This window comes from Paramagnetospirillum sp. (assembly GCF_058402745.1).
In genome coordinates this window covers 165767-211434 of record NZ_JBZVFI010000008.1, presented here as the reverse complement: position 1 = coordinate 211434, position 45668 = coordinate 165767, and the positions used below count along the sequence as shown (strand labels likewise).

Genomic DNA, 45668 nt, shown 5'->3' with positions numbered 1-45668 from the left:
GATCGACACCGCCACCTTGTAGTGGGCCCGCCCGTCGTTGACTTCCTCGACCAGGCCGTTGAACGAGGTGAAGGGGCCGTCCCAGACCTGGAACCCGCTCGCCCACCTCGAAGGTGATGGAGGGCTTGGGGCGCTCGACGCCTTCCTGCACCTGCTTGATGATGCGCTTGGGTTCCCGCTCGGTGATCGGCACCGGACGGCCCTTGCCGCCCGAGGAAACTGGTCAACCTTGGGAGTATTCTTGACCAGATGCCAGGTGTCGTCGGTCAGGTTCATCTTCACCAGGACGTAGCCCGGGAAGGTCTCGCGCTCGGCATTCACCTTGGCGCCACGCCTCTTCCACCACCTCCTCGGCGGGCACCAGAACCTGCTCGAAAGCCTCGGCCATGCCCTCCTGTTCCGCCTGCTCGCGGATGAGCTTTTGAGGGTCTTCCCGAAGCCGGAGAGACGTGAATCACGTACCAGCGGGCGGGTAGCCATCTCTCTGTCTGCCTCCGGGACCGAACAGGAGCTTTACGCTCGCGGCGAAAATCTGGTCGATGACCAGGAAGAAGACCGGCAGCGATCACCACCATCACGAACACCATGCCGGTGGAGACGGTGGTTTCGCGCCGGCGCGCCGAAGTGACCTTGGCGACTTCCTGGCGAACCTGCTTCAAGAAAAGGCCGGAGACGTTTTTTCGCGAATTCTTTACAGTTGAAAGTTGGCAGGAGTGGAAGGGCTCGAACCCCCAACCCCCGGTTTCGGAGACCGTGTCTACCAGTTGAGCTACACTCCTGCAGCCTTCACCGGCCCCTGGAGACAGGGACCAGGATCAGACCCGGCGCGACCGGAGCCACGCCTTATACAGACACTCGACGGCCTTGGCAACACCGCCGAAGCGATGCGGCCAAGGCTGGATCGAGAGATTTACTCGAATGACACGACCACGCCGGCGCCGACGGTACGGCCGCCCTCGCGGATGGCGAAGCGCAGGCCCTGGTCCATGGCGACGGTTTCGATCAGGGTCACGTGCATCTTCACGTTGTCGCCCGGCATCACCATCTCGGTGCCTTCCGGCAGCCCCACGACGCCGGTGACTGTCGCGGCGGCGCAAGTAGAACTGCGACGATAGTTGGTGAAGACGGAGTGTCGACGGCCGCCCTTTCCTTGGTCAGAACGTAGGCCTCGGCCTCGAACTTGGTGTGGGGCGCGATGGAGCTCGCAGCCGCCAGACCTGGCCGCGCTCCACGTCCTCGCGCTTGGTGCCGCGCAGCAGGCGCCGATGTCGTCGCCGGCCACACCTGGTCGAGCAGCTTGCGGAACATTTCACGCCGGTGCAGGTGGTCTTGCGGTCGGTTGATGCCGACGATCTCGACTTCCTCGCCCACCTTCACCACGCCGCGCTCGACGCGGCCGGTGACCACGGTGCCGCGGCCCGAGATCGAGAACACGTCTTCGATCGGCATCAGGAACGGCTTGTCCTTCGGAACTCCGGCTGCGGGATGTAGGCGTCGACTCGGCGGCAGCTTCAGGATGGCGTCGCGGCCCATCTCCGGCTGCTTGTCTTCCAGGGCGCACAGGGCCGAACCCTTGACGATCGGAATGTCGTCGCCGGGGAAGTCGTAGGACGACAGCAGCTCGCGCACTTCCAGCTCGACCAGATCCAGAGCTCGGGATCGTCGACCATGTCGCACTTGTTCATGAACACCACCAGGGCGGGCACGCCCACCTGACGGGCCAGCAGGATGTGCTCGCGGGTCTGGGGCACGGGCCGTCGGCCGCCGACACCACGGATGGCGCCGTCCATCTGCGCCGCGCCGGTGATCATGTTCTTCACACAAGTCGGCGTGGCCGGGGCAGTCCACGTGGGCGTAGCGGCGGTTGGCGGTCTTGTACTCACGTGGGCGGTCGAGTACGGTGAATGCCACGGGCCTTCTCTTCCGGCGCCTTGTCGATCTGGTCGTAGGCGGTGAAGGTGGCGCCGCCGGTCTCGGCCAGGGATCTTGGTGATTCGCCGGTCAGCGAGGTCTTGCGACGGAACGTGACCGATGGTCCCGACGTTGCAGTGAGGCTTGGTGCGCTCGGATTTAGCCTTGGCCATTTTTCAACTCTGTCCGATCGCGGCGCTGCCGCATGTGTCAAACCATGGTCCCGGTCGGGTACGGCGGCGGGGAGTGGAGCGGGTGAGGGAATCGAACCCCCGTCATCAGCTTGGAAGGCTGTTGCTCTACCATTGAGCTACACCCGCCTGATCGTCCCGCTGGGCCGCACCGCCTGGTGCTCGACCTGAAGAAACCGTTCCCCGTCATCCGGCCCGAACCGGGGCACCCGGCCCTCATGGGGAGGATATTTGGTGGAGGGGGGAGGATTCGAACCTCCGTACTCATAAGAGGGCAGATTTACAGTCTGCTGCCATTAACCGCTCGGCCACCCCTCCACACCGTCATCCGGTTTTTTGCCGGGGCGACGGGAGGGCTGTACTTATGGGAATTTCCCGGGGCTTGTCAATCCGAAAAGAGCAGGTTAAATGCCGAGGCAACAGGAGAGCCCCATGAAAAAGAGAGACGAGCGCAACCGCCCCCACGCCCAGGGCAAGGGAAGGCCCCCGCAAACGCCGCGTGGCGGCGGCGGAGGCGGCGGTTCCTCCATCTGGCTCTACGGCATTCACGCGGTGAGCGCCGCCCTGACCAATCCCGAGCGGCGCATCCGCCGGCTGGTGGCCACAGCCGAGGCGGCCAAGACCCTGCCCCCCTGCAAGGTCCCGGTGGAGGCCATGGACCGGGCCGACATCGACCGGCTGGTGGCGCCCGGCGCCGTCCATCAGGGCGTGGCCCTGCTGGTGGAGCCCCTGCCCGCCACCACCATCGAGGACGTCATCCGCAGCGCCGAAATGGCGTCTTCCGCTTTGGTGCTGGTGCTGGATCAGGTCACCGACCCCCACAATGTCGGCGCCATCCTGCGCTCGGCGGCGGCGTTCGGCGCCCTGGCGGTGGCGGCCCCGACCGCCACGCCCCGGACGAGACCGGCACCCTGGCCAAGTCCGCTTCCGGCGCGCTGGAGCGCATGCCGCTGGTGCGCGTCACCAACGTGGTCCGCGCCCTGGAGGACCTGAAGAAGGGCGGGTTCTGGACCGCCGGACTGGCCGCCGACGCCCCCAGGACCCTGGCCGAGGCCAAGCTGTCGGGCAAGGTGGTGCTGGTGCTGGGCGCCGAAGGCGAGGGCATGCGCCGCCTGACCCGCGAGCATTGCGACCATCTGGTGCGGCTGCCCATGTGCGGCGAGATGGAAAGCCTCAACGTCTCCAACGCCGCCGCCGTTGCCCTCTACGAGATGCGGCGGGAAGGATGATTCCCGTCTGGCTCACCGGCGTCGGACAGGTCGCCTTCGCCTTCGCCGCCATGATTCTGGTGGGACGGCTGATCCTGGCCGGCCGCCACGGCATCGCCGTGCAGGCCCTGGCGGGCTGGGGAGCCCTCTGCCTGCTGTTGACCCTGTGGGGGGTGCTGACGCCCCTGTCGCTGCGCATCCCCGCCACGGGCTTCCTGGCGGCCGCCCTGGCCGGCGTGGCGCTGACGCGGAGCCGACCCTGGCGCGAGGACCTGGGGGAGGCGGGGCGCCTGCTGCTGCTCGCCCTGCCGCTGCTGGCGGTGCTGGCCCCCATGGAGCCGTCCCAGCTGGACGTCTTCGCCCTGATCCTGCCCAACGGCGCCTATCTGTTCGACCACGGGGTGTTTCCCACCGCACTCGGGCCGAAGGCCTATTCGGATTCCCCCGTCGCCCCCTACAACACCGAGATCGTCCCCTTCTGGGTCCGGCGGCATCGCCGTCTGGCTGACCCGCCCTGCTGCTGGGCCGCGCCCTCTCCGCCGGCCGGCGGTCCCGGGCGGGCGCATGGCGGCCTTCGGGCTGTCGCTGGCCACCGCCGTCGTCCCGGCTTCGTGCCCCGCGTTCGCCGGCTATGGCGAGGCCCCCTGGCCATCGCCCTGATGGCTGTGGGGCATGGCGGGCGTCCTTCCAGGCCCGCTCCATGTAGGTGATCTGCTCGCCATCGGGAAAGCGCAGGTTCACGTGCGCCCGCCAGGCGGCGTACAGGACCAGGGCGGGCAGGGCGGCCAGCAGCAGGTCGCGGACGACCGGCCAGCGCTCCTGGCGCGGCAGGGTGACGACTGCGACCAGTCCCGCCCCGCCCAGGGAGAGGAACAGGCCGATTCCCTGCTGCTTGACGTTGACCAGGGCGGCCAGCACCAGCGCCAGGGCGACCAGCAGGCCCGCTTCCCGTCCATCCGCCATCCGCCGCGCCCCCAGCCACAGGGCGACCATCAGGGTGATGGCCAGGGGGGCCTCGCCATAGCCGGCGAAGGAGACGCGGGGCACGAAGCCGGGATTGACGGCGGTGGCCAGCAACAGCCCGAAGGCCGCCATGCCCCAGCCGGGACGCCGGCCGGCGGAGAGGGCGCGGCCCAGCAGCAGGGCGGCGGGCAGGTGCAGCCAGACGGTGAACTGGGCGATGCCGGCCGGAGCGAAGCCCCCCCCCGCCAGGGAGCCCAGGAAGGGGACGATCTCGGTGTTGTAGGGGGCGACGGGGGAATCCGAATAGGCCTTCGGCCCGAGTGCGGTGGGAAACACCCCGTGGTCGAACAGATAGGCGCCGTTGGGCAGGATCAGGGCGAAGACGTCCAGCTGGGACGGCTCCATGGGGGCCAGCACCGCCAGCAGCGGCAGGGCGAGCAGCAGCAGGCGCCCCACCTCCCCCAGGTCCTCGCGCCAGGGTCGGCTCCGCGTCAGCGCCACGCCGGCCAGGGCGGCCGCCAGGAAGCCCGTGGCGGGGATGCGCAGCGACAGGGGCGTCAGCACCCCCCACAGGGTCAACAGCAGGCAGAGGGCTCCCCAGCCCGCCAGGGCCTGCACGGCGATGCCGTGGCGGCCGGCCAGGATCAGCCGTCCCACCAGAATCATGGCGGCGAAGGCGAAGGCGACCTGTCCGACGCCGGTGAGCCAGACGGGAATCATCCTTCCCGCCGCATCTCGTAGAGGGCAACGGCGGCGGCGTTGGAGACGTTGAGGCTTTCCATCTCGCCGCACATGGGCAGCCGCACCAGATGGTCGCAATGCTCGCGGGTCAGGCGGCGCATGCCCTCGCCTTCGGCGCCCAGCACCAGCACCACCTTGCCCGACAGCTTGGCCTCGGCCAGGGTCCTGGGGGCGTCGGCGGCCAGTCCGGCGGTCCAGAACCCGCCCTTCTTCAGGTCCTCCAGGGCGCGGACCACGTTGGTGACGCGCACCAGCGGCATGCGCTCCAGCGCGCCGGAAGCGGACTTGGCCAGGGTGCCGGTCTCGTCCGGGGCGTGGCGGTCGGGGGCCACCACCGCCAGGGCGCCGAACGCCGCCGCCGAGCGCAGGATGGCGCCGACATTGTGGGGGTCGGTGACCTGATCCAGCACCAGCACCAAAGCGGAAGACGCCATTTCGGCGCTGCGGATGACGTCCTCGATGGTGGTGGCGGGCAGGGGCTCCACCAGCAGGGCCACGCCCTGATGGACGGCGCCGGGCGCCACCAGCCGGTCGATGTCGGCCCGGTCCATGGCCTCCACCGGGACCTTGCAGGGGGGCAGGGTCTTGGCCGCCTCGGCTGTGGCCACCAGCCGGCGGATGCGCCGCTCGGGATTGGTCAGGGCGGCGCTCACCGCGTGAATGCCGTAGAGCCAGATGGAGGAACCGCCGCCTCCGCCGCCGCCACGCGGCGTTTGCGGGGGCCTTCCCTTGCCCTGGGCGTGGGGGCGGTTGCGCTCGTCTCTCTTTTTCATGGGGCTCTCCTGTTGCCTCGGCATTTAACCTGCTCTTTTCGGATTGACAAGCCCCGGGAAATTCCCATAAGTACAGCCCTCCCGTCGCCCCGGCAAAAAACCGGATGACGGTGTGGAGGGGTGGCCGAGCGGTTAATGGCAGCAGACTGTAAATCTGCCCTCTTATGAGTACGGAGGTTCGAATCCTCCCCCCTCCACCAAATATCCTCCCCATGAGGGCCGGGTGCCCCGGTTCGGGCCGGATGACGGGGAACGGTTTCTTCAGGTCGAGCACCAGGCGGTGCGGCCCAGCGGGACGATCAGGCGGGTGTAGCTCAATGGTAGAGCAACAGCCTTCCAAGCTGATGACGGGGGTTCGATTCCCCTCACCCGCTCCACTCCCCGCCGCCGTACCCGACCGGGACCATGGTTTGACACATGCGGCAGCGCCGCGATCGGACGGGTTGAAAAATGGCCAAGGCTAAATTCGAGCGCACCAAGCCTCACTGCAACATCGGGACCATCGGTCACGTTGACCATGGCAAGACCTCGCTGACCGCGGCGATCACCAAGATCCTGGCCGAGACCGGCGGCGCCACCTTCACCGCCTACGACCAGATCGACAAGGCGCCGGAAGAGAAGGCCCGTGGCATCACCATCTCGACCGCCCACGTCGAGTACGAGACCACCAACCGCCACTACGCCCACGTGGACTGCCCCGGCCACGCCGACTATGTGAAGAACATGATCACCGGCGCGGCGCAGATGGACGGCGCCATCCTGGTGGTGTCGGCCGCCGACGGCCCCATGCCCCAGACCCGCGAGCACATCCTGCTGGCCCGTCAGGTGGGCGTGCCCGCCCTGGTGGTGTTCATGAACAAGTGCGACATGGTCGACGATCCCGAGCTGCTGGATCTGGTCGAGCTGGAAGTGCGCGAGCTGCTGTCGTCCTACGACTTCCCCGGCGACGACATTCCGATCGTCAAGGGTTCGGCCCTGTGCGCCCTGGAAGACAAGCAGCCGGAGATCGGCCGCGACGCCATCCTGAAGCTGATGGCCGAGGTCGACGCCTACATCCCGCAGCCGGAGCGTCCGAAGGACAAGCCGTTCCTGATGCCGATCGAAGACGTGTTCTCGATCTCGGGCCGCGGCACCGTGGTCACCGGCCGCGTCGAGCGCGGCGTGGTGAAGGTGGGCGAGGAAGTCGAGATCGTCGGCATCAAGCCGACCGTCAAGACCACCTGCACCGGCGTGGAAATGTTCCGCAAGCTGCTCGACCAGGGTGAGGCCGGCGACAACATCGGCGCCCTGCTGCGCGGCACCAAGCGCGAGGACGTGGAGCGCGGCCAGGTTCTGGCGGCTCCGGGCTCCATCACGCCCCACACCAAGTTCGAGGCCGAGGCCTACGTTCTGACCAAGGAAGAGGGCGGCCGTCACACTCCGTTCTTCACCAACTATCGTCCGCAGTTCTACTTCCGCACCACCGACGTCACCGGCGTCGTGGAGCTGCCGGAAGGCACCGAGATGGTGATGCCGGGCGACAACGTGAAGATGCACGTGACCCTGATCGCCCCCATCGCCATGGACCAGGGCCTGCGCTTCGCCATCCGCGAGGGCGGCCGTACCGTCGGCGCCGGCGTGGTCGCCAAGATCGTCGAGTAAATCTCTCGATCCAGCCTTGGCCGCATCGCTTCGGCGGTGTTGCCAAGGCCGTCGAGTGTCTGTATAAGGCGTGGCTCCGGTCGCGCCGGGTCTGATCCTGGTCCCTGTCTCCAGGGGCCGGTGAAGGCTGCAGGAGTGTAGCTCAACTGGTAGAGCACCGGTCTCCAAAACCGGGGGTTGGGGGTTCGAGCCCCTCCACTCCTGCCAACTTTCGACTGTAGAGATATGGCAAAAACGTCTCCGGCCCTTTTCTTGAAGCAGGTTCGCCAGGAAGTCGCCAAGGTCACTTGGCCGACCCGGCGCGAAACCACCGTCTCCACCGGCATGGTGTTCGTGATGGTGGTGATCGCTGCCGTCTTCTTCCTGGTCATCGACCAGATTTTCGCCGCGAGCGTAAAGCTCCTGTTCGGTCTGGGAGGCTGAGGACGAGATGGCTACCGCCCGCTGGTACGTGATTCACGTCTATTCCGGCTTCGAGAAGAAGGTCGCCCAGTCCATCCGCGAGCAGGCGGAACAGAAGGGCATGGCCGAGGCTTTCGAGCAGGTTCTGGTGCCCACCGAGGAGGTGGTCGAGGTTCGCCGTGGCGCCAAGGTGAATGCCGAGCGCAAGTTCTTCCCGGGCTACGTCCTGGTGAAGATGAACCTGACCGACGACACCTGGCATCTGGTCAAGAATACTCCCAAGGTCACCGGCTTCCTGGGCGGCAAGGGCCGTCCGGTGCCGATCACCGAGCGGGAAGCCGAGCGCATCATCAAGCAGGTGCAGGAAGGCGTCGAGCGCCCCAAGCCCTCCATCACCTTCGAGGTGGGCGAGCAGGTTCGGGTCTCGGACGGCCCCTTCACCTCGTTCAACGGCCTGGTCGAGGAAGTCGACGAGGAAAAGGCCCGCCTCAAGGTGGCGGTGTCGATCTTCGGTCGCTCCACCCCGGTCGAACTGGAATACTCTCAGGTCGAGAAGATCTGAGGGACGTGACCGGAAGCCGCCCCGCCGGACTGGCGCGGGCGGCACCGGTGCTTTTTGTTTTCCGCGTCCCGGATGTCCGGGGGCGGTTTGGAGGGCGGGAGGCGCGCCAACGCCGTACCGCCAACTCTGGTGACAGAGAGAGGATTGTGAAATGGCAAAGAAGATCGTGGGCTACGTTAAGCTCCAAGTCCCGGCCGGCAAGGCGAACCCCTCGCCGCCGATCGGTCCCGCGCTGGGTCAGCGCGGCCTGAACATCATGGAATTCTGCAAGGCCTTCAACGCCCAGACCCAGACTCTGGAGCCCGGCATGCCGATTCCGGTGGTGATCACCGCCTATTCGGACCGTACCTTCACCTTCGTGACCAAGACCCCGCCGGTCAGCTACTTCCTGAAGAAGGCGGCCGGCATCGGCAAGGGCTCGACCACTCCCGGCAAGGGCACGGTGGGCGAGGTGACCATGGCCCAGATCCGTGAGATCGCCGAGAAGAAGATGGCCGACCTCAACGCCAACGACGTCGAGGCCGCGTCCACGATGATCGTCGGTTCCGCCCGTTCCATGGGCCTCAAGGTGGTGGAGTAAGCACATGGCTCGCGAAGGAAAGCGCCTGAAGTCGGCCTATGCCGATATCGACCGCGACAAGTTCTACAGCCTCGCCGATGCGGTGAAGGCCATCAAGACCCGCGCCGTCGCCAAGTTCGACGAGACCATCGAGATCGCGCTGAACCTCGGCGTCGATCCCCGTCACGCCGACCAGATGGTCCGTGGCGTGGTCGAACTGCCCCACGGCACCGGCAAGACCGTGCGCGTCGCCGTGTTCGCCAAGGGCGACAAGGCGGAGGAGGCCAAGAAGGCCGGTGCCGATCTGGTGGGCGCCGACGATCTGTTCGAGATCGTCAATGGCGGCACCATGGATTTCGACCGCTGCATCGCCACCCCGGACATGATGGGCCTGGTGGGCCGCCTCGGTAAGGTGCTGGGCCCGCGCGGCCTGATGCCCAACCCGAAGCTGGGCACCGTGACCGTCAACGTGGCCGAGGCCGTCCGCGCCGCCAAGGCCGGTCAGGTCCAGTTCCGCGTCGAGAAGGCCGGTATCGTTCACGCCGGCATCGGCAAGGCCTCGTTCTCGGAAGAGAAGCTGGCCGAGAACGTGCGTGCGTTCGTCGATGCCATCAACAAGGCGAAGCCCCAGGGCGCCAAGGGCACCTACCTCAAGAAGGTGTCCATCAGCTCGACCATGGGCCCGGGCGTCAAGCTCGACGTCGCCACCCTGGCCTGAGGCCAGGGGTAAAGGTTTCCCCGACCCGGAAGGGAAGGGGGGAAGGCGGAAGTTCCCTTCGGGGGACTTCCAACCTGTCCGAGACCGTAGGTGCCCCGTCAAACGGGCTTGAAGGGATTTCCCGCCTGCGCAGACAGAGGTCAAAAGAACGCTTCCGGTTCCCTTGGGAATCGGCACGGCTTGAAGCTTCTGGGACAGGCCACCGGCCTTGCCGGGTGGTTCGCCACCCGACCAGGCCATGGGCAATGGACCGGAACCAGCCGCCATGATGGCGGGGACGTTTCGGCTCTATGTTTGGAGACGAAAGTGGACCGGACACAAAAGACAGAGTGGGTCGGCTCGCTGCAGGGAACGCTCGGAGAGGTCGGGCTGGTGGTCGTCACCCATTATTCGGGTCTGACGGTCGCCGAGATGACCGATCTGCGCGGGAAGATGCGGGCGGCTGGCGCCACCTTCAAGGTGACCAAGAATCGTCTCACCAAGCTCGCCCTTGTGGGTACCGAGTTCGAAGCCATCGCCGACCTGTTCGTCGGGCCGACCGCCATCGCCGTTTCGCGCGATCCGGTCGCCGCCGCCAAGGTCGTCGCCGACTACGCCAAGACGAACGACAAGCTCAAGATCCTCGGTGGATCGCTGGGCAAGAATCGTCTCGACGTGGACGGTGTCAAGGCGCTTGCCATGCTGCCGTCGCTGGACGAGCTGCGCGCCAAGCTGCTCGGCATGATTTCGACCCCGGCCACCCGTATCGCCGGCGTTCTTCAGGCGCCCGCGGGCCAGCTGGCCCGCGTCCTGAAGGCCAAGGCGGACAAGGACGCCGCGTGAGATTTTTGAACCAATCCCAAGCTTCAAGCTTTTACTAGGAGTTTTATCAAATGGCTGATCTTGCCAAGCTGGTTGACGACCTGTCCGCCCTGACCGTTCTCGAGGCCGCCGAGCTCTCGAAGATGCTGGAAGAGAAGTGGGGCGTTTCCGCCGCCGCTCCGGTGGCCGTCGCCGCCGTTGCCGGTGCCGGCGCCGCCGCTCCGGCCGCCGAGGAGAAGACCGAGTTCGACGTGATCCTCGCCGATGCCGGCGAGAAGAAGATCAACGTCATCAAGGAAGTCCGCGCCATCACCGGCCTGGGCCTGAAGGAAGCCAAGGACCTGGTCGAGGCCGCTCCGAAGGCCGTCAAGGAAGGCGCTTCGAAGGAAGAAGCCGAGAAGATCAAGAAGGTTCTGGAAGAGGCCGGCGCCAAGGTGCAGGTCAAGTAAGAACGCCTTCTGGTGTTTATCCAGGGGCCGGGATGCGGGTTTGTCGCATCCCGGCCTTCTGGCGCTTTACCAGCTACCCCTGTGGGGTGGCTAAAACCTACCCTACGGGGCAGGGCTCCGCAGGGGGCATCCCGGGTGAACCCGGGCAGGACGAGTTTGTTGGGCTAAACCCCACGAAGAGGACGAGGAGCGGCAATGGCTAAATCCTATACGGGTCGCAAGCGTGTGCGCAAAAGCTTCGGGCGGATCCCCACCGTTGCGCCGATGCCGAATCTGATCGAGGTGCAAAAGAGCTCCTACGATCATTTCCTCCAGATGGACACCGCTCCCGAGCAGCGCGGCAATGTCGGTCTGCAGGAAGTCTTCAAGTCCGTCTTCCCGATCAAGGACTTCTCCGAGCGCGGAACCCTGGAGTTTGTGCGCTACGAGCTGGAGCAGCCCAAGTACGACGTCGAGGAATGCCAGCAGCGCGGCATGACCTTCGCCGCCCCCTTGAAGGTGACGCTCCGCCTGGTGGTGTGGGACATCGACGAGGACACCGGCTCGCGCTCCATCCGCGACATCAAGGAGCAGGACGTCTACATGGGCGACATGCCGCTCATGACCTCCAACGGCACCTTCGTCATCAACGGCACCGAGCGCGTCATCGTCTCGCAGATGCACCGCAGCCCGGGCGTGTTCTTCGACCACGACAAGGGCAAGACCCATTCGTCGGGCAAGTATCTGTTCGCCGCCCGCGTCATTCCCTATCGCGGTTCCTGGCTGGACTTCGAGTTCGACGCCAAGGATCTGGTCTACGTGCGCATCGACCGTCGCCGCAAGCTGCCGGTGACCACGCTGCTGTATGCGCTGGACGGCCTGAACACCGCCCAGCTGCGCGCCTCGCGCGCCGCCGAGGGCAGGGGACTCGAGCAGAATGAAATCAAGGGCATGACCTCGGAAGAGATCCTGTCCTACTTCTACGGCAAGGTGACCTACAGCCGCGGCCCCAAGGGCTGGAAGACCCCGTTCGACGCCGAGCGCCTGAAGGGTGTCAAGCTGGTCAGCGACCTGATCGACGCCAAGACCGGTGAGAAGGTGGCCGACGCCGGCACCAAGATGACCCCTCGCCTGGGCAAGAAGCTCAAGGAAGCGGGCCTCACCGACATCGTCGTCACCCCCGAGGACATGATCGGCCAGTACGTGGCCGAGGACATCATCAACGAGCAGACCGGCGAGATCTTCACCGAGGCCGGTGACGAGCTGACCGCCAATCTGGTGGCCGAGCTGGAGAAGGCGGGCATCAGCGAGCTGCCGGTGCTGGCCATCGACCACATCAATGTCGGCCCGTACATGCGCAACACGCTGGCCATCGACAAGAACTCTTCCCGCGAAGAGGCCCTGATCGACATCTACCGCGTGATGCGTCCGGGCGAGCCTCCGACGCTGGAGACCGCCGAAGCCCTGTTCCAGGGCCTGTTCTTCGACGCCGAGCGCTACGACCTGTCGGCCGTGGGCCGCGTCAAGATGAACTCGCGCCTCAACACCCCCGAGGTGTCGGACACCGTGCGCGTTCTGCGCAAGGAAGACATCCTGGGCGTCATCAAGGTGCTGGTCGAGCTGAAGGACGGCAAGGGCGAGATCGACGACATCGATCACCTGGGCAACCGTCGCGTCCGCTCGGTGGGCGAGCTGATGGAGAACCAGTACCGCGTCGGCCTGCTGCGCATGGAGCGCGCCATCCGCGAGCGCATGTCCTCGGTGGACATCGACTCGGTGATGCCGCACGACCTGATCAACGCCAAGCCCGCCGCCGCCGCGGTGCGCGAGTTCTTCGGCAGCTCGCAGCTGTCGCAGTTCATGGACCAGACCAACCCGCTGTCGGAAATCACCCACAAGCGTCGCCTCTCGGCCCTCGGGCCGGGCGGTCTGACCCGCGAGCGCGCCGGCTTCGAGGTGCGCGACGTGCACCCGACCCATTACGGCCGCATCTGCCCGATCGAGACGCCGGAAGGCCCGAACATCGGTCTGATCAACTCGCTGGCCACCTATGCCCGCGTCAATCAGTACGGCTTCATCGAGGCGCCCTACCGCAAGGTGATCGACGGCAAGGTGACCAACGACGTGGTCTACCTCTCGGCCATGGAAGAGGGCCGCTACACCGTCGCCCAGGCCAATTCGGTGCTGAACCCCGACGGCTCCTTCGCCGAGGATCTGGTGTCCTGCCGCCAGGCGGGCGAGTTCGTCATGGTGCCGCCCTCCGAGATCACCATGATCGACGTGTCGCCGAAGCAGCTGGTTTCGGTGGCCGCCGCGCTGATCCCGTTCCTGGAGAACGACGACGCCAACCGCGCCCTGATGGGTTCGAACATGCAGCGTCAGGCGGTGCCGCTGATCCGCGCCGAGGCTCCCCTGGTGGGCACCGGCATGGAGCAGGCGGTGGCCCGCGACTCGGGCGCCGCCATCACCGCCAAGCGTACCGGCGTGGTCGATCAGGTGGACGCCACCCGCATCGTGATCCGCGCCACCGAGGAGACCCAGGCCTCGGCGTCGGGCGTCGACATCTACAACCTGCTGAAGTTCCAGCGTTCCAACCAGAACACCTGCATCACCCAGCGTCCGCTGGTGAAGGTGGGCGATCTGATCAAGAAGGGCGACATCATCGCCGACGGCCCCTCGACCCAGCTGGGCGAGCTGGCCCTGGGCCGCAACGTGCTGGTCGCGTTCATGCCCTGGAACGGCTACAACTTCGAAGATTCGATCCTGATCTCCGAGCGTATCGTCCGTGACGACGTCTTCACCTCGATCCACATCGAGGAATTCGAGGTCATGGCCCGCGACACCAAGCTGGGCCAGGAAGAAATCACCCGCGACATCCCCAACGTGGGCGAAGAGGCTCTGAAGAACCTGGACGAGGCCGGCATCGTCTATATCGGCGCCGAGGTCAAGCCGGGCGACATCCTGGTGGGCAAGGTGACGCCGAAGGGCGAGAGCCCGATGACGCCGGAAGAGAAGCTGCTGCGCGCCATCTTCGGCGAGAAGGCCTCGGACGTGCGCGACACGTCCCTGCGTCTGCCGCCGGGTGTGTCGGGCACCATCGTCGAGGTCCGCGTCTTCTCCCGCCGCGGCGTGGAGAAGGACGAGCGCGCGCTCGCCATCGAGCGGGCCGAGATCGAGCGTCTGGCCAAGGACCGCGACGACGAGCGCCACATCCTGGAGCGGTCGTTCTTCGCCCGCCTCAAGGCTCTGCTGCTCGGCAAGAAGGTGGTCTCGGGCCCCAAGGGCATCAAGGCCGGCACCGTTCTGGCCGATGCCAACATGGACGAGCTGCACCCCTCCACTTGGCGCAACATCGCCGTGGACGACGATGCGGTGATGGCCGATTGCGAGGCGCTGAAGCGGGCCTTCGACCAGCAGGTCGACAAGCTGCAGGAGCGTTTCGAGAACAAGGTCGAGAAGCTGCAGCGCGGCGACGAACTGCCGCCCGGCGTGATGAAGATGGTCAAGGTGTTCGTGGCGGTGAAGCGCAAGCTGCAGCCGGGCGACAAGATGGCCGGCCGTCACGGCAACAAGGGCGTCATCTCGCGCATCGTGCCGCTGGAGGACATGCCGTACCTGGAAGACGGCCAGCAGGTGGACATCGTCCTGAACCCGCTGGGCGTGCCCTCGCGCATGAACGTCGGTCAGATCCTCGAGACCCATCTGGGCTGGGCCTGCGCCGGCCTGGGCCAGCAGATCGGCGGCATGCTCGACAAGTACAAGCGCAACGCCGCGACCATGATCGAGCTGAAGTCCAAGTTGAAGGACGTCTACGGCGACGCCATCTATGAGGACGAGATCGCCGGCCTGGCGGATCACGAGATCACCGAGCTGGCTCACAACCTGACCCCGGGCGTGCCGATCGCCACCCCGGTGTTCGACGGCGCGCGCGAAAGCGACATCGTCGACATGCTGACCAAGGCGGGCCGGTCCTCCTCCGGCCAGGTGACCCTGGTCGACGGCCGCACCGGCGAGCCGTTCGACCGCAAGGTGACGGTGGGCTACATCTACATGCTGAAGCTGCACCACCTGGTGGACGACAAGATCCACGCCCGCTCCATCGGCCCGTACTCGCTGGTCACCCAGCAGCCGCTGGGCGGCAAGGCGCAGTTCGGTGGTCAGCGCTTCGGTGAAATGGAAGTGTGGGCGCTGGAAGCTTACGGCGCCGCCTACACGCTGCAGGAAATGCTGACGGTCAAGTCGGACGACGTTTCCGGCCGCACCAAGGTCTACGAGGCCATCGTGCGCGGCGACGACACCTTCGAGGCCGGTATCCCCGAGTCGTTCAACGTGCTGGTCAAGGAGCTCCGCTCCCTGGGCCTCAACGTCGAACTGACCCAGCGGAACTACTAAGCATCTAGGACCCGGCGCGCGGGGGGAATTGGCTCCCCCCGCCGCACCAAAAGGTCACACGGGAGTTCATCGATGAACGAACTTATGAAGATCTTCGGCCAGGTCAGCGGCACCCAGTCGTTCGACCAGATCCGCATCTCCATCGCCTCGCCGGAGCGCATCCGCTCCTGGTCGTACGGTGAGATCAAGAAGCCGGAGACCATCAACTACCGCACCTTCAAGCCCGAGCGCGACGGCCTGTTCTGCGCCCGCATCTTCGGGCCGATCAAGGATTACGAGTGCCTGTGCGGCAAGTACAAGCGCATGAAGTATCGCGGCATCATCTGCGAGAAGTGCGGCGTCGAAGTCACCCTGGCCAAGGTCCGGCGCGAGCGCATGGGCCATATCGAGCTGGCCTCTCCCGTGGCGCACATCTGGTTCCTGAAGTCGCTGCCCAGCCGTATCGGCCTGTTGTGCGACATGACGCTCAAGGACCTGGAGCGCATCCTCTATTTCGAGAACTACGTGGTGGTCGAGCCCGGCCTCACGCCCCTGAAGATCCGCGAGCTGCTCACCGAGGAGCAGTACATGCGCGCCGTGGACGAGTACGGCGAGGACGCCTTCACCGCCAAGATCGGCGCCGAGGCCATCCGCGACATGCTGTCGGTCATCGACCTGGATGCCGAGAAGGCCCAGCTGAAGGTCGACCTCAAGGAGACCACCTCGGAGGCCAAGCGCAAGAAGCTGGTCAAGCGCATGAAGCTGGTCGAGGCCTTCCTCGAATCCGGCTCGCGCCCCGAATGGATGATCCTGGAAGTGATTCCGGTGATTCCGCCGGAGCTGCGTCCGCTGGTGCCGCTCGACGGCGGCCGTTTCGCCACCTCGGACCTCAACGACCTCTACCGTCGCGTCATCAACCGCAACAACCGCCTGAAGCGCCTGATCGAACTGCGCGCGCCCGAGATCATCGTGCGCAACGAGAAGCGCATGCTGCAGGAGGCGGTGGACGCCCTGTTCGACAACGGCCGCCGCGGCCGCGCCATCACCGGCGCCAACAAGCGTCCGCTGAAGTCGCTCAGTGACATGCTGAAGGGCAAGCAGGGCCGCTTCCGTCAGAACCTGCTGGGCAAGCGCGTCGACTACTCCGGCCGCTCGGTCATCGTGGTGGGTCCCGAACTCAAGCTGCACCAGTGCGGCCTGCCCAAGAAGATGGCTCTCGAGCTGTTCAAGCCCTTCGTTTACTCGAAGCTCGAACTCTACGGCATGGCCACCACCATCAAGGCCGCCAAGCGGATGGTGGAGAAGGAGCGTCCCGAGGTGTGGGACATCCTGGAAGAGGTCATCCGCGAGCATCCGGTGATGCTGAACCGCGCCCCGACGCTCCACCGCCTGGGCATCCAGGCCTTCGAGCCGGTCCTGATCGAGGGCAAGGCCATCCAGCTGCATCCGCTGGTCTGCACCGCCTTCAACGCCGACTTCGACGGCGACCAGATGGCCGTCCACGTGCCGCTCTCGCTGGAAGCCCAGCTGGAAGCCCGCGTGCTGATGATGTCCACCAACAACATCCTGTCGCCCGCCAACGGCAAGCCGATCATCGTGCCGTCGCAGGACATCGTGCTGGGCATCTACTACATCACCATGGAACGGGACGAGATGCCCGGCCAGGTGCTGAAGATCCGGTCGCTGGACGAGCTGAAGGGCGCCATCGCCAACAACTCGGTCCTGTTCTACTGCCCGACCGATCCCAACGCCAAGATCGACACCAAGGACCTGGACGGCCTGCTGGACCGCTTGGCCCGTCGCGAGGTCACCGCGCACCGCCGCGTCAACGTGTCGTCCCGTGACGCGCTGGAGGCCGGCCTGAAGGGCGGCCACCTGCGCCTGTTCAACGTGGAGAAGCCCGGCTTTGCCCTGACCTTCGCCGACGTGGGCGACGCCGAGAAGGCCATCAAGGACGGCAAGGCCATCCTCTACAAGGTGCCGGTCTTCGTGAACATGGCCGAGATCGAGGAAGCGCTGACCGAAAAGACGATCACGCTGCATTCCAAGATCCGCGCCCGTTTCGACACCGTGGATTCCGAGGGCAACCCGGTGACCCAGATCGTGGACACCACGCCGGGCCGCATGATGCTGTCGGTGATCCTGCCCAAGCACAAGAACGTTCCCTTCTCCCTGATCAACCGCCTGTTGACCAAGAAGGAAATCCAGAACGTCATCGACGTGGTCTACCGCCATTGCGGCCAGAAGGAGACGGTGATCTTCGCCGACCGCGTCATGGGTCTCGGCTATTCCAACGCCTTCAAGGCGGGCATCTCGTTCGGCAAGGACGACCTGGTCATTCCGCCGGAGAAGGAAACCCTGGTCGGCGAGACCGAGGAAAAGGCCAAGGAATACGAGCAGCAGTACCAGGACGGCCTGATCACCCAGGGCGAGAAGTACAACAAGGTGGTCGACGCCTGGTCCAAGTGCACCGACGACGTCGCCGACGCCATGATGAAGCAGATCTCGTCGCTCAAGCCCGGCAAGCCCATCAACTCCATCTACATGATGGCCCATTCCGGCGCCCGTGGCTCCGCCGCCCAGATGAAGCAGCTGGCCGGCATGCGCGGCCTGATGGCCAAGCCCTCGGGCGAGATCATCGAGACGCCGATCATCTCCAACTTCAAGGAAGGCCTCACCGTGCTGGAGTACTTCAACTCCACCCACGGCGCCCGTAAGGGTCTGGCCGACACCGCTCTCAAGACCGCCAACTCGGGTTACCTGACCCGTCGTCTGGTGGACGTGGCCCAGGACGCGATCATCTGCGAGGAGGATTGCGGCACCACCAACGGCCTGACCGTGTCCCCGGTGATCGAGGGCGGCGAGGTCATCGCCTCGCTGGCCGAGCGCATCCTCGGCCGTTCGGCGGCGCGCGACATCGTCAACCCGCTCAACGGCGAGATCATCGTGCCGGCCGGCGCCATGATCCAGGAGACCGAGGTCGAGCTGATCGACGCCGCCGGCATCGAGACCGTGGTGATCCGCTCGGTGCTGACCTGCGACTCGGAAGAGGGCGTGTGCGGCACCTGCTACGGCCGCGACCTGGCGCGGGGCACCCGCGTCAACGTGGGCGAGGCGGTGGGCGTCATCGCCGCCCAGTCCATCGGCGAGCCCGGCACCCAGCTGACCATGCGTACCTTCCACATCGGCGGCGCCGCCCAGCGCGGCGCGGAGCAGTCGTCCATCGAGGCGACCTTCGACGGCACCGTCCAGGTGATCAACCGCAACGTGGTGGTCAACTCGTCGGGCGCCCACATCGTCATGAGCCGCAATTGCGAAGTGGCGCTGCTCGACATCAACAACCGCGAACGCGCCCGTCACCGCGTCCCCTACGGCGCCAAGCTGCTGGTGGACGAGGCCCAGAAGGTCACCAAGGGCACCAAGCTGGCCGAGTGGGACCCCTACACCCTGCCGATCATCACCGAGCGTGCCGGCGTGGCCCATTACGTCGACCTGACCGAGGGCCTGTCCATGCGCGAGGTGGTCGACGAGGCCACCGGCATCGCCAGCAAGGTGGTGGTCGACTGGAAGCAGCAGCCCCGCGGCGCCGAGCTGCGCCCGCGCGTCACGCTGCGTGACGAGAAGGGCGAGGAACTGCTGCTGGCCAACGGCCTGGAAGCCCGCTACTTCATGAGCGTGGACGCCATCCTGTCGGTGGAAAACGGCACCAAGGTCAACGCCGGCGACGTGCTGGCGCGCATTCCGCGCGAATCGTCCAAGACCCGCGACATCACCGGCGGTCTGCCGCGTGTGGCGGAGCTGTTCGAGGCGCGCAAGCCCAAGGACCACGCCATCATCTCCGATTGCGACGGCCGCGTGGAATTCGGCAAGGACTACAAGTCCAAGCGCCGCATCCTGGTGGTCCCGGAAGACGGCGATCCGATCGAGTACCTGATCCCCAAGGGCAAGCACATCTCGGTGCAGGAAGGCGACTACGTCCGCCGCGGCGACCCGCTGATGGACGGCAATCCCGTGCCGCACGACATCCTGAAGGTCCTGGGCGTCGAAGCCCTGGCCCAGTATCTCATCAACGAGATTCAGGAGGTCTACCGGCTGCAGGGCGTGAAGATCAACGACAAGCACATCGAGGTGATCGTCCGCCAGATGCTGCAGAAGGTCGAGATCACCGACCCCGGCGACACCACCCTTCTGGTGGGCGAGCAGGTGGACCGCGTCGAGTTCGACATCGAGAACTCGAAGGCCATCCGCGAGCAGGGCCGTCCGGCGTCGGGCACCCCGGTGCTGCAGGGCATCACCAAGGCCTCGTTGCAGACCCACTCCTTCATCTCGGCGGCCTCCTTCCAGGAGACCACCCGCGTGCTCACCGAAGCGGCCGTGTCCGGCAAGGTGGACAGCCTGCAGGGCCTGAAGGAGAACGTCATCGTCGGCCGCCTGATCCCCGCCGGCACCGGCGCGGTGATGAACCGCCTGCGCGCCATCGCCGCCAAGCGCGACAAGGACATGCAGGTGGAGGACGGTTCCGAGGTTCCGGCCATCCCGCCGGCCGCCGAAGGCTCCGCCCCCGAGGCTCCGCCCGCCGAGTAAACCCTCGCCGGTTCGGAAAAGACAGCATCCCCGCTTCCGAAAGGAGGCGGGGATGACTTTTTTTAACGAATCGAAATAGGGTGAAGACCTTAAGCCGTCGAGGCGCTATCATTTCCCTCAAATCCCGGGGCGCCAATCCCGGGTGGAGCATCAAGGGAGAAGCCATGAGCTCGCGGTGGGTCTGGACGGTGGCGATTCTGATCGCCATGGGCGGCGCATTGCCGGCCCGGGCCGCCTGCGTGGCGCGTCCGTCCACCACGACCGAATTGGCTCAGTGCTCCACCGCCGCCGCCGGGGGCGATGCCGTTGCTGCCCGGCTGCTGGGCGATGTGATGGGCGATCCCACCCAGCGTCATTATGATCCCGCCGCCGCCCTGTCCTGGTGGGAGCAGGCCGCCGCCGCCGGCGACGGTCCGGCGCTGCGCCGGCTGTTCGATGCCCACTGGTACGGACGCGGCACGGCCAAGGACCCGGCCAAGGCCCGCGCCTATCTGGCCAAGGCGGTGGCGGGCGGCGCCCCCTGGGCCAGGCTGGTCCGCGCCGTGCTGGCGGAGACCGAGGAGCCGGCCTTGGCCGCCGATCTCTACAACGGTCTGGCAACCGAGGGCAATTGCCTTGCCCAGTTGCGTCTGGCCCATGGCCATGATCGCGGCGGCTGGGTGGAGAAGAACCGCTCCCAGGCCCTTTACTGGGCCACCGTCGCCGGTCTGGCCGGACGATCCGAGCCGCGCCCCGACGACCATCCGGTGTTCGAGAGCCGCTTTCATTACCGCGACTGCACCACCGAGGCCTATTTCCTGCGCGGCGATCTGGCCCGTAATCTCGCCGCCGACCTGCGTGCCCGGGTCGAGGAATCGGCCGCCGCCTGGAAGCCCGGGCGTATCCCCGAGCGGCAGGGGCCGGCGGAGGCTCCGCCCGCCATCGGCGTTACTCCGGCCGGCCTTGGCTCGGGAGTGGCGGCCCGCGTTCCCGACTGGCATCCTCTGCCCGCCGCCCTGCAGCGCCCGGCCAGTCGGTCGCGCCTGGGGGCCGAGGAGGTGTTCGCCACGGTCGGCCGCTCGGTCTATGTGGTGGTGGCGGCCCGCAGCGAGGACGATCTGAAGGCGCGCAAGGGGCGGTTCGGTTCCGCCGTGGCCATGGATGAGCGCACCCTGGTCACCAACTGCCACGTCATCGACGAAATGGCGGTGATCCTGCTGCGCCAGGGCAGCCAGACCCTGCGGGCGACACCCGCCGGCGGCGACCCGGTCACCGACCGCTGCCTGATGACGGTGTCGCCCGGTCGGCTGTCCGCGGTGCCGGGCATCCGGGCGTGGGACGACCTGCGGGTGGGCGAGACGGTCTATTCCATCGGCTCGCCCAAGGGGCTGGAGGCCACTCTGGGGCAGGGCCTGATCTCGGGGTTGCGCCAGATCAAGGGCACCCGCTACGTCCAGACCACCGCGCCCATCTCCCCCGGTTCCTCGGGAGGGGGGCTGTTCGATGCCTCGGGCAATCTGGTTGGCATCACCACCTTTCACATCCGCGACGCCGACGGCCTCAACTTCGCCATCGCGGCGGAGGATTTCTTCCGGTGATCCGCTTGACGCCCCGGCTAGAGGCTGTCCGAGTTAGGTTGACGTCTCATCCTTGACCGTCATTGCCGGACTTGACCCACTGCCGTCCGGTTTAAATTTCCATGAGAGGCCCGAATGGCAGAGCCAATGCGGGTTTGATCCGGTCATGGAACACACAGGACACGGATGCCGCTTCGCGGCCACGGATGATCGCGGATTATGGAAATCCCATATGGTCATCCTGGGGCAGGGTTGGGGAGGTGACCGGAAACGAGCGTATTTCCGTGTTTATCCGTGAGCGGTGCGAAGCACCGCATCCGTGACATCCGTGTCCCACGACTCCACGTCCGCCGCCTCAAATTGAACCGGACAGCAGTGGACTTGACCCGGCAATCCAGACCCCCGGATCAAGTCCGGGGGGCGGAAGGAATGCGATTCAGCTTCAGTCGTACAAGCCCTAAACGTCGCCGCCCGCCTTGATCGCCTCGACGATGTCGCGCAACGATACCGTCTGCGGCCGGTTGCCGGTGGGGGCGGGGGGAATGGCGGCGGGAAAGAACGGACTGTCCGGCTGCAGCGCCTTGGCGAAATCCGAGGGCGACACGGTCCGGACCGTCGCCTGGGTGACCGTCGCCTGGGTGACGGGCGCCACCGCCTGCACCACCTGGGTCAGCGCCGCCTCGGTGGGCGTGGAGGCGGGCGGAGTCTCCGGCCGCGCCACGGGGCGCAAGGCCGCCAGCTGCGGATTGCCGGATTCGATGGCCGGTTCGTGGGCGGCGTCGGCATCGTCGCCCAGCGCGGTCTTGAAACGGGCCTGCACGCTCTTGTAGAGGCCGGCCACGGTGCGGGCCTTGTTGAACACTTCCGGATTGGCGCGGGCGGCGTCGGGCAGCAGGTGACGGGCCGAATGCCTGGGATTGTCCTCCATGCCCTCGATCACCCGGGCGGCGCCGGCCGCCCCCAGGAAATGGGCGAGGTAGAGGTCCGAGGCGGTGGCCTCGCGCCCCAGGCGACGTTCCAGGACCTTGGCGTTGTCCTTGGCGAACTCGGCGGCCATCAGCGACGACAGCCTGGGGTCCTTGCGCAGGTCGAGGATGGCCTTCTTCATGGCCTTGTCCCGTACGTCCAGCCGTCCGTCGGCGCCCTTGACGATGGACTCGGCGGCGTCTTCCAGCCCGTGCTTGGCGCCGTGGCGCTTGACCATGTCCAGCCAGGTGCCCGAGGTGAACTGGAACAGTCCGGCGGCCGAGGACTTGGTGTTGCGGGCATGGGGGTCGAGGCCGCTTTCCTGGGTGGCCTGGGCCAGGAGATAGCCGAACGACACGCCGGTGCTGTCGGCGGCCTCCCTGATGCCCGACACCACGCGCCCCGGGCGGTTGGGCGTCTCGACGGAAAGGGAGCCGGTGACGTCGGCGTTCGGGGTTTGCATGGCGAACCTCGGCGAGCTGAACCACCCTCACCATAGCATGGAAAGGTTACCAAGATTCGACTCGCCGCGATTGAATCTCATCAGCCCCTCAGGCGCCGGGCGCGTGCCTTCAGCACGCTTGGCTTTCGCCGCATAAGCGGCGCGGCGCCTTGCGCCTAGCCCGGTTCCGCTCTGACGGAACCGGGCGGAGATCTTCCCGACTCTTTCGCTTGACGGGGGGCAGGCGGATAAATAGGATGCGCGCTTCTCGGGGGACCGGTATCCGTCCGCCTGGACGGTTTTCGTTGTCCCGAGGCTTGCGAAACACTGATGACAACGCCGAACGGGTCGGCGACCGAACCGCAAGAAAACCCCGGCGGGAAACCGCCGGCGGGTTTTTTTCTGGTTTTCGTCAAGGGACCTGTGTGAAGGGAAAGTGACTGAATGCCCACGATCAATCAATTGATCCGTAAGCCGCGCCAGCCCGTGGCGGCGCGCAACAAGGTCCCCGCCATGGAGGCCTGCCCGCAGAAGCGCGGCGTTTGCACTCGCGTGTACACGACCACTCCGAAGAAGCCGAACTCGGCGCTTCGTAAGGTCGCCCGCGTGCGCCTGACCAACGGTTTCGAGGTTACCTCGTACATCCCGGGCGAAGGTCACAACCTTCAGGAACACTCGGTGGTGATGATCCGCGGCGGCCGTGTGAAGGATCTTCCCGGTGTCCGCTACCACATCATCCGCGGCACGCTCGATACCCAGGGCGTCAAGGATCGCCGTCAGCGTCGTTCGAAGTACGGCGCGAAGCGTCCGAAGTAAGGAGTTCATCAGATGTCTCGTCGTCACGCCGCTGAAAAGCGCGAAATCACCCCCGATGCCAAGTTTGGTGACTATGTGGTCGCCAAGTTCATGAACTGCCTGATGCTGGACGGCAAGAAGTCCGCCGCCGAGGCCATCGTCTATGGCGCCCTGGACAAGATCCAGTCCAAGACCGGCCAGGACCCGCTGAAGGTGTTCCACGAGGCTCTCGACAACGTGAAGCCCGCCCTGGAAGTGCGGTCCCGCCGCGTCGGCGGCGCCACCTACCAGGTGCCCGTCGAAGTGCGTTCCGATCGCCGCCAGGCCCTGGCCATCCGCTGGCTGATCGATTACTCGCGCAAGCGTTCCGAGACCACCATGATCGACCGCCTGTCCGGTGAGCTGCTCGACGCCGCCAACAACCGTGGCGCCGCCGTCAAGAAGCGCGAAGACACCCACCGTATGGCGGAGGCCAACAAGGCCTTCTCCCATTACCGCTGGTAACCGGAGAACGAGACCATCATGGCCCGTACAACGCCCCTCGAGCGGTATCGCAACATCGGCATCATGGCCCACATCGATGCCGGCAAGACCACCACCACCGAACGCATCCTCTACTACACCGGCAAGTCCTATAAGATCGGCGAAGTGCACGAAGGCACCGCCACCATGGACTGGATGGAGCAGGAGCAGGAGCGCGGCATCACCATCACCTCGGCCGCGACCACCGCGTTCTGGCGTGATCACCGCATCAACATCATCGACACCCCCGGCCACGTGGACTTCACCATCGAGGTGGAGCGTTCGCTCCGCGTGCTCGACGGCGCGGTGACCGTGTTCGACTCGGTGGCGGGCGTCGAGCCCCAGTCCGAGACCGTGTGGCGTCAGGCCGACAAGTACGGCGTGCCGCGCATCTGCTTCGTCAACAAGATGGACCGCATCGGCGCCAACTTCTATCGCTGCGTCGATATGATCGTTGACCGCCTGGGCGCCCGTCCGCTGGTCATGCACCTGCCCATCGGCGAGGAAAGCGGCTATGTCGGCATCGTCGACCTGCTGCGCAACACCGCGGTGATCTGGAAGGACGAGAGCCTCGGCGCCGAGTTCTCCGATCAGCCCATCCCCGCCGATCTGGTCGAGAAGGCCGCCGAATACCGCGCCCAGCTCATCGAGACCGCCGTCGAGATGGACGACGCGGCCATGGAGCAGTACCTGGGTGGCGAAGAGCCCTCCCTGGACGTGCTGAAGGCCTGCATCCGCAAGGGCACCATCACCCGGACCTTCGTGCCGGTGCTGTGCGGCTCGGCGTTCAAGAACAAGGGCGTGCAGCCCCTGCTCGACGCCGTCATCGACTATCTCCCGGCCCCGGTCGACATTCCCGCCATCAAGGGCGTGAAGTTCGGCACCGAGGACGAGATCGCCAAGCACTCCACCGACGACGAGCCCTTCGCCGGTCTCGCCTTCAAGATCATGAACGACCCCTTCGTGGGTTCGCTGACCTTCGTGCGCGTCTATTCGGGCGTGGTCGAGTCGGGCAGCTACATCCAGAATACCGTGAAGGAAAAGCGCGAGCGCGTCGGCCGCATGCTGCTGATGCACGCCAACTCGCGCGAGGAAATCAAGGAAGCCCGCGCCGGCGACATCGTCGCCTTCGCCGGTCTCAAGGACACCACCACCGGTGACACCCTGTGCGACCCGACCCCCAGCTCGCTGGTGGTGCTCGAGCGCATGGAGTTCCCCGAGCCCGTCATCGAAGTCGCCGTGGAGCCCAAGTCCAAGGCCGACCAGGAGAAGATGGGCATCGCCCTGGCTCGCCTGGCCGCCGAGGATCCCTCGTTCCGCGTCACCTCGGACGCCGAATCCGGCCAGACCGTGATCAAGGGCATGGGCGAACTGCATCTGGAAATCCTCGTGGACCGCATGAAGCGCGAGTTCAAGGTGGAAGCCAATGTGGGCGCCCCGCAGGTGGCCTACCGCGAGACCATCTCCAAGGTCTACGAGGTCGATTACACCCACAAGAAGCAGACCGGTGGCTCGGGCCAGTTCGCCCGCGTCAAGATCAAGTTCGAGCCCGCCGAGAAGGGCGCCGGCTTCGTCTTCGAGAACAAGGTCATCGGCGGCTCGGTGCCCAAGGAATACGTCCCCGGCGTGGACAAGGGCATCCGCTCGGCCATGGATAACGGCGTCATCGCCGGCTTCCCCATGATCGACTTCAAGGCCACCCTGGTGGACGGCGCCTACCACGACGTCGACTCGTCGGTTCTCGCCTTCGAAATCGCGTCCCGCGCCGCCTTCCGCGAAGGCATCGCCAAGGCCGGTCCGAAGCTGCTCGAGCCGATGATGAAGGTCGAGGTCGTCACCCCCGAGGATTACCTGGGCGACGTGATCGGCGACCTGAACAGCCGCCGTGGCCAGGTCAACGACATGGACCAGCGCGCCAACGCCCGCGTCATCACCGCCATGGTGCCGCTGGCCAACATGTTCGGCTACGTGAACACCCTGCGCTCCATGTCGCAGGGCCGCGCCCAGTACAGCATGACCTTTGATCACTATTCGGAAGTGCCCCAGAACGTGTCGGACGAGATCCGCGCGAAGCTGGCCGGCTAACCTGACCTATTCGAGACCGGAGTAAGATACGATGGCCAAGGCTAAATTTGAACGCACCAAGCCTCACTGCAACATCGGGACCATTGGTCACGTCGACCATGGCAAGACCTCGCTGACCGCGGCGATCACCAAGATCCTGGCCGAGACCGGCGGCGCCACCTTCACCGCCTACGACCAGATCGACAAGGCGCCGGAAGAGAAGGCCCGTGGCATCACCATCTCGACCGCCCACGTCGAGTACGAGACCACCAACCGCCACTACGCCCACGTGGACTGCCCCGGCCACGCCGACTATGTGAAGAACATGATCACCGGCGCGGCGCAGATGGACGGCGCCATCCTGGTGGTGTCGGCCGCCGACGGCCCCATGCCCCAGACCCGCGAGCACATCCTGCTGGCCCGTCAGGTGGGCGTGCCCGCCCTGGTGGTGTTCATGAACAAGTGCGACATGGTCGACGATCCCGAGCTGCTGGATCTGGTCGAGCTGGAAGTGCGCGAGCTGCTGTCGTCCTACGACTTCCCCGGCGACGACATTCCGATCGTCAAGGGCTCGGCCCTGTGCGCCCTGGAAGACAAGCAGCCGGAAATCGGCCGCGACGCCATCCTGAAGCTGATGGCCGAAGTCGATGCCTACATCCCGCAGCCGGAGCGTCCGAAGGACAAGCCGTTCCTGATGCCGATCGAGGACGTGTTCTCGATCTCGGGCCGCGGCACCGTGGTTACCGGCCGCGTCGAGCGTGGCGTGGTGAAGGTGGGCGAGGAAGTCGAGATCGTCGGCATCAAGCCGACCGTCAAGACCACCTGCACCGGCGTGGAAATGTTCCGCAAGCTGCTCGACCAGGGTGAGGCCGGCGACAACATCGGCGCCCTGCTGCGCGGCACCAAGCGCGAGGACGTGGAGCGCGGCCAGGTTCTGGCGGCTCCGGGCTCCATCACGCCGCACACCAAGTTCGAGGCCGAGGCCTACGTTCTGACCAAGGAAGAAGGCGGCCGTCACACTCCGTTCTTCACCAATTATCGTCCGCAGTTCTACTTCCGCACCACCGACGTCACCGGCGTCGTGGAGCTGCCGGAAGGCACCGAGATGGTGATGCCGGGCGACAACGTGAAGATGCACGTGACCCTGATCGCCCCCATCGCCATGGACCAGGGCCTGCGCTTCGCCATCCGCGAGGGCGGCCGTACCGTCGGCGCCGGCGTGGTCGCCAAGATCGTCGAGTAGTCTTTAAGACTCTTCGCCGAAACGAGACGCCCCCGGAGGGAAACCTCCGGGGGCGTCGTCGTTTCCGGCCGGAAAGCCGGCAGGCTGCCTCCCTCAACGCTCCTGGGGCAGGATGATGGCCAGAATCTCCACTGGCCGCTTGTGTCCGGCGGAAGCCAGGGCGGCGACATGGTCGCCGGGCGCGGCCGGAATACCGGCCAGCCGCAGCCGCTCGATCACCTCTTCCGTGCTGCTGCCGATCACCGGCGCCAGCTGGGAAATGGGCGCCCGCTCGGCCGCCCGCGCCAGACGGGCCGCCGGATTGGCCGACGGCTTGGGCGGAGCCAGGGCGATGAAGGCGGCGATGCCCAGGGCGGTGACACCGGCCATCACCTGCATGTGGCGCTGGCGCAGCATCTGGGCGAACGAGGCCCGGTGGCGCACGACGTGCAGGACCGCCACGGCGATGAACGCCATGCCCAGCCATTCATGGATGGTCTCCGCCGGTTCCTTGGCCAGATGGAAGAACAGGATCACCCCGGTGATGCCGACCACCACCGACAGGATGGCGGTGCCGGGAGTGGAGTAGCGGCGCAGCGCCGTCTCGAAGCAGGTCATGATGCCCTCTCGATCTCATGGACAGGAATAGGATGGAGGAGGGCGGTAACGCCCGTATGTCGGCTTCGTCGCGGGACTGTATGAAAGTGTAACGAGCCTTTCTCCTTCCCCTGGCGCCCCCGTCCTGCTATCCAATTCCCCTTTTCGGGCAGAGGGAAAAGAACGGGCATGACGCGCAAGCTGTTCGGCACCGACGGGATCAGGGGCACCGCCAACACCGACCCCATGACGGCCGAGATGGCCATGAAGCTGGGCATGGCCGCCGGAAGGCATTTCACGCGCGGCGACCATCGCCATGTGGTGGTGATCGGCAAGGACACCCGCCTGTCGGGCTATCTGATCGAACCGGCGCTGACGGCGGGCTTCATCTCGGTGGGCATGGACGTGGTGCTGCTGGGGCCGTTGCCCACTCCGGCGGTGGCCATGCTGACCCGCTCCATGCGCGCCGATCTGGGCGTGATGATCTCGGCGTCGCACAATCCCTATCAGGACAACGGCATCAAGCTGTTCGGCCCCGACGGCTTCAAGCTCTCCGACGAGGACGAGCTGACCATCGAAGCCTCCATGTTCAACGGCCTGGACTCCTACCGGGTGGGTTCCGACCATCTGGGTCGCGCCAAGCGCCTGGACGATGCCGCCGGGCGCTACATCGAATACGCCAAGTACACCTTCCCGCGCGGCCTGCGCCTGGACGGCCTGAAGATCGTGGTCGATTGCGCCAACGGCGCCGCCTACAAGGTGGCCCCCACCGTGCTGTGGGAACTGGGGGCCGAGGTGATACCGGTGGCGGTCAGTCCCGACGGCTTCAACATCAACCGGAATTGCGGCTCGCTGCACACCGGGACCATGCGCGAGCAGGTGGTGGCCCATGGCGCCCATCTGGGCATCGCGCTCGACGGCGACGCCGACCGGGTGGTGCTGTGCGACGAGCAGGGCCACATGATCGACGGCGACCAGCTGATGGCGCTGATCGGCGATCTCTGGCACCGTTCCGGCCAGCTGAAGGGGGGCGGCATCGTCGCCACCGTGATGTCCAACCTGGGCCTGGAACGCTTCCTCGGCCAGCGGGGCCTCAAGACCATCCGCACGGCGGTGGGCGACCGCTACGTGCTGGAGCACATGCGCCGCGAGGGCTTCAACGTGGGCGGCGAACAGTCGGGCCACATCATCCTGTCCGACCATTCCACCACCGGCGACGGCCTGGTGGCCGGGCTGCAGGTGCTGGCGGCGCTGGTCCAGTCGGGCAAGCCGGCCAGCGAGATGCTGCGGCTGTTCACGCCGCTGCCCCAGGTGCTGAAGAACGTGCGGGTGGCCAAGGGCTCGGTGGCCGAGGTGCTGGCCGCGCCTGCGGTCACGGGGGCCATCGCGGAGTCCGAGGCCAGGCTGGCCGGGCAGGGGCGCCTGCTGATCAGGAAGTCGGGGACCGAGCCGCTGATCCGGGTGATGGCCGAGGGCGAGGACGAGACCCTGGTCGAGGCCTCGGTCGATGCCATCGTGGACGCCATCCGCGGGGTGGCGGGCTGAGGGTATGAAAAAGGGGGCTTCTGCCCCCTTGTCCCGTTCCGGTCCCTAGGCCGCCGCCGTGGCGGCCTCGGGGGCGAAGCGCTCCACCACCCGGTGCATGGTCCGGGCGATGTCGGGGCACAGCCGGATCAGGCGTTCGGCCAGATCGCGGGCGCGGTCGGTGTCCACCGGGTGGCCGGCGGCCTCCGCCTCGAGAATCGCGGCAAGCTGATCGATCTCTTCCCATCTGTACTGCATGACGTGCCTCGTGGGATGTGTAACCATGCTTTCGTATAGGCGAATATACGCACCTGTATTGCGCCGCACAAGAGGGTGAACACCTGATTTCGCCTCTTGCGACAAAATGTCACCCAGATGCAGTGTGTAACGGTCATGTTAATTTTGTGTCAAAAGCATTAAATCTTTCGATTGCAACGGAGTCCGGTCATGCGTGGAAGGGTTCTGATCATCGCCGGCTCGGATTCGGGCGGCGGCGCCGGCATCCAGGCCGACATCAAGGCGGTGACCTGCCTGGGCGGATACGCCGCCACTGCCATTACCGCGCTGACCGCCCAGAACACCCACGGGGTGAGCGGCATTCACGAGGTGCCGCCGTCCTTCGTGCGGGCCCAGATGGAGGCGGTGCTGTCCGACATCGGCGCCGATTGCATCAAGACCGGCATGCTGGCCTCGGCCGCCATCGTCGAGGCGGTGGCCGAGGGGCTGGCGGCGCTGGCCCCCGAGGTGCCGCTGGTGCTCGACCCGGTGATGGTGGCCAAGGGCGGCGCCGCCCTGCTGGAGGGCAGCGCCGCCGGGGCGCTGGTGTCGCTGCTGGTGCCGCGCGCCCGCCTGCTCACCCCCAACATTCCCGAGGCCGAGGTGCTGCTGGGCCGTCCCATCGGCGGCGTGGACGGCCTGGAGCGCGCCGCGCTGGATCTGCTGGCTCTGGGACCCAAGGCGGTGCTGCTCAAGGGTGGGCATCTGGAGGGCGACGACCTGGTGGACGTCCTGGCCGATGGCGGGGGCGTGCGGCGCTATGCCGGGCGGCGCGTCAGAACCCGCTCGACCCATGGCACCGGCTGCACCCTGGCGTCGGCCATCGCCGCCGGGTTGGCCCGGGGCCTGCCTCTCGCCGAAGCGGTGGAGCGGGCCAGGGCCTATCTGGTCAAGGCCATCGAGACGGCACCCGGATTAGGGAGCGGCCACGGCCCCCTCAACCATGGGCATCCGCTGGGGGAATTCCCGCCAGGGTGCGGATGATGGAGCGGGTCAGCAGCTGAAAGTCCACCGGCTTGACCAGCTGGTCGTTCATGCCCGCCGCGATGCACAGCTCGCGGGCCGAGGCGAAGCCGTGGGCGGTGAGCCCGATGATGGGCAGTTCGTCGCGGCTCAGGTGGGCGCGGATGGCCCTGGTGGCGTCCAGGCCGCTCATCTGCGGCATCTCCATGTCCATCAGGATCAGGTCGGGGCGCCGGGCCGGGTCCAGGGCGCAGGGCACCACCTGGGCGCCGTTGTCCACCCGGATGACCTCGATGCCGTTCATGCCCAGGAATTCGGAATAGATCTCGGCCAGCTGGGGGTTGTCCTCGGCCAGCAGGACGCGGCGACCGGCCAGGGCGCGGAAGTCGGGGGAGGCGTAGGCCTCGGCCTCCTCGGCCGCCTGGGCATCCAGGGCGGGGGCGACCCCCAGCAGGGCCGAGAAGCGGAAGACGCTGCCGTGGTCCGGCCGGGACTCCACCGTGATCTCGCCCCCCATCATCTCCACCAGGGTGCGGCACACCGACAGGCCCAGCCCGGTGCCGCCATAGCGGCGGGTGGTGGTGCCGTCGCCCTGGGTGAAAGGCTCGAAGATGGCTTCCAGCCGGTCGGCGGGAATGCCGATGCCGGAATCCGCCACCTCGCATTCCAGCATCAGGCTGATGTCGTCGATGGGCAGGGTGCGGACGTTGACCCGCACGCTGCCCCGGCTGGTGAACTTGACGGCGTTGCCCACCAGATTGATGAGAATCTGCCCCAGGCGGAGGGCGTCGCCCACCAGCCGGGTGGGCGCGCCCTCGGCCCGGCGCAGCGACAGGGCCACGCCCTTCTCCTCGGCCAGGGGGCGGGTCAGATCCTCCACATGGCCCAGCATCTCGTCCAGGTCGAAGGGGGTCAGGTCCAGGGAATATTTGCCCGCCTCGATGCGCGAGATGTCCAGGATGTCATCGACGATGGCCAGCAGGTGGCGGGCGGCGCGGCCCACCTTGGGCAGCATGGCCCTGGCCCTGGCCAGGGTGGGCGCCATGCCGGCCAGTTGCACGAAGCCCAGGATCGAGGCGATGGGGGTGCGCAGTTCGTGGCTCATCACCGCCAGGAAGTCGGACTTGGCGCGGTTGGCGCTTTCGGCCTCGGCGGTGGCGCGGCGCAGGTCGCCGATCAGCCGTTCGTTCTCGAAGCTCAGCCGGATGGACTGGACCAGCACCCGCTCGGCCGCCCGGCACGACAGGGTCACCACCACCAGGAAGACGGCGGCCATCACCGCCAGGATGGTCATCATCCGCTCGCCCGACAGGGCGACGGGAATGATGAAGCCCAGGATGGTGGGCAGGGCGAAGGCCATCTGGCCGGGGAAATAGGCCGACAGGCTGGCCAGCGACGCCGCCGTCAGCCCGGTCAGGATCACCGCGATGAACAGGGCGAGGCCGGCGTGGTGGGGATCGAAGGCGGCCAGCCCGAAGATCAGCCACATGAAACCCGACAGGGCCAGATTGAAGGCCATGTAGGGTCCCCAGAAATCGGGCCGGAGGTCGCGGTCGGCCACCGTCCAGTAGAAACGCAGCATGGCGAGGCGCAGCGCCGTCACCGCCACGAAGGCCCCGGCCCACCACCAGACGTCCTCGCCCGCCACCGGGGCGGCACCCAGGGCGGCCAGCAGGGCGATGACGGCGCCGGTGATCGCGGTGAAGGGCAGGTTGCGGGCCAGGACGCGGATCTGCTCGGCCCGCACCCGGACGTCGATGGGGATGGTCTCAGCGTCCACGACCCTTGGCCTTGGTCGGCCTGGCCTTCGCCACCGGCGGAAACCAGTCGTGCAGGCGGACTTCGGCGGGGAAAACCGCTTCCCCCCGCCACCATGCCCGCGCCGCGTCGGGCCGGTCGATCACCGCCTTCAGGGCGGGAACGAAATCCACGCCGGGACAGTCGCGGCCCGCCATGTGCAGCGGATGGGCCAGACCGAACACCGCGCCGTCGAACACGTCCTTGGGCGGTTGCTGGAATTCGGGGCTGGGGGCGGGGCCGAACAGCGGCGCGTCCAGCTTGGCGAAGGTGGACATGCACCAGCGCACGTCCACCTGATAGACGCCCCGGCACTTCATGGGGCGGACGTCGTAGATGGCGCAGGCGTTGTCCACCAGGAAGACGCAGGGCCGACCGGAATTCCAGGCCTTCAGCCGTTCGATCAGCGAGGCGCCGTCCGGGCGGCGGCGCAGGGAATCGGCCACATGGAACACCTCGGTGACGGTGGCGCCCACCCGCTGGTGACAACACCAGCCGCAGCCCTTGGCGCAACCGGCGGGCGGGGTTCCCAGGGCGAAGGCCGGGGTGGCGCGTACCGACGCCCACAGCCTCTCGGCCTCGGCCTGGGCCTCGGCGACCGCCGCGACGACGGCATCCGGACCGCGGGGCATGGCGGCCCCCACCAGGGCCCGCGCCGCCTCGAACGCGGCGTCGCGCAACGGCGAGCCCGCCCCTCCAGACCTGGTGGAGGCCATGGCGCGAAGGGCGGCGGTGGCGTCGAAAAGGGTGTTCATCATCGTGGAGAATACCAAGGCCCGGCGGGGCGCGCCACCCACCGGCAAGGAATATGCACGGCGGCCAAATGCTTCATTGCGAAACCCCCTTCGCCCTCATACACTCCGCCCGGGCCACGGTCCCCCAACGGGCCGCGTCCCTTCTGCGAGGGAGGGTTATATTTATGAGCGACGTTTCCAAGCCGGCTGCCAAGCCCGCCAATCCCAATTTCTCTTCCGGCCCCTGCGCCAAGCGACCCGGTTGGACGGTCGATGCGCTGAAGGACACGCCGGTCGGCCGGTCGCACCGCGCCAAGATCGGCAAGACCAAGCTGGAAGAGCTGATCAACCGCACCCGTTCCGTGCTGGGCATTCCCGCCGATTACCGCATCGGCATCGTTCCCGCTTCCGATACCGGTGCCGTCGAGATGGCCATGTGGTCGCTTCTGGGCGCGCGCGGTATCGACGCGCTTGCCTGGGAAAGCTTCGGCGAGGGCTGGGTGACCGACATCACCAAGCAGCTGAAGATCGAGGACGTGCGCGTCTTCAAGGCGCCCTACGGCTCGCTGCCCAACCTCGCCGAGGTGGATTGCGACCGTGACGTGGTCTTCACCTGGAACGGCACCACCGGCGGCGTCCGCGTGCCCGACGGCGACTGGATCAAGGCCGACCGCAAGGGCCTGACCATCTGCGACGCCACCTCGGCCGTGTTCGCCATGGACATGCCCTGGGACAAGCTGGACGTGGTCACCTGGTCCTGGCAGAAGGTGCTGGGCGGCGAAGGCGCCCACGGCATGCTGGTGCTGTCTCCCCGCGCCGTCGAGCGCCTGGAGAGCTACAAGCCGGCCTGGCCGCTGCCCAAGATCTTCCGCATGACCAAGGGCGGCAAGCTGATCGAAGGCATCTTCAAGGGCGAGACCATCAACACGCCGTCGATGATCGCCGTGGAAGACCAGATCGACGCCCTGAAGTGGGCCGAGTCCATCGGCGGCCTCAAGGCCCTGATCGCCCGTTCGGAAGCCAACCTCAAGGCCGTGCAGTCCTGGCTGGACAAGTCCGACTGGGCCGCCAACCTGGCCGACGAGGCCAAGGTGCGCTCCTGCACCTCCATCTGCATGATCGTCAAGGCGCCGTTCTTCGCCAAGCTGTCCGCCGACGACCAGGCGGCGGCGGCCAAGAAGATCGTCACCCTGCTCGACAAGGAAGGGGTGGCCTACGACATCGGCGCCTATCGCGACGCGCCCGCCGGCCTTCGGGTCTGGGGCGGCGCCACGGTGGAAACCGCCGATATCGAGAAGCTCCTGCCCTGGCTGGACTGGGCCTTCGCCCAGGTCAAGGCCGAGTTCGAGCCCAAGGTCTCCTGATCCAATAATACCGTGAACCGGGCGCCGCTTTGCAAAAAGGCGGCGCCCGAACTCCATCTGAGGAAGCACCAATGCCCAAGGTTCTCATCAGCGACAAGTTGAGCCCCGCCGCCGTTCAGATCTTCAAGGATCGCGGCATCGAAACCGACGTGAAGACCGGCCTCGCTCCCGACGAGCTGAAGGCCATCATCGGCCAGTACGACGGCCTCGCCATCCGTTCCAACACCAAGGTCACCGCCGAGATCCTGGCCGCCGCCACCAACCTCAAGGTGGTCGGCCGCGCCGGCATCGGCGTCGACAACGTGGACGTGCCCGCCGCCACCGGCCGGGGCATCGTGGTGATGAACACCCCCTTCGGCAATTCCATCACCACCGCCGAGCACGCCATCGCCATGATGTTCGCCCTGGCCCGCGAAATCCCCGAGGCCAATGCCAGCACCCACGCCGGCAAGTGGGAGAAGAACCGCTTCATGGGCGTCGAGCTGACCGGCAAGGTGCTGGGCATCGTCGGCTGCGGCAATATCGGCGCCATCGTCGCCGACCGCGCCCAGGGCCTGCGCATGCGGGTCATCGCCTATGATCCCTTCCTGTCCCATGAGCGCGCCAAGGAGCTGAACGTCGAGAAGGTGGAACTGGACGAGCTGTTCCCCCGCGCCGATTTCATCACCCTGCACACGCCGCTGACCGACGCCACCCGCAACATCATCGACGCCAAGGCCATGGCCAAGATGAAGAAGGGCGTGCGCATCATCAATTGCGCCCGCGGCGGCCTGGTGGTCGAGGAAGACCTGCTGGCGGCCCTGGAATCCGGCCAGGTGGCCGGTGCCGCGCTGGACGTGTTCAAGACCGAGCCGGCCAAGGAAAACGCCCTGTTCGGCAATCCGAAGGTGGTCTGCACCCCGCATCTGGGCGCGTCGACCTCGGAAGCCCAGGAGAACGTCGCCCTGCAGGTGGCCGAGCAGATGGCCGATTACCTGCTGACCGGCGCCGTCACCAACGCGCTGAACATCCCGTCGGTGTCGGCCGAGGACGCGCCCAAGCTGAGGCCCTACATGACGCTGGCCAACCAGATCGGCAGCTTCGCCGGCCAGCTGACCGAGACCGGCATCAAGGACGTGAAGATCGAGTATCTCGGCCACGTCGCCACGCTCAACACCAAGCCGCTGACCGCCATGGTCCTCGAGGGCCTGCTGAAGCCCATGAACGAGGCGGTCAACATGGTCAACGCCCCGGTGGTGGCCAAGGAGCGCAACATCAAGGTGTCCGAGGTCAAGACCGAGACCGAGGGCGACTACCACACCCTGGTGCGCCTGACCGTCACCACCGACAAGCGCGAGCGCTCGGTGGCCGGCACCCTGTTCGGCGGCGACAAGGCCCGCGTGGTGGAGATCAAGGGCATCTCCATCGAGGCCGAGCTGGGCGCCAACATGCTCTACGTCACCAACCAGGACAAGCCGGGCTTCATCGGCGCGCTGGGCACGCTGCTGGGCGCCAACGGCGTCAACATCGCCACCTTCCACCTCGGCCGCGCCGAGGCGGGCGGCGACGCCATCCTGCTGACCCAGGTGGACCAGCCGGTGTCGCCCGAACTGCTGGAAAAGGTCCGGGCCCTGCCCCAGGTGGTGCAGGCCAAGTTCCTGACCTTCGCCTGACCGGCTTTCCGTCCGTCGCAAGGGCCGCGGTGGCGACACCGCGGCCCTTGTCGTTTGATCGCAATCGCTAAAGTTTCGTGACAAAAGGTCAGAATCATAATACCTAAGGCTCGACATCGACCTAGGGTCTTCTACGTAGGAAGTGTCCGAAGTAGGGGCGTTCTGGCAGGAGTGCGGAATGGCTTGGCTTTTCGGTGGCAATACGGCGGTTAAGGTGCACCCCCTGACCGAGGCTGTTTCCCGTGACGACGGTTCGATCGGCCGGCTGGCGGCCATCGACACCGCTATCGACCAACTGCTGGCAGGAAAATACCGGTCGGTGCCAGCCGGCAACTGCCCGACCACGTCGAAGATCAAGGCTCTGGCCGAGCAGTTGGAGGGCCAGGCCCGCTCCACCCTGAAGCTGGAAGTGGGTCTGTCGGTCAACGTCAACGAGGCGGTGACCAAGGCGGCGGGCATGATGCGCGATGTTAACGAGGTGGACCGGCGCTCGCAGACCATCGCCACCGCCGCCCAGCAGCTGGTGGCCAGCGTGGCGCAGATCGCCGCCACTTCGAGGGCGGCGGCCGAGGATGCCGGCTCGGCCCAGGAGGTGGCGACGGAAAGCCGCAGCGCCGCCGATCAGGCCATCGGCGCCATGCGCGCCATCGCAAGCGCGGTGCAGGCCGCCGCCGGCAAGGTGGATTCCCTGGCCCAGGCCTCGGTCCAGATCGGCGACATCGTTAATCAGATCGAGGACATCGCGTCGCAGACCAACCTGCTGGCGCTCAACGCCACGATCGAGGCAGCCCGGGCCGGCGAGGCCGGCAAGGGCTTCGCCGTGGTCGCCAACGAGGTCAAGAACCTCGCCAACCAGACGGCCCGCGCCACCGTGGACATCCGTTCGCGCATCGAGAACCTGCGGGTCGAGATGGGCGAGATCGTCCGCACCATGCAGGACGGCGCCAGCGCCGTCGAGCATGGCGAGGGGGTCATCAACACCACCAGCCAGGGCATGGGCCGGCTGGTGGACCAGGTTCACGGCGTCTCCATGAAGATGGCCGAGATCGCCGGCATCCTGAACCAGCAGACCGCCGCGTCCGCCGACGTGTCGGAAGGCGTCGGCGCCATCGCCACCCTGTCGGCCCGCAATGTCGCCACCATCTCCGACGTGGTCGACGAGATGGACATGGCGTCCAAGGGCATTCTTGCCTCGCTCAACGAGATGAGCGCCCTGGAGATCGAGGACTTCACCCTGCACGTGGCCAAGTCGGACCACATGCTGTGGCGCAAGCGCCTCGCCGACATGGTGGTGGGGCGCGAGGTGCTCAACCCCGACGAACTGGCCGACCATACCAGTTGCCGCCTGGGCAAGTGGTGTACATCGCTCACCGACGAGAGCATTCTCAGGCATCCCGCCTATGCCGCCCTGGAGGCTCCGCACCGCGAGGTGCATCGCCACGGCATCGATGCCGCCAGGGCGTTCCGCGGCGGCGACCTGGATGGGGCGCTGGCCGCCATCGAACGCGCCGCCCTCGCATCCGAGGGCGTGATGAAGTGCCTGAACGATCTGGGCGACCGGCGGCGGTTTTAAGCGGCCTGGAACCCGATTCCGTTTGCCCCGGGGGGCCAAACGCGATACATCGGCAGATGCCAGATAACCGGGCGGGCGTCCCTCGGACGCTCTTCCCTTGTTCCAGGTTGCGACACCAAGAGATGACCGAGACCGCCAATCGGGCCCTGCTGCCCGCCGGCCTGCGCGACATGCTGCCCCCCGACGCGGAGTTCGAAGCTTCCGTCGTCCACGGCCTGATGAGCATTTTCGCCCGTCACGGCTATGACCGGGTCAAGCCGCCGCTGATCGAGTTCGAGGAAAGCCTGCTGGACGGCGCCGGCGGCGGCACCTCGTCCCAGACCTTCCGGGTCATGGACCCCATGAGCCAGAAGATGATGGGACTGCGCGCCGACATGACGCCGCAGGTGGCCCGCATCGCCGCCACCCGTCTGGGCAGCCAGCCCCGGCCGCTGCGCCTCTCCTATGCCGGCCAGGTGTTGCGGGTCAAGGGCAGCCAGCTGCGCCCCGAGCGCCAGTTCGGCCAGGTGGGGATCGAGCTGATCGGATCGGATGCCGCGAGCGCCGATGCCGAGGTGCTGGTGATGACCGCCGAGGCCCTGGCCGATCTGGGGGTCTCCGGCGTCTCGGCTGATCTGGCCCTGCCCACCCTGGTTCCGGCGGTGTTCGCCGCCTATGGCATCACCGGCGAGGCCGCCGACCGCCTGCGCGCCGTCCTCGACCATAAGGACAGCGCCATGGTGGCCACCTTGGGCGGTGCCGCCGCGCCGCTGCTGCAATCCCTGATCGCCGCCGCCGGCCCCGCCGGGCGCGCTTTGGCCGAGCTTGGTGGACTGGATCTGCCGCCCGCCGCCGCCCGCGAGCGCGACCGGCTGGCCCGGGTGGTGGAACTGGTCGCCGCCGACCTGCCCACCCTGACGCTCACCATCGATCCGGTGGAGAACCGGGGCTTCGAGTACCATACCGGTCTCAGCTTCACCCTGTTCGCCCGCAATATCGGCGCCGAGCTGGGGCGCGGCGGTCGCTATCAGGGCGGTGGGGGCGAGCCCGCCACCGGCGCCACCCTGTTCATGGATTCGGTGCTCGCCGCGCTGCCCGGGCCGAAGCCGGCCAGGCGGCTGTTCGTTCCGGCGGGGACGCCCCGGGCCTGGGCCCAGGCGTTCCGCGCCCAGGGCTGGGTCACGGTCTCGGGGCTGGACCCCGTGGCCGATGAAGTGCTGGAAGCAAGGCGTCAGGGCTGTGGGCATCGCCTCGGCCCCGACGGTATCGTCGACGTGGAATTAGGTTAGGGGACGAGTGATGGCGAACGTGGCTGTGGTCGGCGCCCAGTGGGGCGACGAGGGCAAGGGCAAGGTCGTCGATTGGCTTTCCGAGCGCGCCGACGTGGTGGTGCGCTTCCAGGGAGGCCACAACGCCGGCCATACCCTGGTCATCAACGGCGTGACCTACAAGCTGTCGCTGCTGCCGTCGGGCGTGGTGCGCGGCAAGCTCTCCATCATCGGCAACGGCGTGGTGATCGATCCCTGGGCCCTGCTGGCCGAGATCGAGCGCATCCGCGCGCAAGGCATCGACGTCACCCCCGACGTGCTGAAGATCGCCGAGAACGCCTGCCTGATCCTGCCGCTGCACGCCCATCTGGACAAGGCGCGCGAAGAGGCCAGCGGCTCGGCCAAGATCGGCACCACCGGCCGCGGCATCGGCCCGGCCTACGAGGACCGGGTCGGCCGTCGCGCCATCCGCGTCTGCGACCTGGCCGACGAGAGCGTGCTGAAGGCCAAGATCGCCACCTTGCTGCGCCACCACAACGCCCTGCTGCGCGGCCTGGGCGCCGCCGAGGTGGACGGCGCCGAGCTGCTGGCCAAGCTGCTGGACGTGGCGCCCAAGATCCTGCCCTTCGCCGACGTGGTCTGGCAGCACCTGGACGAGGTGCGCCACACCAGGAAGCGCGTGCTGTTCGAGGGGGCGCAGGGCGCCATGCTCGACGTGGACCACGGCACCTATCCTTATGTCACCTCCTCCAACACCGTGTCGGGCAACGCCGGCACCGGATCGGGCGTCGGTCCGGGGCAGGTGGGCTACGTGCTGGGCATCTGCAAGGCCTACACCACCCGGGTGGGCGAGGGACCGTTCCCCACCGAGCTGTTCGACGAGATCGGCAAGAGCATCGGCGAGCGCGGCCACGAATTCGGCACCGTCACCGGCCGTCCGCGCCGTTGCGGCTGGTTCGACGCCGTCATGGTCCGCCAGGCGGTCAAGGTGGGCGGCATCACCGGCATCGCGCTGACCAAGCTGGACGTGCTGGACGGGTTCAAGGAACTGAAGATCTGCACCGGCTACAAGCTGGACGGCAAGGTGATCAACCACTTCCCGGCCTCCATGACCGGCCAGGCCAGCGTGGAGCCCATCTACGAGGTCATCGAGGGCTGGTCCGAGAGCACCCGCGGCGTGCGCTCGTGGAAGGACCTGCCCGCCACCGCCATCAAGTACATCCGCCGTATCGAGGAACTGATCGAGGCGCCGGTGGCGCTGCTGTCCACCAGCCCCGAGCGCGAGGACAGCATCCTGGTGCATGATCCCTTCGCCACCTGACGGCGCAGCGATCTGATTGTAGGACGGCCTTTCCGCCTTTAGACTGAGAAGCAGTCCGGTCCCGTCACGGGGACCGGCCCATGGAAGGGGCAGATGTCGGAAATCGACGAGGCCGAGATCGAGATCGATCCGGCCGAGGACGAGGATGGCGATGACGTCAAGGTGGAGGTGGTCAAGCAGACCGGTCCACCCGGGGTTCTGCGCGACCGCTTCACCATCCGTTCCAACCAGCCGCTGCCCGAACTGTCCACCCCCTCGGCCGACGCCTTCGTCGCCGAGGACAAGCGTGATCCCAGCCGCGCCCTGTTCGGTCTGATCTGCAAGCCCGAACTGCCGCCCCGCGTCAACGTGATGCGGGCCTTGAAGGGCGTGTCCTCGCCGGGCCTGATGCAGTTGGTGGAATGGGGGCCCATGAACTGGCCGCCCGCCGGCCGCCAGTGCATGACGGTGGTCTACGAACGCCCGGCCGGCAACCGGGTGATGAATTCCATGCGCTCGGACGTGCCGCGCATCGACGAGTACCAGATCACCAAGCGGGTGATCGAGCCGCTGACCGCCGCGCTGAAGGAAATGGATTCCCGCGGTGTTCCCCACCGTTCCATCCGCCCCACCAACCTGTTCTTCGCCGACGGCAACGGCGAGCGCCTGGCCTTCGGCGATTGCGTCTGCACGCCGCCGGCCTTCGATCAGCCCATCCTGTTCGAGACCATCGAATCGGGCATGTGCACCCCCATCGCCCGGGGCAGCGGCAATCATACCGAGGATTTCTATTCCCTGGGCGTCACCATCGCCTTCCTGATTCTCGGCCGCAATCCGGTGGCCGGCATGAACGACGACGCCATCCTGGCCGCCAAGATCCAGCAGGGCAGCTACAACATGCTGATCGGCGACGAACGTCTGCCGCTGCCCCTGATCGAGCTGCTGCGCGGCCTGCTGTGCGACGACGGCGACCAGCGCTGGGATGCCGAGGACCTGGATCTGTGGCTGTCGGGGCGGCGCATGTCGCCGCTGCAGCCCCGGGGCGAGAAGCGGGCGGCGCGCGGCTTCCCCTTCATGGGCAAGGAATACTTCAACGGCCGTGAACTGTCCCAGGCCATGTCCAGGAACTGGGATCAGGCCATTCCGCCGGTGGTCGAGGGCAAGCTGGAACTGTGGCTGCGCCGCGCCGTCGAGGACAAGGACAAGGCCAACGTGGTGGCCGAGGTGGTGCGCATGGCGCTCAACTCCTCCACCGACAAGAAAAGCTCTACCGACCTGATGCTGTGCAAGGTCCTGATCCTGTTGGATCAGGCCGCGCCCATCCGCTACAAGGGCTTCAACGCCATGCCCGACGGCTTCGGCTCGGCGCTGGCGGCGGTGATGGCCAGCCGGGGCGACACCCGGCTGCTGACCGAGATCATCCTGCGCGAGGTGCCGCGCCTGTGGTTCGAGATGCGCGGCGAGTACCAGCCCGACAACTCGCTGATGGAATCCAACTTCAAGGAGTTGCGCTCCTACCTGTCGCAGACCGGCATGGGATACGGGCTGGAACGCTGCCTGTACGAGCTGAACGACGCCCTGCCGTGCCAAAGCTCGCTGTTGGGCGAGGAATACGTGGTCGAGGTCAAGGAATTGCTGCCGGCGCTCAACGTCGCGGCGTCCAAGCGGACCGACGGCAAGCAGATTCCCGTGGACCGCCACATCGCCGCCTTCCTCGGCGCCCGCATGCGCTCGGACATCGACCGCAACCTCACGGCGCTGAACGATTCCAACCCCAGCGTCGCCATGATGGGGGCGCTCAACCTGTTCGCCGTGCTGCAGTACCGACTGGGGCCGGAATCCCTGCCGGGCCTGGCCGCCTGGGTCGGCGTGATGATCGCTCCCATCGTCCAGGGCTTTCACGGCCGCGAGAAGCGCAAGGAACTGGAAAAGGAAGTGCCCCGGCTGGTGCGCAAGGGCTCGGTGGTGGAGATCTACAACCTGCTGGAAAACGTCGATGAACGGGTCCGCGACGAGCAGGAATTCACCTTTGCCCAGGCCCAGTACGCGGCGGCCGAGGATGAAATCAAGCACATCTTGCTGGAAACCGAGGAGCGCGCCGCCGAGGCCGACAAGATCGGACGCCAGACGGCGGCGGTGACCGGCATTCTCATCGCCATGATCACCGCGTCGGTGGTGGTGATTTCGGCGGTTTTTTAGGGCGCTCCGCCTGAGCTCGCCTGCCCGCGGCATTGCCATCGGCGGGCCGTGATGCCATGCTTCGCCCCATGGCGAAGAAAATGTCGGCAGTGGAACAGGCGCGGGCGGCGGCGGCGGCAAAGAAGAGGGCCGGTGCCGGCGGTGTCGGAATCAACAAGGGCGTGGTCCTGATGGTCCTGGCCGCCCTGGTGCCGTTCTCGCTGCCCACCGTGGCCCTGGTGGGCTTCGGCATGCTGCCGACCCTGGCCTCGTGGGCCACCGAGAAGGGCCCCAACAAGTATGCCTTCCTGTGCGTCGGCGGCCTGAACTTCGCCGGCGTGTTTCCCTACCTGTTCACCCTGTGGTTCGGCGTCCATACCCTGGACGAGGCCATCCGCATGCTGACCGATCCCGTCATGCTGATGACCGCCTACGGCTGCTCCGCCATCGGCTGGGGCATCTATGCCGCCATGCCGCCCATGGTGGCCAGCTACCTGGCGGCCAGCGGCCAGCGCCGGGTGAACAACCTGAAGGCGGCGCAGAAGAAGCTGATCGAGGATTGGGGCGACGAGGTTTCCAAGAAGGGCTGAGGCGGCGGTCCGGCCCGAGAGGATTCACCACGAAGGCGCGAAGGGTCACGAAGGGAGAGGGCTTTCCTTCTCCTGCCCTTCGTCCTTTCCGCACGGAAAAAGCCCCCGACCATCGGCCGGGGGCTTTTTCCATCGTCTCTGAAGGGGGGCTTATACCAAGATGCACTGATCGGAACCGATCAGTGCATCGCCCTCAATCGCCGGGCGCCACCTGCGGCGGCTGGGCTCCCGCCGCATAAGCGGCGCGGCCCTTTGGGCCTATCCAAACTGCGATGAGTCACGCTCATCGCAGTTTGGTATTACGCCCGGTTCTGGGACTCGGCCAGGGCGGAGGCGGACTTCACCGACTTCTGCAGCTTCTCGAAGGCGCGCACCTCGATCTGGCGCACCCGTTCGCGCGAGATGCCGTAGCGCTGGGACAGGTCCTCCAGGGTGGCGGGCTCCTCGGTCAGGCGGCGCTGGATCAGGATGGCCCGCTCGCGGTCGTTGAGCGAGGCCAGGGCGCTGGTCAGCAATTGCCGGCGCTGGCCCAGTTCCTCGCGTTCGCCCAGCTCGGTCTCCTGGTCGTCGTGGTCGTCCACCAGCCAGTCCTGCCATTCCCCCTCGCCCTCGGCGCGGACCGGCGCGTTCAGCGAGTGGTCGGGGCTGGACAGCCGCCGGTTCATGGTGATGACCTCGTCCTCGGTGACGTCCAGCTTGGTGGCGATCATGGCCACGTTCTCGGCGGACATGTCGCCTTCCTCGATGGCCTGCATCTGGCCCTTGAGCTTGCGCAGGTTGAAGAACAGCTTCTTCTGGGCGGCGGTGGTGCCCATCTTCACCAGCGACCACGAATGCAGGATGTATTCCTGGATGGCGGCGCGGATCCACCACATGGCGTAGGTGGCCAGCCGGAACCCCCGTTCGGGGTCGAAACGGCGTACCGCCTGCATCATGCCGACATTGCCCTCGCTGATCAGCTCGCCCAGCGGCAGGCCATAGCCGCGATAGCCCATGGCGATCTTGGCCACCAGCCGCAGATGGCTGGTCACCAGCCGGTTGGCGGCCGGCAGGTCGCCGTGCTCGCGGAAGCGCTTGGCCAGGAGGTATTCCTCCTCGGGCGGCAGCATGGGGAATTTGCGGATGTCCTGAAGGTACCGGGTCAGGTTGCCTTCGGGCGCGAGCGACAGACTGGAAGCGATTGCCGTCATCGTCTCATCTCCTCTTGCGGCGCGGAGGGTTTTCCCTCGTTTGCGGACCGGCCCATCAAGAGGGGTCCGTCGTCACCGGTTGATGAGACGATAATGTCATAGCTCATGGCTCAAGTATAGGCGTTTTTTATAGAACCTCTAAAATCTGGATTAGTTGATTGATATCAAGTGGTATACGGCTTTCGAAACGAACATCATATCCTTTAGTAGGATGGGAAAAACCAAGTAGGTAGGCATGAAGGGCCTGGCGCGAAAAACCGGTCACGGCTTCCCTCACCTCAGGTGGTAGGACCACTCGCCGGCTACCGCGAATGCGCCCATAGACGGGATCGCCGATCAGGGGGTGGCCGATGCTGGTCATATGGACGCGAATCTGGTGGGTGCGTCCGGTGGCCAGCCGGCACTCCACCAGACTGACGGCGCCGCTGGCGAAGCTCCTCAGCACCCGATAGCGGGTCAGCGCCGGCTTGCCGCCGGATTTGACCACGGCCATCTTCTTGCGGTCGTGGGGGTTGCGGCCGATGTTGCCCTCGATCTCGCCCTGGCGGGGAGTGGGGGTGCCCCAGACCAGGGCCCAATAGGCGCGTTCCAGGGAATGGGCGGCGAACTGGTCGGCCAGGCCACGGTGCGCGGAATCGGTCTTGGCGGCGACCAGCAGGCCGCTGGTGTCCTTGTCGATGCGGTGCACGATGCCGGGCCGCCGCACGCCGCCGATGCCGGCCAGGGATTCGCCGCAATGGGCCAGCAGGGCGTTGACCAGCGTTTCATCGGGATTGCCCGGCGCGGGGTGGACCACCATGCCGGCCGGCTTGTCGATGACGATGAGATCCTCGTCCTCGTAGACCACGTTCAGCGCGATGTCCTGGGCCTCGGGCTCGGCGGGGGTGTCGGGGGGCACCTGGACGGCGAAGCTCTGGCCGGGTTTGACCCTCAGCGAGGCGTCGGATATGGTCGTCCCGTCCAGGTTGACCCGGCCGTCTTCGATCAGCGCCTTGATGCGGGTGCGCGACAGCTCCGGCAGGCGGGCCGCCAGCCAGCGGTCGAGCCGGCTGCCGGCCTCGTCGGCCTCGACGGCGGCGGGGGTCAGGTGCCGGGTCACGGGACGGTGCGTCCATGAACAGGGATTGAAGCTGGAACCATGAGAGCGATCAAGGCGTTGGTGGTGTTCCTGGGGGTGCTGCTGCTGGCCGGTCTCGGCCTCCTCGGCTATGGGCTTTACAGCAAAGCGCCGATGAAGGGAACGCCCACGGCCGCTCCGTCGGC

Annotated in this window: 37 protein-coding genes, 6 tRNA genes and 3 pseudogenes (1 of these 46 cut by a window edge); 29 read left to right on the top strand and 17 right to left on the bottom strand. The window is 66.7% G+C overall.

Going from position 1 to position 45668, the window contains the following annotated elements:
• The 8 genes and pseudogenes from nusG (ACV4UZ_RS06890) to ACV4UZ_RS06855 form a co-directional block, all read right to left on the bottom strand.
• Window positions 1-458, bottom strand: a pseudogene (nusG, locus tag ACV4UZ_RS06890) (transcription termination/antitermination protein NusG); the annotation flags it as partial.
• Between the two features lie 144 nt (window positions 459-602).
• Window positions 603-659 (bottom strand): annotated as a pseudogene (locus ACV4UZ_RS06885) (hypothetical protein); the annotation flags it as partial.
• Between the two features lie 46 nt (window positions 660-705).
• Window positions 706-779: transfer RNA gene (locus tag ACV4UZ_RS06880), tRNA-Arg, on the bottom strand.
• A 131-nt stretch (window positions 780-910) separates the two neighbouring features.
• Window positions 911-1282, bottom strand: a complete 372-nt coding sequence (locus ACV4UZ_RS06875; RefSeq protein WP_491600159.1) for an EF-Tu C-terminal domain-related protein — start codon at window positions 1280-1282, stop codon at window positions 911-913.
• 65 nt (window positions 1283-1347) lie between these two features.
• A pseudogene (locus ACV4UZ_RS06870) lies at window positions 1348-1449 on the bottom strand (hypothetical protein); the annotation flags it as partial.
• A 62-nt stretch (window positions 1450-1511) separates the two neighbouring features.
• On the bottom strand, window positions 1512-1790 hold the full coding sequence (locus ACV4UZ_RS06865) for a GTP-binding protein (RefSeq protein WP_491600158.1): 279 nt from the start codon (window positions 1788-1790) through the stop codon (window positions 1512-1514).
• 368 nt (window positions 1791-2158) lie between these two features.
• Window positions 2159-2231: transfer RNA gene (locus ACV4UZ_RS06860), tRNA-Gly, on the bottom strand.
• Window positions 2232-2334: 103 nt separating this feature from the next.
• A tRNA-Tyr gene (locus ACV4UZ_RS06855) sits at window positions 2335-2420 on the bottom strand.
• A gap of 114 nt (window positions 2421-2534) precedes the next feature.
• Between ACV4UZ_RS06855 and ACV4UZ_RS06850 the strand changes: the two genes are divergently transcribed.
• Together ACV4UZ_RS06850 and ACV4UZ_RS06845 are read left to right on the top strand one after the other, a co-directional pair.
• Window positions 2535-3095, top strand: coding sequence for a TrmH family RNA methyltransferase (locus tag ACV4UZ_RS06850; RefSeq protein WP_491600153.1), 561 nt, complete (start codon window positions 2535-2537; stop codon window positions 3093-3095).
• On the top strand, window positions 3047-3331 hold the full coding sequence (locus ACV4UZ_RS06845; protein ID WP_491600152.1) for a 23S rRNA (guanosine(2251)-2'-O)-methyltransferase RlmB: 285 nt from the start codon (window positions 3047-3049) through the stop codon (window positions 3329-3331). The genes ACV4UZ_RS06850 and ACV4UZ_RS06845 overlap by 49 nt, the downstream gene beginning before the upstream one ends.
• A gap of 12 nt (window positions 3332-3343) precedes the next feature.
• Here the strand turns inward: ACV4UZ_RS06845 and ACV4UZ_RS06840 are convergent, their stop codons facing one another.
• Together ACV4UZ_RS06840 and rlmB are read right to left on the bottom strand one after the other, a co-directional pair.
• Window positions 3344-4993: a hypothetical protein gene (locus tag ACV4UZ_RS06840; protein ID WP_491600151.1), complete on the bottom strand. Its 1650-nt coding sequence runs from the start codon at window positions 4991-4993 to the stop codon at window positions 3344-3346.
• Window positions 4990-5787: a 23S rRNA (guanosine(2251)-2'-O)-methyltransferase RlmB gene (gene rlmB / locus ACV4UZ_RS06835; protein ID WP_491600150.1), complete on the bottom strand. Its 798-nt coding sequence runs from the start codon at window positions 5785-5787 to the stop codon at window positions 4990-4992. Before rlmB ends, ACV4UZ_RS06840 begins: the two co-directional genes overlap by 4 nt.
• A gap of 114 nt (window positions 5788-5901) precedes the next feature.
• Between rlmB and ACV4UZ_RS06830 the strand changes: the two genes are divergently transcribed.
• From ACV4UZ_RS06830 to ACV4UZ_RS06770, 13 genes are all read left to right on the top strand, one after another.
• A tRNA-Tyr gene (locus ACV4UZ_RS06830) sits at window positions 5902-5987 on the top strand.
• Between the two features lie 103 nt (window positions 5988-6090).
• Window positions 6091-6164: transfer RNA gene (locus ACV4UZ_RS06825), tRNA-Gly, on the top strand.
• A 73-nt stretch (window positions 6165-6237) separates the two neighbouring features.
• The gene (gene tuf, locus ACV4UZ_RS06820) at window positions 6238-7428 is read left to right on the top strand and encodes an elongation factor Tu (protein WP_491600138.1); all 1191 of its coding nucleotides are present in this window, start codon (window positions 6238-6240) and stop codon (window positions 7426-7428) included.
• A 131-nt stretch (window positions 7429-7559) separates the two neighbouring features.
• Window positions 7560-7635, top strand: a tRNA-Trp gene (locus ACV4UZ_RS06815).
• Between the two features lie 18 nt (window positions 7636-7653).
• On the top strand, window positions 7654-7851 hold the full coding sequence (secE, locus tag ACV4UZ_RS06810) for a preprotein translocase subunit SecE (RefSeq protein ID WP_491600149.1): 198 nt from the start codon (window positions 7654-7656) through the stop codon (window positions 7849-7851).
• Between the two features lie 7 nt (window positions 7852-7858).
• A complete protein-coding gene (gene nusG, locus ACV4UZ_RS06805) occupies window positions 7859-8392 on the top strand; it encodes a transcription termination/antitermination protein NusG (protein ID WP_491600148.1) in 534 nt (177 codons plus the stop codon).
• A 151-nt stretch (window positions 8393-8543) separates the two neighbouring features.
• Window positions 8544-8972, top strand: a complete 429-nt coding sequence (rplK, locus tag ACV4UZ_RS06800; protein ID WP_491600147.1) for a 50S ribosomal protein L11 — start codon at window positions 8544-8546, stop codon at window positions 8970-8972.
• 4 nt (window positions 8973-8976) lie between these two features.
• Window positions 8977-9669: a 50S ribosomal protein L1 gene (gene rplA, locus ACV4UZ_RS06795; protein ID WP_491600146.1), complete on the top strand. Its 693-nt coding sequence runs from the start codon at window positions 8977-8979 to the stop codon at window positions 9667-9669.
• A gap of 306 nt (window positions 9670-9975) precedes the next feature.
• Window positions 9976-10491 (top strand): 50S ribosomal protein L10, encoded by a 516-nt coding sequence (rplJ, locus tag ACV4UZ_RS06790; protein ID WP_491600145.1) that lies wholly within the window; start codon window positions 9976-9978, stop codon window positions 10489-10491.
• 50 nt (window positions 10492-10541) lie between these two features.
• The gene (rplL, locus tag ACV4UZ_RS06785) at window positions 10542-10919 is read left to right on the top strand and encodes a 50S ribosomal protein L7/L12 (protein ID WP_491600144.1); all 378 of its coding nucleotides are present in this window, start codon (window positions 10542-10544) and stop codon (window positions 10917-10919) included.
• Window positions 10920-11114: 195 nt separating this feature from the next.
• On the top strand, window positions 11115-15290 hold the full coding sequence (rpoB, locus tag ACV4UZ_RS06780) for a DNA-directed RNA polymerase subunit beta (protein WP_491600143.1): 4176 nt from the start codon (window positions 11115-11117) through the stop codon (window positions 15288-15290).
• 72 nt (window positions 15291-15362) lie between these two features.
• Window positions 15363-19853, top strand: coding sequence for a DNA-directed RNA polymerase subunit beta' (locus ACV4UZ_RS06775; protein ID WP_491600142.1), 4491 nt, complete (start codon window positions 15363-15365; stop codon window positions 19851-19853).
• 164 nt (window positions 19854-20017) lie between these two features.
• The gene (locus ACV4UZ_RS06770; RefSeq protein WP_491600141.1) at window positions 20018-21430 is read left to right on the top strand and encodes a trypsin-like peptidase domain-containing protein; all 1413 of its coding nucleotides are present in this window, start codon (window positions 20018-20020) and stop codon (window positions 21428-21430) included.
• A gap of 436 nt (window positions 21431-21866) precedes the next feature.
• Here the strand turns inward: ACV4UZ_RS06770 and ACV4UZ_RS06765 are convergent, their stop codons facing one another.
• Window positions 21867-22838 (bottom strand): transglycosylase SLT domain-containing protein, encoded by a 972-nt coding sequence (locus tag ACV4UZ_RS06765; RefSeq protein WP_491600140.1) that lies wholly within the window; start codon window positions 22836-22838, stop codon window positions 21867-21869.
• A 423-nt stretch (window positions 22839-23261) separates the two neighbouring features.
• Here ACV4UZ_RS06765 and rpsL point away from each other — a divergent pair, with 423 nt between their 5' ends.
• From rpsL to tuf (ACV4UZ_RS06745), 4 genes are read left to right on the top strand one after another with little or no spacing between them, the layout of a single operon-like run.
• Window positions 23262-23633: a 30S ribosomal protein S12 gene (gene rpsL / locus ACV4UZ_RS06760; RefSeq protein WP_008620996.1), complete on the top strand. Its 372-nt coding sequence runs from the start codon at window positions 23262-23264 to the stop codon at window positions 23631-23633.
• Between the two features lie 12 nt (window positions 23634-23645).
• Window positions 23646-24116 (top strand): 30S ribosomal protein S7, encoded by a 471-nt coding sequence (gene rpsG / locus ACV4UZ_RS06755; RefSeq protein ID WP_085374933.1) that lies wholly within the window; start codon window positions 23646-23648, stop codon window positions 24114-24116.
• An 18-nt stretch (window positions 24117-24134) separates the two neighbouring features.
• A complete protein-coding gene (fusA, locus tag ACV4UZ_RS06750; RefSeq protein WP_491600139.1) occupies window positions 24135-26219 on the top strand; it encodes an elongation factor G in 2085 nt (694 codons plus the stop codon).
• A 31-nt stretch (window positions 26220-26250) separates the two neighbouring features.
• Entirely contained in the window at window positions 26251-27441 is a 1191-nt protein-coding gene (gene tuf, locus ACV4UZ_RS06745) for an elongation factor Tu (protein ID WP_491600138.1), read from the top strand.
• Between the two features lie 93 nt (window positions 27442-27534).
• On the opposite strand, the gene ACV4UZ_RS06740 is transcribed toward tuf (ACV4UZ_RS06745), so the two are convergent.
• Window positions 27535-28038: a DUF4405 domain-containing protein gene (locus ACV4UZ_RS06740; RefSeq protein ID WP_491600137.1), complete on the bottom strand. Its 504-nt coding sequence runs from the start codon at window positions 28036-28038 to the stop codon at window positions 27535-27537.
• 168 nt (window positions 28039-28206) lie between these two features.
• Between ACV4UZ_RS06740 and glmM the strand changes: the two genes are divergently transcribed.
• Window positions 28207-29562, top strand: a complete 1356-nt coding sequence (gene glmM, locus ACV4UZ_RS06735) for a phosphoglucosamine mutase (protein WP_491600136.1) — start codon at window positions 28207-28209, stop codon at window positions 29560-29562.
• A 45-nt stretch (window positions 29563-29607) separates the two neighbouring features.
• Here glmM and ACV4UZ_RS06730 read toward each other — a convergent pair whose 3' ends face one another.
• Window positions 29608-29799 carry a hypothetical protein gene (locus tag ACV4UZ_RS06730; RefSeq protein ID WP_491600135.1) on the bottom strand — a complete coding sequence of 64 codons (192 nt, stop codon included), beginning with the start codon at window positions 29797-29799 and terminating at the stop codon, window positions 29608-29610.
• 189 nt (window positions 29800-29988) lie between these two features.
• Here ACV4UZ_RS06730 and thiD point away from each other — a divergent pair, with 189 nt between their 5' ends.
• Window positions 29989-30801: a bifunctional hydroxymethylpyrimidine kinase/phosphomethylpyrimidine kinase gene (gene thiD / locus ACV4UZ_RS06725; RefSeq protein WP_491600134.1), complete on the top strand. Its 813-nt coding sequence runs from the start codon at window positions 29989-29991 to the stop codon at window positions 30799-30801.
• Here the strand turns inward: thiD and ACV4UZ_RS06720 are convergent.
• Entirely contained in the window at window positions 30755-32560 is a 1806-nt protein-coding gene (locus tag ACV4UZ_RS06720; protein WP_491600133.1) for an ATP-binding protein, read from the bottom strand. The two genes, thiD and ACV4UZ_RS06720, sit on opposite strands and share 47 nt — an antisense overlap.
• Window positions 32550-33335, bottom strand: coding sequence for a YkgJ family cysteine cluster protein (locus tag ACV4UZ_RS06715; RefSeq protein WP_491600132.1), 786 nt, complete (start codon window positions 33333-33335; stop codon window positions 32550-32552). The genes ACV4UZ_RS06720 and ACV4UZ_RS06715 overlap by 11 nt, the downstream gene beginning before the upstream one ends.
• 161 nt (window positions 33336-33496) lie before the next feature.
• On the opposite strand from ACV4UZ_RS06715, the gene ACV4UZ_RS06710 reads away from it, so the two are divergent.
• The 7 genes from ACV4UZ_RS06710 to ACV4UZ_RS06680 all read left to right on the top strand — a co-directional run bounded on the left by ACV4UZ_RS06710 (window position 33497) and on the right by ACV4UZ_RS06680 (window position 43215).
• Entirely contained in the window at window positions 33497-34675 is a 1179-nt protein-coding gene (locus ACV4UZ_RS06710; protein WP_491600131.1) for a phosphoserine transaminase, read from the top strand.
• Window positions 34676-34746: 71 nt separating this feature from the next.
• Entirely contained in the window at window positions 34747-36327 is a 1581-nt protein-coding gene (serA, locus tag ACV4UZ_RS06705) for a phosphoglycerate dehydrogenase (RefSeq protein WP_491600130.1), read from the top strand.
• 178 nt (window positions 36328-36505) lie between these two features.
• Window positions 36506-37900 carry a methyl-accepting chemotaxis protein gene (locus ACV4UZ_RS06700; RefSeq protein WP_491600129.1) on the top strand — a complete coding sequence of 465 codons (1395 nt, stop codon included), beginning with the start codon at window positions 36506-36508 and terminating at the stop codon, window positions 37898-37900.
• A gap of 122 nt (window positions 37901-38022) precedes the next feature.
• On the top strand, window positions 38023-39168 hold the full coding sequence (locus ACV4UZ_RS06695; protein ID WP_491600128.1) for an ATP phosphoribosyltransferase regulatory subunit: 1146 nt from the start codon (window positions 38023-38025) through the stop codon (window positions 39166-39168).
• 10 nt (window positions 39169-39178) lie between these two features.
• Window positions 39179-40468: an adenylosuccinate synthase gene (locus ACV4UZ_RS06690; RefSeq protein ID WP_491600127.1), complete on the top strand. Its 1290-nt coding sequence runs from the start codon at window positions 39179-39181 to the stop codon at window positions 40466-40468.
• A gap of 93 nt (window positions 40469-40561) precedes the next feature.
• Window positions 40562-42646, top strand: a complete 2085-nt coding sequence (locus ACV4UZ_RS06685) for a protein kinase family protein (protein ID WP_491600126.1) — start codon at window positions 40562-40564, stop codon at window positions 42644-42646.
• 80 nt (window positions 42647-42726) lie between these two features.
• On the top strand, window positions 42727-43215 hold the full coding sequence (locus ACV4UZ_RS06680) for an acyl-CoA synthetase (RefSeq protein WP_491600125.1): 489 nt from the start codon (window positions 42727-42729) through the stop codon (window positions 43213-43215).
• A 299-nt stretch (window positions 43216-43514) separates the two neighbouring features.
• Here ACV4UZ_RS06680 and rpoH read toward each other — a convergent pair whose 3' ends face one another.
• Complete coding sequence (rpoH, locus tag ACV4UZ_RS06675; protein WP_491600124.1) at window positions 43515-44405, bottom strand: RNA polymerase sigma factor RpoH; 891 nt, start codon at window positions 44403-44405, stop codon at window positions 43515-43517.
• A gap of 127 nt (window positions 44406-44532) precedes the next feature.
• Complete coding sequence (locus ACV4UZ_RS06670; protein ID WP_491600123.1) at window positions 44533-45504, bottom strand: RluA family pseudouridine synthase; 972 nt, start codon at window positions 45502-45504, stop codon at window positions 44533-44535.
• 39 nt (window positions 45505-45543) lie between these two features.
• On the opposite strand from ACV4UZ_RS06670, the gene ACV4UZ_RS06665 reads away from it, so the two are divergent.
• Window positions 45544-45668, top strand: the beginning of a protein-coding gene (locus ACV4UZ_RS06665) for a hypothetical protein (RefSeq protein ID WP_491600122.1). 205 nt of this gene lie beyond the right edge of the window; the window shows 125 of its 330 coding nt (coding positions 1-125); it begins with the start codon at window positions 45544-45546; the stop codon falls past the right edge of the window.

What these genes read in the sequence shown, in the direction of transcription:
- rplL (WP_491600144.1), top strand. Translation starts at nt 10,542, where the DNA reads ATGGCTGATCTTGCCAAGCTGGTTGACGACCTGTCCGCCCTGACCGTT.
- ACV4UZ_RS06775 (WP_491600142.1), top strand. Translation starts at nt 15,363, where the DNA reads ATGAACGAACTTATGAAGATCTTCGGCCAGGTCAGCGGCACCCAGTCG.
- ACV4UZ_RS06700 (WP_491600129.1), top strand. Translation starts at nt 36,506, where the DNA reads ATGGCTTGGCTTTTCGGTGGCAATACGGCGGTTAAGGTGCACCCCCTG.
- rpoB (WP_491600143.1), top strand. Translation starts at nt 11,115, where the DNA reads ATGGCTAAATCCTATACGGGTCGCAAGCGTGTGCGCAAAAGCTTCGGG.
- ACV4UZ_RS06710 (WP_491600131.1), top strand. Translation starts at nt 33,497, where the DNA reads ATGAGCGACGTTTCCAAGCCGGCTGCCAAGCCCGCCAATCCCAATTTC.
- fusA (WP_491600139.1), top strand. Translation starts at nt 24,135, where the DNA reads ATGGCCCGTACAACGCCCCTCGAGCGGTATCGCAACATCGGCATCATG.
- ACV4UZ_RS06840 (WP_491600151.1), bottom strand. Translation starts at nt 4,993, where the DNA reads ATGATTCCCGTCTGGCTCACCGGCGTCGGACAGGTCGCCTTCGCCTTC.
- ACV4UZ_RS06845 (WP_491600152.1), top strand. Translation starts at nt 3,047, where the DNA reads ATGCCGCTGGTGCGCGTCACCAACGTGGTCCGCGCCCTGGAGGACCTG.
- rlmB (WP_491600150.1), bottom strand. Translation starts at nt 5,787, where the DNA reads ATGAAAAAGAGAGACGAGCGCAACCGCCCCCACGCCCAGGGCAAGGGA.
- ACV4UZ_RS06850 (WP_491600153.1), top strand. Translation starts at nt 2,535, where the DNA reads ATGAAAAAGAGAGACGAGCGCAACCGCCCCCACGCCCAGGGCAAGGGA.
- ACV4UZ_RS06865 (WP_491600158.1), bottom strand. Translation starts at nt 1,790, where the DNA reads ATGGACGGCGCCATCCGTGGTGTCGGCGGCCGACGGCCCGTGCCCCAG.
- ACV4UZ_RS06690 (WP_491600127.1), top strand. Translation starts at nt 39,179, where the DNA reads ATGGCGAACGTGGCTGTGGTCGGCGCCCAGTGGGGCGACGAGGGCAAG.
- ACV4UZ_RS06740 (WP_491600137.1), bottom strand. Translation starts at nt 28,038, where the DNA reads ATGACCTGCTTCGAGACGGCGCTGCGCCGCTACTCCACTCCCGGCACC.
- thiD (WP_491600134.1), top strand. Translation starts at nt 29,989, where the DNA reads ATGCGTGGAAGGGTTCTGATCATCGCCGGCTCGGATTCGGGCGGCGGC.
- ACV4UZ_RS06715 (WP_491600132.1), bottom strand. Translation starts at nt 33,335, where the DNA reads ATGATGAACACCCTTTTCGACGCCACCGCCGCCCTTCGCGCCATGGCC.
- ACV4UZ_RS06765 (WP_491600140.1), bottom strand. Translation starts at nt 22,838, where the DNA reads ATGCAAACCCCGAACGCCGACGTCACCGGCTCCCTTTCCGTCGAGACG.
- rpsG (WP_085374933.1), top strand. Translation starts at nt 23,646, where the DNA reads ATGTCTCGTCGTCACGCCGCTGAAAAGCGCGAAATCACCCCCGATGCC.
- ACV4UZ_RS06770 (WP_491600141.1), top strand. Translation starts at nt 20,018, where the DNA reads ATGAGCTCGCGGTGGGTCTGGACGGTGGCGATTCTGATCGCCATGGGC.
- rpsL (WP_008620996.1), top strand. Translation starts at nt 23,262, where the DNA reads ATGCCCACGATCAATCAATTGATCCGTAAGCCGCGCCAGCCCGTGGCG.
- nusG (WP_491600148.1), top strand. Translation starts at nt 7,859, where the DNA reads ATGGCTACCGCCCGCTGGTACGTGATTCACGTCTATTCCGGCTTCGAG.
- secE (WP_491600149.1), top strand. Translation starts at nt 7,654, where the DNA reads ATGGCAAAAACGTCTCCGGCCCTTTTCTTGAAGCAGGTTCGCCAGGAA.
- rplK (WP_491600147.1), top strand. Translation starts at nt 8,544, where the DNA reads ATGGCAAAGAAGATCGTGGGCTACGTTAAGCTCCAAGTCCCGGCCGGC.
- ACV4UZ_RS06695 (WP_491600128.1), top strand. Translation starts at nt 38,023, where the DNA reads ATGACCGAGACCGCCAATCGGGCCCTGCTGCCCGCCGGCCTGCGCGAC.
- rplA (WP_491600146.1), top strand. Translation starts at nt 8,977, where the DNA reads ATGGCTCGCGAAGGAAAGCGCCTGAAGTCGGCCTATGCCGATATCGAC.
- rpoH (WP_491600124.1), bottom strand. Translation starts at nt 44,405, where the DNA reads ATGACGGCAATCGCTTCCAGTCTGTCGCTCGCGCCCGAAGGCAACCTG.
- serA (WP_491600130.1), top strand. Translation starts at nt 34,747, where the DNA reads ATGCCCAAGGTTCTCATCAGCGACAAGTTGAGCCCCGCCGCCGTTCAG.
- ACV4UZ_RS06730 (WP_491600135.1), bottom strand. Translation starts at nt 29,799, where the DNA reads ATGCAGTACAGATGGGAAGAGATCGATCAGCTTGCCGCGATTCTCGAG.
- tuf (WP_491600138.1), top strand. Translation starts at nt 26,251, where the DNA reads ATGGCCAAGGCTAAATTTGAACGCACCAAGCCTCACTGCAACATCGGG.
- ACV4UZ_RS06685 (WP_491600126.1), top strand. Translation starts at nt 40,562, where the DNA reads ATGTCGGAAATCGACGAGGCCGAGATCGAGATCGATCCGGCCGAGGAC.
- ACV4UZ_RS06680 (WP_491600125.1), top strand. Translation starts at nt 42,727, where the DNA reads ATGTCGGCAGTGGAACAGGCGCGGGCGGCGGCGGCGGCAAAGAAGAGG.
- glmM (WP_491600136.1), top strand. Translation starts at nt 28,207, where the DNA reads ATGACGCGCAAGCTGTTCGGCACCGACGGGATCAGGGGCACCGCCAAC.
- tuf (WP_491600138.1), top strand. Translation starts at nt 6,238, where the DNA reads ATGGCCAAGGCTAAATTCGAGCGCACCAAGCCTCACTGCAACATCGGG.